A 55,549-nucleotide genomic window follows, 5' to 3' on the forward strand; every position below is an offset into this window, starting at 1 on the left:
GGCATCTTCCTGCTCGCGCCCACGCTCATGGCGTACGGGACGGACGAGCAGAAGCGCCGCCATCTGCCGCGCATGGCCCGCGCCGACGACGTCTGGGCACAGGCCTGGTCGGAGCCGGAGTCGGGCAGCGACCTGGCCTCCCTGCGCGCGACCGCGCGGCCCGACGGCGACGGTGACGGCTGGCGGCTGAACGGGCAGAAGACCTGGAGCTCGCGGGCCGTCTACGCCGACTGGTGCTTCGGGCTCTTCCGCACAGACCCGGACTCCGAACGACATCGGGGGCTCACCTACTTCATGTTGCCGCTGGAGACCGAGGGCGTGACGGTCCGGCCGATCGCGCAGCTCGACGGCGAGCACGGCTTCGCGGAGATCTTCTTCGACGACGTGTACGTGCCGGGCGACGGGGTCCTCGGTGAGCTCGGCCAGGGGTGGAAGGTCGCGATGGCGACCACCAGCTCCGAACGCGGGCTGACGCTGCGCAGCCCGGGCCGCTTCATGGCGACCGCGGACCGGCTGCTGGAGCTGGCGCGGAAGAGCGACGACCAGACGTTGCGGGACGCCGCCGTCGAGGCGTGGACCGACAGCGAGGCCTACCGCCTCCACACGTTCCGCGCCGCCGCGAGGCTGGCTGAGGGGATCGAACTGGGCGCCGACTCCAGCCTCATGAAGGTCTTCTGGTCGGAGCTCGACCTGCGGATGCACGAGCTGGCCTTGGATCTGCTGGGGCCACGGGCGCCGGTCGCCGGGCGCTGGCTGGACGGGTTCCTGTTCGCGCTGGCCGGGCCCATCTACGCCGGGACGAACGAGATCCAGCGCAACATCATCGCCGAGCGAGTCCTGGGGCTGCCCCGATGAGGTTCTCTTTCACCGAAGACCAGCGGCTGCTCGCGGAGACCGTCCGCGAGGTGCTCGACAAGGCCTGCCCTCCCGAGACCGTACGGGCCGCCGGAGAGTCGGAACAGGAGTCAGAACGGCCCGGACCGGCGTGGAAGGCACTGGCTGACGTCGGGCTGCTGGGCGCGCACATACCTGAGGAGCACGGCGGGCTCGGGCTGACGATGCTCGACACCGTGCTGGCTTACGAGGAGACCGGCTGGTACGCCGTCCCCGGCCCGCTGGTCGAGACCGCCGTCGCCGCTCCGCTGCTCGTCCCGGCGGAGCATCTCGCGGGCATCGCGGCGGGCGCCGTGACAGTGTCGGTACGCCCGGCGTGCACCCCGTACCTACCGGACGCCGACGTTGCGGACTTGCTCGTCGCAGGCTCGGAAGTCGTGCCGCGCGCGGGCGTGACGCTGACACCGCACGCCTCGGTCGACGCCACCCGCAAGCTCTTCACCGCAGACCTGGACACCGGGCCCGGCGCGGGGCCCAGCGGCGAGGAGGCCTTCGATCGAGCGGCTCTGGCGACGGCGGCCCAGCTGGTCGGTCTCGGCAGACGGCTGCGCGAGGAGGCGGTCGGGTACGCGGGACAGCGGCGCCAGTTCGGCAAGGTCATCGGCTCGTTCCAGGCGCTCAAGCACCAGCTCGCCGACGTGGCGATCGCGCTGGAGTTCGCCGCCCCGCTGGTCCACCGCGCCGCGTACTCGCTGACGCACGGCGCCCCCACCGCCGGACGCGACGTGTCGGCGGCCAAGACGGCTGCGAGCCGTGCCGCCCACCGCGCCGCGCGCACCGCCCTCCAGGTGCACGGCGCGATCGGCTACACCGACGAGCTCGACCTTCAGCTGTGGCTCAACCGGGTGTGGGCCCTGCGCTCGGCCTGGGGTGACGACGGGCTGCACCGTGCGCGGCTGCGCACGGCACTTCTCGAAGGTCCGCACGAACCCAGGACGGTGCGACTGCCATGACCGTTTTGAGAGCAGAGCTCACATTGGCCAGCGACGTCGGCGGCACGTTCACCGATGTCGTCCTCACCGGCGATGACGGCCGTGTCCAGGTCGCCAAGACGCTCACCACCCCGGCGGATCCCGCGATCGGCCTGCTGCGGGGAGTCCGGCAGGTGCTCGACGCGACCGGTGTGGCACCGGCGCGGGTCGGCCGGTTCGTGCACGCGACGACGCTGGCCACGAACGTGATCCTCGAACGCACCGGCGTCCCGGTCGCGTTCGTGACCACCGAGGGCTTCCGGTCGATGCTGGCGCTCGGGCGGCAGGCACGGGTGGAGGAGGAACGCTACGACCTGGCGTACGAGCAGCCCGATCCGCCCGTGCCCCTGACGCACACCTTCTCCGTCCCGGAACGTGTCGGGGCCACCGGCGAGGTGCTGCTGCCCCTGGATGAGGAGGCGGCCGAACGGGTCGCGCGTGAGATCGCGGCGCTCGGTGTCTCGGCCGTCGCCATCTGCCTGCTGCACTCCTATCTCAACCCGGCGCACGAACGGCGGCTGGCGGAGATCATCGCGGCCCGCCTCCCGGCCGGGACACCGGTCGTGGAGTCGGCGGCGGTCTGGCCGGAGCTCGGCGAGTACGAGCGCGCCACCACGACGCTGATGTCCGCCTACGTAGGCCCCGTCATGGCCTCATACCTCAACCGCCTCGGCGGCGGCCTGGCCGAGCTGGGCATCACCGCGCCGATCCATGTGATGGAGTCGGCCGGCGGCGTGCTGCCCGCCGCGCTCGCCGCCTCCCGCGCGGTCTACACGATCGAGTCGGGCCCGGCGGCCGGGGTCATCGCGGCGGCCCGCCAGGGAGCCGAACGCGGCTTGGCGGATCTGATCTCGTTCGACATGGGCGGCACCACGGCCAAGGCCGGGCTCGTCCGCGGCGGGCGCCCCGGCATCACGCACGAGTTCCAGGTCGGCGGGAAGGGAAGCTTCGGTGGCCGCCGTCCCGGCACCGGTGTGCCCATCAAGGTGCCCGCGATCGACCTGGCCGAGGTCGGCTCGGGCGGCGGCTCGATCGCCTGGGCGGACGCGGGCACGCTCCGCGTCGGACCCCGATCGGCGGGAGCCGACCCGGGACCGGCCTGCTACGGGCGCGGCGGCATGCTGCCGACGGTCACGGACGCGAATCTCGTTCTCGGCTATTTGGATCCGGACGGGTTCGGGGAGTTCCGGCTGTCGGCCGAGCTCGCAAGGGCCGCGATCGCCGAGCACGTCGCCGGGCCGCTGGGCGTGGACGTCGTCGAGGCGGCTGCCGCGATCCACGACATCGCCAACGCGCAGATGGGCGCGGCCGTGCACGTCGTCACGGTCCGGCGGGGGATCGACCCGCGCGGGTTCACGCTCGTCGCCCTGGGCGGCGCGGCTCCCACGCACGTCGCCCGGCTGGCCGAGCGGTTCGGGATCGGCCGGGTGCTCGTGCCGCCGCAGGCGGGGGTGGGCTCGGCCGTGGGCCTGCTGCACGCCGACCTGGCGATCGAACGTGCGCGGACCTTCCTCGCGCCCGCCGGCACACTGGTGTCCTGTTCCGCGAGCCGTGACGTGCTCGGCGAGCTGGCCGAGATCTTCACCGACCTGGAGCGCGCCGCCCGGTCCGATCTGTCGATCGAGACGGACGCGACGGTCGTCCGGTCGGTGGGGGTGCGGTTCATCGGGCAGGCGCACGCGTTCACGATCGAGCTGCCGCCGGGGCAGATCACCCCGGAGACGGTGCAGCGCGCCACCGAGGAGTTCTACAAGCGGTACCACGAGTCGTACGGCATCGACCTGCGCGATCCGGTGGAGCTGACCACCGCCCGCGTCCGCGTCGTGATCCCGTCCGACCCGCCACCCCTGCCGCGCGCCGACGCCGGGCAGGACACCGAGCCGCACACCCGGCAGATCTGGTTGGACGGTGCCTTCGGGGATGTGCCCGTGCTGGAACGGGCGGCCTGCCGTTCGGGCGAGGAACTGGCCGGTCCCTGCGTCATCACCGAGCCGCAGTGCTCGCTGCTCGTGCCGCCGGGCTGGCACGGGATCGTCGATGAACGCGGCGCGATCCTTTTGGAGAGGACGCACTCATGAGCGAGGATCTGACTGCCGAGATTCTGCGGAACGCGCTCTGCGTGGCCGCTGAGGAGGCGAGCATCGTCGTGGTGCGCTCGGCGTACTCGACGTTCATCGTGGAGGGCGCGGACGCCGCAGCGGCCATCCTGGACGCGCAGGGACGGCTCATCGCCCACTCGCTGTCCACTGCGCTGATCCAGTGCGCCAGCCTGCGCAGCGCGCTCCCGTACGTGCTCAAGGCCTACCCGGCGGAGACGATGGCCGACGGGGACGTGTTCGTCCTGAACGACGTCTACCAGGGCGGCATCCACGCCAACGACCTGCTGGTGTTCCGGCCAGTGTTCGTGGAGGGGCTCGTGGCGTATTTCACCGGGACGCTCATCCACGTTGCCGACCTATCGGGGCTCTCGGCGGGCGGCATGGCCTCTGACGCGACCGACATCTTCCTGGAGGGCGTCCAGCTGCCGCCGGTGCGGATCGCCACCGCCGCGGGCCTGGCCGACGATCTGGTACGGGTGCTGGCCGCCAACAGCCGTACACCGGACAAGCTGGTCGGGGACCTGCGGGCGCTCATCGCCGGGGTCAACGTCGCGGCCCGGCGGCTCACAGAGATCGTCGATTCGCATACGCCGGCCGGGCTGGCACGCGGCATCGAGGACTATCTCGCGCACACCGAACGGCGGATGCGAGAAGGGTTGGCGCAACTCCCCGCCGGAACGCACCGAGGTGAATACCAGCTGGACGACGGCCACCACATCCGTGTCGCGGTGACCGCCGACGGCTCCGGCGGCGTGGTCGTCGACTTCGACGGCACGGACGAGCAGGTCCCGATCCCGATCAACTCGGGCTTCTCGCAGACCCACGGCGGCGTGATGTACGCGGTGCGCTGCTTCGTCGATCCGGACCTGCCGATGAACGAGGGCTGCTTCACCCCCGTCGACGTGCGCATGCCCCGGGGCACGCTCGTCCACTGCACGCCCCCGTACCCCGGCGGCGGACGCTTCGGCACCGTCGCGGCGGCGGAGGAGGCCATCTTCGCGGCCCTCACGGGCGCACTGCCTAGTGGGGGAGTGGCGGCGTCGGGGATCCTGCAGGCGTTCAGCATCAGCGGCGTCCGGCGGCCGTGGCTGCACATGTCGTTCGATCTCGGCGGCACGGGTGCCCGGCAGGACCACGACGGCGCGGACGCGACCGGGGCGCTGTTCGGCGGCGGCCGCAACATCATCCCGCAGGTCGAGCCGATCGAGGCACGGCTGCCCGTCCGGGTGGAGGAGGTCTCCCTGATTCCGGATTCGGGCGGCGCGGGCCGCCACCGGGGCGGCAGGGGCACGCGCACCGTGATCCGGATGCTGGAGGACGCCCGCGTCGACACGCGCGGCGACCGGCTGCTCCGGCCACCGCCCGGAGCAGCGGGCGGCCTGCCGGGCCGCGCCGGCGGCTACTACCGGGAACGCGCGGACGGCACCCGCGAGCCGCTGGGCACCAAGGCCACCCGCCAGCCCCTGGCGGCCGGCGAGGCACTGGTCGTGGAGACCTCGGGCGGCGGCGGATACGGCCCCATGAAGCATGGGGAGGCAGAGTGAAGTTCGGAGTACCGCTCGGGCTGGTGCACCCGGGCATCTGGCGAGAGCTCACGGTGAAGGCCGACCGGCTCGGCTTCGAGTCGGTGTGGTTGCCCGAACACCTCGTTTTCGCCACCGACCTCTCGACGGCCAAATATCCGGGGACCCAGGAGCCGGGCATCAAGCCGGAGACCCCGCTGTTCGACGCGCCCGCCTACCTGTGCGCGCTTGCCGCCGTGACGGAACATGTGCGGCTCGGCACGGCCGTTTACCTCTACGGCCTGCGGCACCCGTTCGTGGCGGCACGGGCGTTCGCCACCCTCGACCAGATCTCCGGTGGGCGCGCGATCGTGGGCGTCGGATCCGGGTGGTACGAGGGGGAGTGGATCGCCGCCGGGGTGGACTTCACGACCAGGGGACGGCGGCTCGACGAGGCGATCGACGTGTCCCGGCGGCTCTGGACCGAGACGGCCGTCGAACACCACGGGGAGTTCTTCGACTTCCCTGAGGTCGCGTTCGAGCCCAAGCCCGTCCAGGCACGCCTGCCGGTCGTGGCCGGCGGGGAGTCCGGCGCGGCGCTGCGGCGGGCCGCCACGCGCTGCGACGGCTGGATCAGCATGCCGCAGACCCTGGACGGCGCCCGGCCTCAGATCGAGCGGCTGAACGAGCTCCGCAAGGCCGCAGGGCGGGAGGACGAGCCGTTCGAAATCACGGTGCACGCGTACGAGCTGTCCGGACCCGGCGAGGTCGCCGAGTGGGAGCGGCTCGGCGTGGACCGGCTCATCGTCCGGCCCTGGAAGCGCACCCGCGAGGCCGCCGAAAGGCTCGCAGCGTTCGCCGCCGACTACGGCCTGAGCATCTAGCACCTATCACCTAGAACCCAGATCACCTAGAACCCAGAGACTCAGTACTCGTACACCTGCACGACCGGGTCATGCTCGTACCAGGTGGCGATCACCGACGAGGTGTGGTCGCCGCCGAGGAAGTCGACCCGCAGCCAGTCCGCACCCGGGGTGACGCGGGTCGCGTATCCGGGGTTGGAGATCGCCGAGACCAGCCGCACCTTGCCGCCCGTCATCGACAGGGCGGCCCGGCCGCCCTTGGTCGCGTAGCTGCGCACATTGCCCGTCCGCGGCTCGTCCCGCCCACCCGATCCGGACGGACCCTGAGAGCGTTGCGGGGTGGGGGCAGGGCGGGGAGTGGGAGTGGTCCGGTCGTCGGGAACGCCCGAGGGATGCGGCTTGGCGGTGGCGGTGCCCAGACTGGTGGGGCCAGGCAAATTGGACGGGCTGGCGTTGATGACCTGACCCGCGATCGGCGGCATGGACCTTTCGGACACAGCGCTGCGTACGACGTTGCGTACTCCAAGCCACGAGAGAGTCACAGCAAGCGCCGTGACCCCGACCCAGGGGGCAACATACGACATCGTGCGACGCATTCGCACATGGTGGCATACGGTGCGGGCATGGCGAGTGTGCTGGTGGTGGAGGACGACGCGAACGTCCGTACCGCCTTGATCAGGGAGCTGAGTGCGCGATCCCATGTGGTGCGCAGTGTCGGGACCGCGATGGACGCGCTGCGTGAAGTGACGCAGGCCCCTCCCGACGTGGTGATTCTCGATCTCGGGCTGCCCGACTTGGACGGTGCCGAGGTGCTCAAGATGTTGCGGGGGGTGACAGACGTACCGGTGATCATCGCGACTGCGCGTGACGATGAGCCGGAGATAGTCCGCTTGCTGAACGCGGGCGCCGACGATTATTTGATCAAACCGTTCTCCGCCGAGCATCTGAGTGCCCGGTTGTCCGCGGTGCTGCGCCGTTCGGGACGGACCGGGCCCACCGCGGAGCTGTCGGTCGGCGGGCTCCGCATCGACCTGGACCGCCGAGAGGTGACGCTGGACGGCACGGCGCTGGAGCTCACCCGGCGGGAGTTCGACCTGCTGGCCTACCTGGCCGCGCGGCCGGGCCGGGTGGTGGCCCGGCGCGAGCTCCTGGCCGAGGTCTGGCGGCAGGCGTACGGCGACGACCAGACCATCGACGTCCACCTGTCGTGGCTTCGCCGCAAGCTGGGTGAGACCGCGGCAGCCCCGCGCTATCTGCACACCGTGCGCGGCGTCGGGGTCAGGCTGGCTGAGCCCGGACCATCATGAGGCGCACGCTTGTTCTGGTTTCGCTGGCCGTCACGTCGATGGTCGCGCTGGCCTTCCTCATCCCGCTCGGCCTGACGGTGCGGGAGATCGCCCGTGACCGGGCCCTGACCACCGCCGAACGTCAGGCGAGTGCGCTCGGCCCGGTCCTGGTCGTCACGCAGGACCCCGCCGCGCTCGAACGGGCCGTCGCCAGCACCCAGGCCGGCGCCGGCCAGCGGATGCGGGTGCACCTGCCCGACGGCCAGACCATTCCCAGGGCCGAGAGCGAGACCGGGCGGCGCGCCAAGCCCGCCCAGCTGGCGGAGGCGGGTCGGCGCGGCCGTTCCTACACCGCAGGCGTAGACGGCGGCTACGCGCTCCTACAGCCCGTCTCACTGGACGGCGGGCGCGCGGCCGTGGTCGAGGTGTACGTGCCGGACGGCGACCTCTCTCAGGGCGTCTGGAAGGCCTGGGTGGTCATGACGTTGGTCGCCGGCGCTCTGGTGGCGGGTTCCGTCGCGGTCGCCGACCGGCTGGGTGCCCGGGTGATCCGGTCCACCCGGCGGCTGGCGGAGGCGGCCGGCTCGTTCGGCGACGGCGATCTGAGTGTGCGGATCGACCCCGACGGCCCCCCGGAGCTGGTCGAGGCGGGCGTGGCGTTCAACGCCATGGCCGACCACGTGGTCCAGCTGCTGGCCGCCGAACGGGAGATGGCCGCCGACCTGTCCCACCGGCTGCGGACGCCGCTGGCCGCTCTCCGGCTCAACGCCGAGGCGCTGGGCGACGGCCCGGTCCCCGACCAGACCCGGGATGCCGTGGACCGTCTCGAACGCGAAGTGGACCTCATCATCCGGACCGTGCGGCGCCCCACCGGGCGCGGCAGCTGCGACGCCTCCAAGGTGCTCGCCGACCGGGTGGCGTTCTGGTCGGTGCTCGCCGAGGACGAGGGCAGGTCCTGCGAGCTCATCGGCGCCAACCGGCCCGCGGAGCTGCCGCTGCCGGCCAGCGAGCTCGCAGCCGCCGTGGACGCGCTGCTGGGCAACGTGTTCCGGCACACCGCAGAAGGCACGGCTTTCGCGGTGACGCTGCATGTGGGGCAGGGCGTGACCGGAATCCTCGTCGCCGACGCCGGACCCGGGATCGGCGACCCCGACGCCGCCCTGCAACGCGGTCGCAGCACCGGCGGCTCGACCGGCCTCGGGCTGGACATCGCCCGCCGCGCCGCCGAGGCGACCGGCGGCTACGTGCGCATCCACCGCTCGGTCCTGGGCGGTGCGCAGGTGCAGATGTGGTTCCGCACCCGGTGGCTGCCTCCGCAGCGCCGCTCCCGCCGTCTGGTCCGCCGCCGCCACTCGCGGACGTAACGAAGGCGTAGACCGAGAGAGACGTAGAGAAGCCGAGAGAAGACTTAGGGAGACCGTACGGCCGGGGGCACCGCTGGGAACCCCCGGCCATACGTTCAGCGTTTGACGGCCACGCCGCCGTAACCCCAGACGTTGGCCAGGCTCAAGCTGGGATCGTCAGGCTCTCCGTCGGGGTTCCAGTCGCTCACCAGACCGGGTTCGACCAGCTCGACGCCTTCGAACATCCGGAGGATGTCGGCGTGGGACCGCATGGTCATGGGGGAGGAGGCGTTCCGCCATTGCGCCGCGCCTTCGGCGCCCTGCTTGGGATTGGGGTCGAGCGAGGCGTGCGTCAGGACCAGGTAGCTGCCCGGCGCCAGCGCGTCCACCAGGCGCGCCACGATGCCGTGCGGGTCCTCGTCGTCGCGGATGAAGTGCAGGATCGAGACGAGCATGAGCGTGACCGGCTTGCCGAGGTCCAGCACGTTCCGGATCTCGTCGGCGGCGAGGATCTTCTCCGGCTCGCGCAGGTCCGCCTGCACGAACGTGGTCCGGCCGCGCCCGTCACTGGTCATCAGCGCCCGGGCGTGCGCCAGCACGATCGGGTCGTGGTCGACGTAGGCGATGCGTGCCTCGGGCGCGAGCTCCTGCGCCACCTCGTGCGTGTTGCCGGCGGTGGGGATGCCGGTCCCGATGTCGAGGAACTGCGTCACGCCGCGGCGCACCGTGTAGCGGACCGCGCGGCGCAGGAACTGCCGGTTGAGGCGCAGCGAGTTCTGCATGTCCGGGATCGCCTGGATGATCTTCGCCGCCACCTGGCGGTCGGCCTCGAAGTTGTCCTTGCCGCCCAGCATGTAGTCGTAGATCCGCGCCGTGTGCGGTTTGGTGGTGTCGATCTCAGGCGGCATCACCGTCTCCGCCTCGGCGGCGGAGGGCAGCCGCCACGGCGGTTCCCTGCGTTCGGACATGGGGCCACCTCCGGGAGGCTGACGGGGGAAGTCGTCGATCATGAAGATCGTACCTACCTGGACCCCCTTTCAGGGCCTGATTCGGGACGTTCCGTTGTTCCGGTCAACGAAGGACCGCAATTCGGATCGGCCGTGCAACACGTGGAAAGTGTTGCCAGATCGGCGATTCCGTCCCTGGCGCCCGATTCTGATTAGCCCCTCCTCAGGCGCTCTTTAAAGGAGGCTTAAGCGCGTTCCTTACGGGAGTGGAGCGCCATAACGTCTCAGGTGTCACATCGGAGACACGGCGGAGGTGCACAGGCTGGAGAGCACGGTGAACGTCGGCTGAGGTTCCGACCTAGCTTCCTGAATGAGACGAGCTTCCGGCCCGTACGGCCTGTACCCCGCTCGGGGGCCGTGCGGGCCGCAGGCGTTCCCGGGGTCGTTCCGAGAGCTTTCCGAGGTCAGCCGAGACGTTCGCAGGTTCAGTCAGTCCGAGGTGGAGTTGAGAGCGCCGCGCAGGAGGAGACGGAACGCGTCGGCGGTGCCGGCGGCGGAGGTGTCTCCGGTGGAGAGGCGGCGTACGGCGAGGCCGTACAACATGGCGACGACGGCGGGCGCGTGGCGTTCGGCGTCGGGGATGCCGAGCGCGTTGAGGACGGCCGTGGCGAGCCGGTCGTAGGCGGCGACCGAACGGGCCGAGGTGTCGCGCACGCCGGGGTCGCGGGCGGCGTGCAGGTGGAGTTCGAGGTTGGCGATCTGCTCGGGCCCGTACGCGAAGTCGATGATGGCCTTTTCAACCAGGTCGGCGGCCTGGTCGGGGTCGACATCGGCGTCGCGCAGCCGGATCACGTAGGCGGTGATGCGGGCGATCTCGGAGTCGACGAAGGCCTGGAGGCTCTCCCGGAGCAGATCGGTCTGGCTCGGGAAGTGGTAGGTGAGCGAGCCGAGCGAGACACCGGCCGCCTTCGCGACGGCGCGGTTGGTCACGGCGCCGATGCCCTGCTCGCCGATCAGCCGCAGGGTGGCGGTCAGGATCCGGTCACGTGCCGCGTGCGAGGTGCTCACTGGCCCAGTCTTCCGTACGGCCCATGCGGGCGCTATCGTTCGTTCGAACGAACGATACGTGAGAGGGGCGGTCGTGCGCGACTATCTGGGCTTGGCCGAGCAGGCGGAACTGCTGGCGCGCGGTGAGATCTCGGCCGTGAAACTGGTCGAGCACTCGCTGGCGCGGATCGAGGCGGGAGCCGACCTCGGCGCGTTCCGTGTCGTGCGGGCCGAGGCGGCGCTGGCGGAGGCGGCCCAGGCGGACAAGCGGCTGCAAGACGCCAGGGGGGCGGTGGGGCGTAGCCAGGGGGGTGAAACAGGGCGCCTCCCGTTGCTCGGCGTGCCGGTGGCCATCAAGGACGACACCGACCTGGCGGGGGAGACCACGCCGTTCGCGGTGATCGGCGACCACAAGCCCGCCACCCGGGACGCCGAGCAGGTGCGGCGGCTGCGCGCGGCCGGCGCGATCATCGTGGGAAAGACGACGACGTGCGAGATCGGGTTGTGGCCGTTCAGCGAGTCGCCGGGGTACGGATGCGCGCGCAACCCGTGGAACCCGGACCACACGCCGGGCGGGTCGTCCGGCGGCTCGGCTGCCGCGGTGGCCGCCGGGATGGTCGCGGCGGCGGTGGGCTCGGACGGGGCGGGCTCGATCCGGATCCCGGCGGCCTGGACGGGGCTGGTGGGGATCAAGCCGCAGCGGGGCCGTGTCTCGGGCTTCCCGCACCGTGATCCGTTCAACGGGATCACCGTCTGGGGGCCGCTGGCGAGGAACGTGAGGGACGCGGCGTTGCTGCTGGACGTCCTGACCGGCTGCCACGCGGAGGACGTCTACCAGCTGGACTCGCCCGGCACCCCGTTCGCGGCGGCGGCGACTCGGGACCCGGGGCGGCTGCGCATCGCGATCTCGTTCAAGACGGCGTTCGGCGTCAGCGGCAAGCTCGACCCGGAGATCCGCCTCGCCGTCGAACGGATCGCCCGGCGGCTGACGGACCTCGGGCACAAGGTCTTCCCCGCCGACCCCGACTACGGGCTGATCGCCCTCGGGCTGGTCCCGCGCGGGACGGCGGGCGTGGCGGACTGGCTCGACTCGATACCGAACCCCGTGCCGGAGCCGCGGACGGCGGTCGAGGCGCGGCTCGGGCGGCTGGTCGGCAAGCGCCTGCTGCCACTGGCCAAGCGCATGGACCCCGGTCTGCGGCGGCGGGTCGGCCGGATCTTCCAGTACGCGGACGTGGTGCTCACCCCGACGACGGCGCAGCTGCCGCTGAAGGTGGGCGCGTTCGACGGCGCGGGCTACCAGAAGACGCAGTCGGGCGTCGCCGCGGCCTGCCCCTACGCGTGGACGTGGAACGTCCTGGGCTGGCCCGGCGTGAACGTCCCCGCCGGATTCAGTTCCTCGGGTCTGCCGATCGGCGCGCAGCTGCTCGGCCACGACTCCGACGAGGCGACGCTCATCTCGCTCGCCGCCCAGCTGGAGAAGGCGGAGGGCTGGGCCGAACGACACCCGGGCCAGGAGCCGGTCAGTAACCAGCACCCGTGAGCATGCCGCCGTCCACGAGCACCTCGCTTCCGGTGCAGTACGAGGAGTCGTCGGAAGCGAGGTAGACGACGAGGCCGGAGACCTCCCGGGTCTTGCCCATCCGGCCGAGGGGCAGCGCCTTCATGAACGCGTCGGCGGACTCGGCGGTCGCGGCCACCACGTCCTCCTGGAGCGACATCGCGGTGAGCACGCCGCCGGGATGGATCGAGTTGACCCGGATGCCGTACTCTCCGAGCTCGCGCGCGGCCGCCTTGGTCAGGCCGCGCACGCCGAACTTGCTGGCGCTGTACGCGGCGAGCCCGGACCCGCCGATGAAGCCCTCGGTCGACGAGACGTTGACGATGGAGCCGCCGCCCGACTCGCGCATCGCGGCCGTGACGGCCTTGATCCCGAGCCACTGGCTGACCAGGTTGACGTCGAGGACCTGCTTGAACTCCTCCAGCGCCATGTCCTCGATCTTCTTGTGGCGCATGATCCCGGCGTTGTTCACCAGGGCGTGCAGCCCGCCGTAGGCCTCGACGGCGGTGCCCACGGCGGACCGCCAGTCGTCCGGGGCGGTGACGTCCATGCGCAGGAACCGCACGGCGTCGCCCAGGTCGGCGGCGAGCTTGGCGCCCTCCTCCTCGAGCAGGTCCCCGAAGACGACCTTGGCACCCTCGTCCACGAAGCGCCGCACATGGGACTTGCCCATGCCGCGGGCACCGCCCGTGATCAGTGCCACCTTGCCGTCAAGCTGTCCCATGCACGCTCCTCTTGCCCGCGGCCACCGCGACCGCCGCGGCCTCCATGTTCCGGTAGACAGGTACCCCGGCTTCCCGCGCGACCTCCCGCACGGCGTCCTCCACCCCGGCTGGAGCACACTCGGCGTTACGCGTGACCAGTGTGATCCGGGTGCCGGGCAGCTCCCGCTGCAGCGCGCCCACGCTGCGCGTGTACGCCAGCAGCGGATCGGCGCTGTTTCCGAAGGTGAAGAAGCTTTGCACGTTGACGTGTGTGATGACGTCGGCGTACGGCCGTTCCGCCAGGATCGCCGTCACCGCGAGCCGCACCAGGTCGGGGTTGCCGCGCGGCCCGACCGGAATCTCCAGCGGGTTGGCGAGCGAACTGCCCGCGCCCAGCCCGAGCTCCTTCAATGCGACCCGTGCCTCCTCGGGGAGCGCGGCCAGGTCCAGCCCGGCCGCGTCGAAGACGTCGGCGGCCAGCACGCTGGCGCCGCCGCTCGGCCCGATGATGAGGATCTCGTTCTCTGTTCCGGGCGGCGTGCCCGGAGCACCCCGGCCGGCGTGCAGGTCGAAGAAGTCCAGCGTGCCGATGAGGTCGTCCTGGCTGGTGACGATGGCCATGCCCGTCTGCTCGCCCAGCGCCGACCAGACGCGGGTGTCGCTGACCATGCCGCCGGTGTGCGAGGCGGCGGCCTTCTGCCCCTGCCCGCTCCGGCCGCCGATGAGCGCGACGACCGGCTTGTGAACGTGGCGCAGCGCCTCGAAGAGCCCGCGCCCGTCGCGCGGATCCTCCAGATACAGCCCGATCGAGCCGGTCTCGTCATCGTCCGCCAGGTAGCGCAGCAGCTCGGCGGGCGTCACGTCGGCGCTGTTGCCGACCGTCGCCACCTTGGAGAACGAGAGCCCGCGGCGTTCACCGACCTTGATGACCTCGCCCGCCAGCCCGCCGCTCTGGGAGATGACGGCGATCCGGCCCGGCCGTCCGGGCTCGCCGCCGATGAACGTCTGGCCGCCTGAGGGGGAGTAGACGCCCATGCAGTTGGGCCCGAGGAGCCGTACACCGGCCTCCCACGCCGCCGCGAGCAGTTCGGCTTCCAGCTCCGGATTCCCCATCTCCCGGAAGCCGCCGCTCATCACCTGCACAAAGGAGATTCCAGAAGCCTGCCGTACGACATCGGGGCACTGCTTGGCAGGCACCGCCACCAACGCGTAGTCGATGTCCTCCCCGGCCTCCGCAAGCGAGGGGACGCACGGAACCCCATCGATCTCGGAGGCCGCCGGATGCACGGCGACAAGCCGGCCCTTGAAACCCATGGCCTTGTAGAACCCCAGGAACATGTTCCCGAAGTTGGGTTTCTTGGTAGACGCCCCGACCACCGCAATCCCCCGAGGCGCGAACAACCGCCCGAAGTCCCCCTGCGGGACCGCAGTCTCGGCCTGCATGGTCGAAGGCCCGTCGAGCGAGCCGGGCCCGACAATCCGGGCGTCCACGGCCATCGCACCCGCCGGGGTGCAGATCACTGGGTTGAGCTCGAATTCGACGAGGCGTTCGCCCAGGGTCTCGACGATTCCGCCGGGGCCGCCTACCGCCAGGAGCAGTTTGACCAGGGCGTCCTTGTCGATTGCCGGCTGGCCGCGGTAACCGTCCAGCAGGGCCTTGCCGCGCAGCTCGTCGAGCATGGCGCGGGCGTCGGCCTCGGTGATCGGGCACAGCCGCAGCGACGTGTCCCGCAGTGCCTCGGTCCAGACGCCGCCGAGGCCCACGAGCAGGACCGGCCCGAACGCGGGGTCGCGGACCGCGCCGACGATGACCTCGACGCCGGGCGCGGCCTGCTCCTCCACCAGGAAGCCGTCCGGGACGATGTCCTGCCCGGCGAGGGCGTAGAGCATCTCGGCCCCGGCCGCAGCCGCGGTGCCCGCCGAGCCTAGGTTCAGGCGGACGGCCCCGGCGTCGCTCTTGTGGAGCAACTGGGGACCGTACGCCTTGACCACCAGGGGCGGGGCCAACTCCGCGGCGACCGCTTCCAGACCCTCGTGGGTCGCGGCGGTCGCGCCGCGCGGCACGTCCACCCCGAACCCCGAGACCCATGCCTTGACGACGTGCTCAGGGAGATGGCTCAAAATCAACCCACCTGGTCGGCGTACTGGTCACGGATGCCGCGGCGCAGCAGCTTGCCCGGGCCGCCGGATGCGTCCTGTGTGTGCGGCAGCTCATCGGCGACGACGACCGTGTCCGGCGCCAGGTGAACGGGGAGGCTCTCCACCAGCGCGGCCTTCACGGCCTCGGCGTCCAGTGTGGACCCGGCGCGCGGGACCACGGCCAGAAGGATCTTCTGCTCGGCCGCGTCCTGGCCCTCCGGGTGCGCGGGCACGCCGACCGCGCCGGCCTCCGCCACGCCGTCGACCTTGATGGCGGCGCCTTCGATCTCGACGGGCTGTGTCCACTGGCCGCCCTTGAGGATGGCGTCCTCGCGGCGGCCGAGCACGTACAGGAAGCCGTCCTCGTCCACGCGGCCCAGGTCGCCGCCCACGTACCAGCCGTCCCTCAGCACGTCGGCGGTCTTGTCGGGCTGCTTGTCGTAGCCGACCATGACGTGCGGCCCGTTGAGGTTGATCTCACCGACCTCGCCGACGACGCGCTCGCCGTTCGGGTCGGTGACCCGCACCGCGCACGACATGCGGGCCCGGCCGGACGAGGAGATGTCCTGGCTGCCGTCGTCCTGGCGGCCGAAGCAGGTGTACGGCGCCTCGGTCTGCCCGTAATAGCTGTAGATCGCGGCGCCGGGGATGCGCTCCATGATGCGCTCGCGCAGCGCGGGCAGCAACGCTTCGCCGCCGAGCATGATGGCCTTGAGCGAGGAGAGGTCGGCGTCCTTGTGCTCGTCGGATCCCAGCAGGGCGGAGAAGAAGCTGGGGATGAGGCTGACGTGCGTGACCTTCTCGCGCGGTACGACCTTGAGGAAGTTGGACGGGCCCCAGTCCTGCTCCAGGACGAGTTTCATCCCGGCGTAGAAGGCCGGGCCTACGAGCGCAGGGAAGCCGATGCCCCAGATGATGGCGCCGGTCCCCATCACCGAATCCTGGTCACAGTCGACGTCCAGCCAGATCTGCGCGATGGACAGCGAGCTGAAGTGCGTGTGCATGACGGCCTTGGGGAGGCCCGTCGTGCCGGAGGTGTAGTAGAGCGCCAGCAGGTCGTTGCCGAAACCGCCCAGCGGTGGCTCCCCGTCGCTCGCGCTCTCGGCGAGCGAGTCCAGATCGACCGAGTCGCTTCCCGCGCCGCCGACGCGGAGCCACAATTTCACGTTCGGCAGCTTGGGACGGATCGACTCGACCAGTTCCTCGACCGTGGCGTCGTAGACGAACGCGGTGCACTCGGAATGCTCGACCACCTGCTGCAGGGTCTCGGCCGGCCAGTAGGGGTTGAGGGCGGCGACCGTGGAGCCGATCTTCATCTGCGCGAGGTAGACCTCGGCGACGTGCAACGTCTCGTTCATCAGCGAGGCCACCCGCATGCCCGGCGTCACCCCGGCCGCGAGCAGCGCGTGCGCCACCCTGTTGACCTTCCGGTTCAGCTGGTCATAGGTGAAGCTCTGGTCGCCGCAATAGGTCAGCGCCACCTTGTTGGGCGTGCGCAGCGCGTTCGCGGTCAGGATCGCGTAGGCGTAGTTGCTGAAGGGGGAGTTCTCTCGCGCCACGGCTGGTCTCTCCTTCGACTCCGGCAGAGGGATGGGCGGCGGGGGGCTACTTGCGGCTCGCGTAGAGCACGAACGGGTTGCCGGCGGGGTCGCGCAGCACGGCGCGCACCTCGTGCGGCCCTTCCTCGGGACCGCGGACCAGCGTCGCGCCGGCCGCGGTCAGCTTCGCCGCCAGCGCGGCGACGTCATCGACTTTGAACGACACCGCGGGCGTCCCGCCGGTCACGTCCTCCTCGGGCCCGGCGATCGCGAACGTGGTGCCGCCGCCGTCCAGCGCCGCGAACCGGTCGCCGTCCTGGAACTTCACGGCCAGGCCGAGCGCGTCGCGGTAGAAGCGGACGGCCTCGTCCACGTCCTTGGCGCCGTAGAGGACGTTGCCGATACGGGTCATGCGGGCCTCCAGGTGGGGATCGGGCCGAAGCCGTCCAGCTCGGTGAAATGCACCCCGACCGGCATCCCGATCCGCACGTCCTCCGGGACGCACCCGGTCACGTCGCCGAACACCCGCACGCCCTCGGGAAGGTCCACCCAGGCGACGACGTAAGGCGGCTCGAAGCCGGGCAGGAAAGAGCGGTGCACGACGCTGAAGGTGTGCACGGTGCCGCGGCCGCCGACCGTCTCGTACGACAGCCGGTCGCCGCCGCAGAACGGGCAGGTGGCCTCGGGGAAGTGCACGAACCGTGCGCACCCCGAGCAGCGCTGGAGCACGAGCTCGCCGCGCCGGCAGGCCGTCCAGTACGGCTCGGTCAGCGGCGCGGGAACGGGCACGGGGCGCGGGTGGTCCATCGCGGCCCAACCTAGCGCACGCTTGGTTGGTCGGACAAGGGTGTGATCAGGCGTCGCGCAGCGCGGCCCTCGACAGATGGTCGGCCCGCCGCGTCGTCTCCGGCAGCCGGAACTCCGGGCTCAGTGCGAGGGTGTGCCGGCAGGCGGTGTCCAGATCGATGCGGTGCCCCACGGACACGTACACCGGCTTGACCCCGTCCTGCGTCCGCAGCACCCGCCCGACGACGTCGCCGCTGTCGTCCAGGAGGTCCGCCGTCGCGCCCCGCCGTGGCCCCGGCTCATCGTGTTTCCCGAAAAGCCGGGTCTTGGCCACCCCCATGGTCGGCAGCCCCGTGAGCACGCCGAGATGGCAGGCCAGCCCGAACCTGCGCGGATGAGCTAGCCCGGCACCGTCGCACACGAGCAGGTCGGGCGTGGTGTCGAGCCGCCGCAGAGCCTCCAGCAGCGTCGGCAACTCACGGAACGCGAAGAGCCCCGGCACGTACGGGAACGTGGCGACACCCGTCACCACAGCCTCCTCGACCGTCTCCAGCGTGATGCCGTCCAGCACCACCACAGCCGCCGCCAACCGGTCGCCGTCCTCGGCGTACGACACGTCCAGTCCGGCGATCGTCGCGGGCCGCTGCGGACCCGGGTCGCCCAGTTCCAGCGACGACCGCAGCCGATCCTGGATCGCCTCGGCCTCCTCCGCCGTGGACGGCCACTCGTGCGACTCCTGTACCTCCATGCCTCCGAACGCTACCGCTGCAGGAGAATTTCTTCCGTCCCGCCGGTAAGGGCCGGGGCGCGCGGAGGCACTAAGGGGCATGGACGACCCGAAAGGCCGGTTCACCCGGCTCTACGACGCGCACTATCGCAGCGTCCTTCGTTACGCGCTGATCCGCGCGGCACCCGACGTTGCCGAGGACGTCGTGAGCGAGACGTTCCTCGTCGCCTGGCGTCGGCTGGACGACCTGCCGGACCAGGAACTGCCCTGGCTGCTCGGGGTCGCCCGCAACCTGCTGCGCAAACAGCACGCCACCGCGGGCCGCCGCGACGCGCTCGCCGACCGGATCGCCGCCCTGACCCCCGAAGGGGAGCTCACAGACTGGGACTTCGCCGATCGTGTGGTCGAGCGCGACAGCCTCCTGCGGGCGCTCGCCGCGCTGCCAGAGAAGGATGTCGAGGCACTCACGCTGGTGGCCTGGCATGGCCTGGAGCCGAAACAGGCCGCCCGGGTCACGGGCTGCTCGGCCGCCACGTTCCACGTACGCCTGCATCGGGCCCGCAAACGCCTGGCCGCGCGCTACCGCAGCCAGGCGGCGAACCACGCCCCCCTCACGCACGCCGTCCCACAGGAGCAGCAATGACCGACCCCATCAGCAGGCTGTCGGCCGTCCTGCCGGACGCGCTCGACGAAACGATCGACGCCACGTACGAGCGGCGCCGGGACGCCGATCTCGACCGCATCACCTCCACGCCGCGCGCCGCGGTCGCTCACCGCACCGGGCGCCGGTACGCGCGGCCGTCGTTCATGATCCTGGCCGCCGGTGCCGCCACGGCCGCGATCGTCGCCGGAGCGACCCTCATTCCGGGAGCGGACGGCGGGGAACCGCGCACCTCAGCGAGCACGCTCGCGACTGCCGACGCCAAGCAGTTCCTCTTGGCCAGCGCCAACATCGCGGCTGCCGCACCGGCCACGGAGGGCAAGTACTGGCATGTCCGCGAACGCTACTTCGAACCCGTCGTGAAGAAGGGCTTCACCGCGACGGTCGCCGTCACCCGGGACGAGTGGTTCTCGACGAACCGAGCCCGGATCGTCAACCACCAGCGTCCGGTGGTCAGCTTCCCGACGCCGGCTGACCGGCAGGCCTGGCGGCGGCTCGGATCGCCGTCGCTGGTGCCCAAGGCTGCGACGGTGGACTACCCCAAGGCGGCCGACACGCTCCGCGTGTTCGGGAATCCCTCATATCCCGCCTGGCGCGACGTGCCCGCCGACCCCGCCGAATTGGAACGGCTGGTACGGCGGCTCCAGGCGAACCCAGGCGACGGCGACTACAGGGGCCACTTGTTCAGCCTCACGGCGCACGCGCTGACCCAGCCCGCCCCGCCGCGAGTCCGGGCCGAGCTCTTCCGCATGCTCGCCAGGACGGGCGGGATCAAGGTGCTGCAAGGCGCCCGGGACCGGCTCGGCCGGGTCGGCACGGCCCTGTACCACCGCGCGGACTCGCCCCCCGGCAACCTTCAGTGGATGATCATTGAGCCGCGCCGCGCCCGGCTGCTCGCGCTCGAGGAAGGGGGCAGGCTCGGTGATCCGGCCAACTACGCGAGCGTCTACGAGGCCGCGGAGTGGACCGCAGAGCTCGGCGCGCCGGTCGGCCGGGTCACCCGGGTCCGGGACTAGTACTGCAACGGCCAATCGTGACTACGGCGGTGGGTGACCGCGGCGCTTGTAGTGGCAGCGGCGGGCTTGGCGTGGCCGCCGCCGATCAGACCAGTCGCGGACGTGGTCGAGTTGTGGCCGATTGGTGAAGCTCAACGCTGCGGGCAGGCGCCGGACTTCGTTCACGGTGAGCGGTATCAGTTCATGATCGCTGCTGGTGCCGGCCGGTTGTCCACAGGTGCTGGGTCCCCTTTTGACCGGCGGCGGCCGTTGCCTGGGCGTGGTGATCAGGTTGGCAAGATGCTGCGGTCACGGCCAGGAACGCGTGGGCCAGCATCGATTAATGTGCCGGTACCAGGCGTCGTGGTGGCGGGCCTGGTAGTGGTCCAGTCCGGCCTCGTTCTTGGCGGCCTGGAAGCATTCCTCGATCTGCCACCGGCGTCCGGCGACGCTGATCAGTTCGTCCAGGGTGGTGCGGGTCGGGCCGTAGCACTGGTGGTAGCCAGCTCGCCGTCGCTGATGCGGCGGCGGGCCAGCACCCAGCGGCCTCGCCCGGCCGCCGGTGGCCGCAGGGTGATGCGGGCCCAGCCATACCACCGTTCGCCGTGGGCGCCCGCTCCGGCCGAGCGGCGGAGCCAAGATCGAGGGCCCAGCGCGGCGACTAGGTCATCGAGTTGACTCTCGGCGATCGCACACGGTGCCGGGGCGGTGGCGTTGCGCTTGGTCGCCAGCACATAGAACACCTCGTGCTGCTCCAGCCAGCACCGCAGCTGCCGTCCTTGGCCGTAGGCCTCGTCGGCGGTCAGCCACCAAAAAGGCACGCCGGCGGCGATCGCACCGGGTGCTCGGGAACGCCCGCACGGCGACAGCGGTCCCGATCATCGATCCAGGAGGCGGGCTGGTACAGCTCCCGGTCGATCAGCGCACGACCCCGAGGCGAGGCATAGGCCAAGAACGTGCCGATCTGGCAGTTCTCGGTCCGGCCGGCGGTCCGAGTACTGCCGCTGCACCCGGCCGACCGGGTTCCCTTCTTCAAGAACCCGGTCTCGTCCACGATCAGCACTCCTTCGGCGTCGCCGAGGTGCTCAACCACGTACTGGCGCAGATCATCGCGCAGCTCATCGGCGTCCCAGCGCGCCCTGCGCAGCAGCCGCTGCATCGCATCTGGCGCGCTGTCACCGGCGAACTCGGCCAGCGTCCATCCGTTCTTGCGCTCCAGCCCGGCCAGCAAACCACGCACATACGCCAGCGCCTGCCGCCGCGGCTCCACCCGCCTGAACAGGCGCCCCATCCGGCAGCCCAACTCATCCAGCCCCGCCGCCCAAGCCTCGACATCGATGCTCACCGACCCAGCCTGCCGGGCTAACCCAGATCAACTCTCAGGAATCACAACTGGTCGTTGCAGTACTAGGCCCGGCGGCGGCAAGGTCCGCCGGTGCCGGCAACTGCGGAAACTGAGTCATCGGGTGCCTCGTCCCTGATCTCCTGAACGACCATGAAACCCTGCGACGGTCCGCCCGCGTGATCGGTTCCGGCAGCGTGGGAACCCGGCTGCGGACAGCCGTCGCCCATGATGCCGTCGTAGCGCTGGCGGAAAGCGACGATTCCCGCGCACCCGCCGACTCGATGCCGGTGCCATTGCCCGCGGACTCGGCGGCCGTTACCGCGCCGATGTCCCCGAACACCACGCGTACCCACACATCGTCAAAGGGTTCGCTGACTTTTTTGTTTGAAGTTGAGGCGGTCGCGGCCCCCGCCCCATGCCTCGCCCGCGTGGTGCGTTGTGCATCAGGTGGGAGCTGGACGGGTGAAGTGCGCTATGCGCCTCCTGCCGGCCTGGGTCATGGAAGTAGCTCAACGTCCTGCCATCGAGCCCGCTCATGCCGATAATCGGATGGTTCGGGGCTCCCCGGAACCGGGTGCGGACGTGATCCGTGAGGTGGCGTCGATGTCTGCGTCGGTCGGTCGTACACCACTGCCCGCCAGGCGCACATACCTACCACCGCACGTGACCAGGGTTGGTAGATACGGCCGGGGCGGCCCTTCGTCGAGTCCTACTCGGCATCGCGGGTCGTGGCCTTGGATCCAGTCGGTTCCGTTGACATCGTGCCCGTACTTTCGCCCTTCTTGCCCGCTTCGATGGGGGCGTAGCGCCGCCGTTGTAGCTCGTCGCGTTCGAGTTCGGTGGCGGTGAGGATCACCGGTCCGTTGGCGCGCCACACTTCCTGCACGCGCGTGAACGTCCATCGCGGAAATGCCTCTACGAGGGCGCTGAGGATCTCATCAGGGCTCATTTCGCTACGCCCCCTGCTTGACGACGGCGTACACGCATTTACCGCCACTGGCGCAGGCGTTCCATCCGACTTCGGCCGCGAGTAGTTCGATCATGGCGAGGCCTCGACCAGAGAGGGACGAATCATCCAGGGGGCGGACCACCGGAAGTTGCGGAGAGCTGTCCTCGACTTCCACGACCGGTCCGGCGTCGGCCAGATACACCCTGACGACCATCTCCGTGGTGTCGGTGTGCTGGACCACGTTCCCGGCCAACTCCGAGACGATCAACTTGCCCAGGTAGGAGTCCAGGCCCCAGGACTCGAAGATCTTTCCGGCCCAGTCGCGGGCCGCCTTCAAGGCGTCCGGGTCAGCCTGGATCACGAGTGTTGCGGGGTCCTGCACGGTGATCGCCTCCGGGAAAGTCAGTGACTTAGAGGCAAGACTCCGCAACAACGGGTAGTTTTCCAAGGAAAACAGCGCAACACAGTGCTCAAGGTGTCATCCGCTGCTCAGCGGGTGTCACCAAGTCCCCCACGGAGCCCTCTATGGCTGCTCGAAAGCCGACACCGCAGACCCTCGCGTTCGGTGCCGAGGTGACTCGACTAAGGCAGCAAGCCAGGCTCTCCCGTGCAGACCTCGCCCAAGGAGCCGCCGTCTCGCGCTCGTACATCACGCAGGTGGAAAACGGCACGACGCGGTGCCGACAGGATTTCGCGGAGCGGCTCGACCGAGTGCTCGACAGCGGCACTGCGCTGGCAGACACGTGGGAAGACCTACTGGCCAGCAGCCGGTATCCGGCGTTCTTCGCGAACTACCCAAGCGCCGAAGCCTCGGCCGTCCTGCTCCGGGGCTATGACGAGACCTACGTGTACGGCCCGTTCCAGGTGACCGAGTACCTACGGGAGTTGGCCGAGGACGACGAGGTCGCCGAAGCGCGAATCAGGCGACAGAAGGCGATACTCGCCGAGACGGGCACGCGGCCAACGATCGCGGTAGTGCTCGGCGAAGCCGTCCTGCTCCGGGAGGTCGGCGCAAGCGCAACCATGCGGAAGCAACTGTCGTTCCTGCTGGAGGTGTCCGAGTGGCCTAACGTCGTCCTCCAGGTCGCACCTATCGCCCGATATCGCGGCGTGAGCGGATCGTTCTACCTTGCGACCCAGAAGGACGGCCGGGACTTGGCGCACTTGGAGACATCGACAGGCGGAACGACAACGAGTGATCCCAGCGAGGTCTTGCACCTCGAATCAGCATTCGCGAGGCTCCAGGCGAAGGCTCTCGATCTGCAGGCGAGCCGGGAGCGGCTACGAGAGGTGACACAGAACAGATGGACGTGACCACAGCCGGTTGGCGGAAGTCCTCCCGGTCCAACGAAACAGGGCACTGCGTAGAACTTGCCCGACTCGCTCCGGATGAAGTAGGAGTCCGGGACTCCAAGAAGCCGGACGCCGGGTACATCACGCTCAGCACGAGCGTCTTCCGAGCACTCGCGGCCAAGCTCAAGGAGTAGCCCCCAACACTGAGAGACCCTCGGTCGACTGGATCCGGGGTCCTTCTTCGCCCCAGCCCTTCTCAGGGCTCCTCGTCCGGGGAGCGGGGCTTCAGCGGTGGGTGGGACTCGCGGGAGGCGCGGCGGGTCGGGTTGGGACGCGAGTACGCGGATGGCCGAGACGCTGCGGGCGGCCTCGCGGACCCCAAGTGAGCCCGGGGCCAGCAGCTCACCGAAGGGGTTCTCACGCCTGACCCCAAGCGGTTCCTCAAACGAGCGGAGCAGCATCGCCTGTACGTGCAGTACTACCTGATCGCGTTCCCGGGCCTGCGGTGTGGTGATTCGTGCGGACTGCGCTGGACCGACGTGGACCTGAAGAACGCCACGGCCGCTATCCGCTGGCAGATCACCCAGATTGGACCCGAGACCTTCGAAAACAAGCCCAAGTCCGAAGCTGGCGAGGCCAGTATCAGCCCGGACGCCAGCACCGTCACAGTGCTGCGTGCCCACAAGGCCAGGCAGAACATCGAACGCCTGGCCGCTGGTGACGCCTGAGTGGAGACCGGCCTGGTCTTCACCACGGAAACCGGTGAACCACTCAACCCCAACGAGGTCACGACCAGTTCGAGCAAATGTCCATGGAAGCCGGACTCCCGCCGATCCGCCTCCACGATCTACGCCACGGCGCAGCCTCGTTCCTGCTCGCAGCCGGATACGACATGAAGGTCGTCCAGGAGACCCTGCGGCTGTCCTCGATCGAACCCGGTCAAGGATGCCTCACAGCCGCGCCCACACTTCTCCACTAGCCACGAAACATTGAGGCTAACCACGCGGCCATCACCCTCGAAGCCGGACTGCCGGTCCATTTTGCCCACCCCACTAGCTCTGGGAACGCGGCACGAACGAGAACACCAACCGCTGGCTCCGGTAGTATTTCCCCAAAGGCACCACAGTCACTAATGACCCGGACTACCGCCAAGCCGTCGTCGATAAACCCAATAACCGGCCCCGGCGCTTCAAGGAGCCCCAAAGCAGTCTTCGTCGAGCTACTGGCCAGCGGGATTGCTTCCACTGGCTGAGGGCAGGTCGACCTCAGCTGCCTATCCCGTCTCCACCTCATCGTTCAACCCGGCTGAATTAGCCAGCAGAGTCGCTACGAGGGAAGCCCAGGCCCAGAAGCAAGGTGGTCAGCACCGTTCAACGTGTTGAACGGACGATAGTTCCCGATGCCAGAATTCGAGGAAGAGTAGGCCCCACAACAGCCGGCTTTCGTCGCTGCTTCCGTCAAGGTGTGCCCGTACAATGGCCGTGACCGTATCGGGGTCGAACCGGTTCCGTACGAAGCCATCACGTGAGAGCAAGATGTCGTGCAGGTAATGACGGGCCGGCCCTCGGAACCATTCCCCAAAGGGCAGCGCGAATTTCTGCTTGGCCTTCTGCAGAGTGGCCGTCGGTAGGATGTCACGTAGTGCGGTCTTGAGGAAAGTCTTGTCTAGCAAGCCGCCCCACTTCTGATCTGGCGCGATCGAGGCAGCATAGCGCATGAGGTCAATGTCCATAAACGGGAATACGGGATCGAGCCCGAAGCCGGAGAGGACTCTTTGATCTTTCATGTAAACACCTTCGATTAGCCATGTTCGCCATTGGCCGAAATAGAGGCGTTCGAATGGTGTGCAGCGAATATGACGGCTGTGCACGTCCCGTAGGTGACGCGCCGGCAATCCGGGGTCGACGGTCAGTGATCGCAGGAGACGATGGCGCCAGGGCGAGCGTGCGAGGCAGGTCCGCTCAAGATACCAATCCGCAAGCTCGTCAGCGTGGGTCGGAAGTCCTCGGTAGTCCTCCTCGCCATCTCGTGTCCGGGGGTAGCCGAGGATCTCATCGCCGCCTTCACCCGTGCAGACTTGGGTGCAGCCCATCTCCCTGGCCCGTTCCGCGAGAAAATACTCAGCGAACGCTGCCCTGTCGGCGTTGGGACTGTCGAAGAGCCGGACGAGTCGGGGCATCCGGTCGAGCATGGCAGGCACAATCGTGACCTCGGAATGTTCCAGGCCATAGTGTCGGGCGACCCGCCGAGCGTGCGGAGACTCGTCGTGGTCGGCCTCATGGAAGGTGGCCGTCAGCACCATGGGACGGACGTCGAGCCTCTCGACCAACAGGGCGACGTTCGTGCTCGTGTCCATTCCGCCGCTGAGAAAGGCGGCGGGGGTGCGGTTCGCGTCGATCTGCCGGATGAGCGAGGCGGTGAGCAGGTCGACGATCCCGGACGCGTGCCCGTCGAGATCGTCCTCGGCCGCGGTGTTGGATGCCAAGGAGCGTGTTTCCTCGATGCGAACATGGCCGTCCGGTGAACGGGTCAGCACTTCTCCTGGACCGAGTTGGCGCATCCCCGAAAAAGGTGTGTACGGGGCGGGAATGTACTGAAAGCTCACATAGAGGGCGAGCGCTTCAGAGCTGATCTGATCGCCCCCTTGCGGAAAGCCACCGCACCGGACAAGCCATGAAAGGTCGGTGGAGAAGGCAAAGTCACGGGCCCTTGCCGAATAGTAGGCGTGCCGGAAGCCAGCGCGGTCTCGGAGCACGGTAAATTCGGCTGACGCCTTATCGAGAAGCACCGCAACAAAGTGACCTGCGGGATCAGCGAAGGATTCTACGCCCCCGTCGTCATGTGCCCGCAGGAGGTCTCGAGCGGTGTGCGGCTCGGTCGGCTCACCCACGAGCAGACAGAGGGTCCTAGGGCTTTCGGCCTGTTGAAATCCGTTGCGCGTCCGCGAGAGGAGAATTTCGAGGTCTCGGGTTGAATGCACGATTTCGCCGTCCCACGGGGACCGATTAGCGCGATGACGGTTTCGAATCAGGAGTTCAGACATGAGGATCCCTTCGGAGTTATGTCTGAGAAAGGGAATGTCGAATGGAATCCTGCCACCAGAGTGAGACGAGTAGTGCATGGAATCGCGAGCGGTCGAACCGGGTGGTCTTTCCGGTCGCATTGCGGGCTATTCGCAGGGCAACTTTGGACGCTGTGACTTTGTCGAGCACGCCGAGTTGGGCGTCACACCAGTCCGCGAGGCTCGAGTTCAGCCACTGCGGCACCGGCGAGCCGAACCCGCGTTTGTCCACCTGCGACCAGATGGCCGCCGGAACACCGAGTTCACGGGCGAAGTCCCGGAGCAGCCTCTTGGTGTACGCGCCGCGTCTCTTGAGTTCGAGCGGCAACGCGAAACAAAACTCCGCCCACTCGTGCGCCAGAAAGGGGGAGCGTCTCTCGATGCCGAACGAGGCCGCGAGCTTGTCCGAGCTCAGTAGCAACGGTGGGAACGCGGTATGCAGGTCGACGAGAGAGATCGCCTGGCCGAGGTCCATAGCGCGGGCGAAACACTCGTGCACAAGTCGGCGTGTGGCTCCGGTGGTGTCCGGCCCGCGCAGTATCAACCGGTAGTAACGATCAGCCGCGCTGGCCCTCCGTAGCGCTCCCTCCTGGAACTTGCTGCCCAGCGGTTGGTAGGAGCCCAGTGCTGCATCAGCCGTCGCCCGGGGTCCGTCAAGAGCCAACGAGTGCCGAATGTAACCCAAGAGCAGCTCGTCGGGTCCGATGCCGCCCTGTACCACGCGGAGGCCGAGTTCGGCTGCCCTGGAATAGAGCATGTGCTCAGAGAAGAGGCTCGCGTTTCCCAGTGGATAGTCGAGATTCTTTACAATGCGCATCGCGTGCGAACGGAATTCGCCGACGGTCGGCTCGATACAGATAAGCTCCGATCCAATTTCTTCGGCGACCTTCTGGGCGAGTTCGTACTCGTCGTATCGAGTCTGTCCCGGGTAGCGCACGGTGAGCAGGACCGGCGGGCGGAGCAAGTAGGCCAGCACCGCCGAATCAAGGCCACCGCTGAGCATCAGGGCGAAGTCCCCCGCCGGTTTACGCCGTGCGACCGTATGGACCAAGAGGTCAGCGAACTCCCGTGACGCGCGGGCGTGATCACGTGGTCCGTCGGGCTTCGCCTGGTCGATCGCCCACCAGCGATGCCGCTGAATCCGCCAAGTGCGAAGGTCCAGGGTCAGGTGGTGGCCGGGCTCAAGAAGCTCGATACCGTGATAGGGCGTGCTCGACCCCAGCGGACTTTCAACCGAGAGCCATTCCGGGACAAAATAGGCCTCTAGGCCGCCCAGTTCCCTCAAGGCCTTTGTTTCCGAGGCGAACACGAACTTCCCGGGGTCGGAGTGGTAGTACAACGGCTTCTCGCCGAAACGGTCACGGGCCAGGAACAGGATCTCATTCCTTGGGTCGTACACGGCGAAGGCGAACATGCCATCGAAATAGTCCAGGCAGGCGGGACCGAGTCGCAGGTAGGCCCGCAGGACCAGATGGGCGTCCGACTCACCGGCAGCCATCGGTATCGCCCATCGGCGGGCAAGCTCCCGGTGGTTGTAGACCTGTCCGTTGTAAACGATCATCGCGCCGGACGACGCGTCACCGTAGGGGCCGGGCTTCACCGTGGGATCGACGATGGCCAGCAGGTTCATCCCGAAGACGACTCGTCCGGACCGGTCCTGTGCGACGCCGGTGCCGTCTGGGCCCCGAGAAGTCTGCCGCGCCGCCATCCGGACCACCTGATCAGCCTGCGCGGCGCCGTCAGCGCGCGCGGCTCCGACTATGCCGCACATTCGGGATCACCAAATCCGTTCGTCCGTGTGGCTACTGGTCCTCACTCGGGCTGGAAACATGAGATGTAGAACATGCTCGTGTCCAAGGCGAGATCGTCCCAGGGGTCAAGGGCTATTCCTCGGCGCAGCAGGGCAATTTTGATCTCTCCGGCGGTTTCATACCTGAACTCACCGGGCGTGGCCAGGTGCCGCATTATCGGATCGGACTGCGCCGGCGCCGATGATCGGTGGAATGAATCCACCAAGGCGAGTTCCTCGGCGGAGAGGTCGCAGAACCGCCGCCAGCGGGAATGGAGATCCCCTCCGCCGCGAGCGAGGTCGCGATATCGGGCGTACAGGCAGTCAGTCGCCTCGACGAACTGGTCTGAGGTCTCGGTGGCCCGGAGTCGGCTCTTGATGCCGATGAGGACGCTCGGCAAATCCAGGCGCCGGTCTCCGGTGCCGGCGAGGAAGATCTGCTCGTCGAGTGACTCGGTTGAGACCTCGGGCGGGATCGCCCGCCGGGCGGGAGCACGATCGGGGGCGGTGGCTCGTGCCAGGGCGTGGCCGAGGTCCTGAGTGCTGCCGAAGATCAGGAACTCCCGGGCCGAGGAGATCGGGTCGTCCGCGGTGTGCAGGAGGTTGAGCGCGAGGTTGGTGGCGCCGGCCTCCCAGCGGAGCTGCCCCGGTGCTCCGGCGAAGGGGTTCGACGGGCCCTTGCGGCTCTTGACCTCCTGGTGCGCGGTACGGCCAATGCCGGGCGGGACCTGGAGCAGAAGGACCAGGCTCGGCGACATCCCGTACAGGCGAGCGTTGATCCACCAGTCGCCGAGCATGTTTTGCTCGTTGCGTACGGTCAGGTTGTATTTGTACAGCTCCTCGAAGTGGCGCGCCGATGCAGTGAGTGCGGCCTGAGCGTACAATATTCGCCAGCCGGCGCTGGCCATTCGATCCAGCATGGTCTGATGTTTTCCCGTTGCGAGGGCGTCAGGCTTGAGCATCACGAAGACACACTCCGCCAATCGGGCGAGAAGTGCTGGGGAAATGTCCTCGCACAGACTCCGCCAGATCTCTTCCACCTGGCCGGTACGCGCAAGATAGCTGTCCTCGGACATGAAGTCGGGGCAGTGCTGACCTGTGTTCGGCGGAGAGCCAAAGCCCATCTCTCGCCCTCTCAATCGACATGGCGAAGCTCGTACAAGGTCGATACGGCGCTGTAATCAGACAGCACCCGGCGGCAGAATTCCGCCAGCCGGAGCTCCAGCGCCTCGGCGAGTGAGAACGCCCCGAGCGCCTGTCCCTCGTTGAGGACCAGTCGATCGGTCGCCACGTTCGTCCGCGCTTCGAAAACGGTCAGGAGGCGTCCGTCGCCGTCGGTGTCGACGAGACGCCAGAGTGGGCGGCAGGTTTCGGGTGTGATCCCGAGTTCCTCCCTGAGCTCGCGGACGATCGTGGTGTACGGATGTTCGCCCGGGTCGGCGGCCCCGCCGAACAACGACCAGCGTCCCGGGTTGGGAATCGACGGTTTGTCGTCGCGAAGATGCAGGACGATGCCGTCCGGACCGACGACGACCGCTACCGATCCGGCACCGGACGCGTGCCGTGCCCGGTCCCGGTCCTGTTTCCCCAGGAAGGGCGGCGTGGCGAGGGCTGAAGTCTCAGGTCGGTTCACTTCTCTGCTCCTGGTCTAGCTACGTCGCGAGGTGGATTGGCGGTGACGGGCGCACCGTCCCCGTCGATCTCCGAGACGGCCGACAGCAGGATCTGGCAGGCCTCCGTCGCGTCGTTGATCCATTGATCGGCCGTCGCCCCGTCCAGGTCAGCTAGGCTGAGCCACCGCCAGCAGGTCTCCACCTCCATGGGAAGCTCGCCCGCGCAGACCATACGCGCGACGGACTCGTATCTGCGAAAACGCCATTTCGAACCGGGCGTCACAACTCCATGCGCCGCCGCGTACGCGTCGACCGAGTGCTCCAGTGCTCCCGCCACGGCCAGCGTCGCGGTCCGAATATCCCCATACGAACCGAGTCCGAGCGCGGCATCGAGCGCGGCTTCGGCTGCTTCCACTGCTGTACCGACGACCAAGCGGCCGAGCCCGGCCCTGTGCAGGAGCGCCTTGCAGTCAGCGGCATACTCGGCCCCGGTCAGCGCAACGCTGTCGTACAGCCGGAGCGCCCGGCCAACCTCATAACCCCCGAGTATCGAGGTCGGGTCGATACCCGCTTCGACAGAAGCATTCGCCCTTGCCACGGCGGAGGCAAGCAATTCAACGAAGCCGTTTGGCCAATACTCGATATCCCATCGCTTGCCGTTGTGATAAACGAGGCGATGGCGTACTTCGGTTATGGTTGCAGTGTCAACAGAGGGAGCACCCAGAACTATCGATACGTCGATGTCGCTGTGCGAGTGTTCCCATCCTCGGGCGTACGAGCCAGCCAGCAGCACAGCCCGGCTCTCGTTGTCGGCCAGCCTGGAGAGGAATTCGAGTTCCGCGTCATTGAACCGTGCGGCCAGTTCCTCCCCCTTGGGCTCGGCCACGGGTACGCCTGGTGGATGCATTCCAAAGCTGCCTTTCGGTGGGCTATGCATAGGATGGACGAGAAGCGAGGTGGTCGCGTGCCTGCCCAGGTAGTCATGTCGGCGCACGCTGAGGAGCAGCGACGGGTCATCGGCTCCGTCCTGCCGGTCCCGTACGAAGCTGTGCGGGAGGAGAGCGCGGAACCGGACTGGTCCTCACCAGGCGGTATTCCGTCGTTATCCCGGTGTCGAGCATCGCCTGCTCCGCGTAGGCCCTCGGTGACCGTCGTCGTCCCCCAGCCGCTGATCGCGAGTCGCCTCGTCGTCGACGTTATCGGCCGACATGTTCCACAGCCCCGGGTGGGTGGCCGGACCGGTCTCCCTGTCCGCCAGATCATGCGGGTACGAGACGAAGGGGCACCTGGTGTGGACATCGATGCCGACTCTTCCCCACTCGAACTCGTCCCCCCCAGGTGTCCTCGTGGTGCTCCTCGCTCGCGGGTTCGTTGGCCGGGAGCCACAGCAAGTACCCACGATCGCTCAGTGCCCTCGCATCGTGGATCGGGTCTTCGACAAGCAACGCTGTCCCGATCGAAGAGCTGGATCTTGGTCACTCTCCAATGAAGATCATCGGCAATTATCTGGAGAGCTGTGCTCTCACCTGCCCCGTGGATGCAGGTACAGAGGATGCAGTGCGTCGTTGAGCTCATATAATTCTCCCGATAAGGGGGGGCAAGGCCGCAGACCGACCTCAGGCCTCGTTGATCAACATTTGAAGTGGGATCATTGTCGTGGCGGCCGGACGACCCCCATCGGCCTCCCATTCACGGACACCGAGCAGCATAGTGATTTCTGCAGTTTGCATTTTATCGGCCACCCTCGACCAATCAATGTCGATGACATAGATGGCGTCGTCCCTCAGAGAAAGCCGGACGGTTTCATCGGCAATCCGACTTTCGGTCCTTCTATCGTAGGCGTAGAACTCCCCTTTGGGGTGTTGGACGAGCTCGTAAATGCAATTGCCGAGATGCAGCAGGAAATCGACCTCACAGCCAGGTGACGTTGAAGGGACGTCAATGAGAAAACGAAGTCCGCTCTCCGTGCGTACGAAAGCGAACCTGAAGTGAAGTTTACGAGAGGCAGGAGTTTGAAGCAGCACGCGACGCACGCCCCTCTCCTCTGATGGGCACGAGCTATGCCATTCGGTGCCGTTCTCGTAACCCGCCCGGATTCGAGAGGTCCCCAAGTACTGGATCACTCGCTCTTCCGGCGTCTCGTTGATCACGACGTCGCGCGGACATTCCACCCCCGCGGTGGAGATCAGGAGGGCGCCCTCCCCACGGGCAAACCAAAGAGCGCGCGGGGGCAGCGGCTCATCGGGAAGAGCTGCGTCTTCCGGTGGGACGAGCCGTTGGTCCAGTAGTTCGTTGATGACCGCGAACGCATAGGCGGCGGCGTCTTGAGCCCCCACATCGACGACAATACGATGGAATCGGGCCCAGGAAAATTCCGACTTCTGTAGCAACTCGAACAGATTGGCCACTTCGCCGAGGCGGATGGTGGCATACGGCGCCCGGAACTCCGTCAGATGGTTAGCGAAGATATGACAACAGCTGATGATTGCGGTCATCTCCGGCGAGGTAACGGGCAGGCGTACTCCAGCAGGAGTCATGGCCTGGATGGAGGCCTCTACGAGTTGTGGTGCGGCAACCTGCCCGCGCTCCAACGAACTCGGAACTTCCCAGGAGCCGGAGATAGCGGGAGGTCTGGTACGGCGGATCGCTTCGAGCGGGGGGTATCTCCACGCGGGAAAGTGATTGTGGAGATCGATCTGAATCTCGCCACGGTCGAGCTTGCCGTACTCGTGCAGCACGATCCGCCCGTAGGGCGCCGGGGGGTCCTTGGGGTCAAGGATGTATCCCAGTTCCGTCAGGGCGTCGCGGAGCGACTCGGGGCTCGGGGCGAATAGGTCGAGGTCGGCACTCCAGGTGATCGACTGCTCAGTTTGGAGCAGGAGCGGGTAGACGATGCCTTTGCTCAATACGGGCCGAGCCTCGCCGATCGCAGCACGCAGAATCTCGGTGTAGGCCTCGTGTAGCCGTGCACTCCGTTGCTGAGCGTCCGTAGCCAACCCTGCGACTGCGTCGATCAACGATGAGGATGCCCAGCGAGGTCGTTCGGTGTCGAGCCGTTGTCGTAGGCGGGTCCCCAGGCGATGGGCCTGAGCTGCAGTGAGCAGCAGGTCATCGCGGAACTGTGGATCGACCGGATGCGCCCCACCTGCGGCCCAGATAAGGATGTCGCGTTCAGTCATTGCTGCCTTTCACTCGATGCGACGAGGCGATGTCCGAGATGCTTTCCAGGATGCGATCGACGACAGCGGGAGCGTCGTGGAGCATGGCGATCTTGCTGAGCTCGACGCTCATCCTTCGGCGTTCGTATGGGGACTTGATTAGGTGAGTGAGCCGTTTGACGAGGGTACTGACAGTTCCGTCATACAGGACATCGGGATTGTTGTGGCATATTTCCGGATAGGCGCCCTTGGTGGGCAGAAGGCAGCAGTTGTGGGTATACATCGCTTCAAGCGTTGCGACTCCAAAGCTCTCGTGGCTTGCCGTTGAAACCTGGATGTGTGACCTCCACAGCGTGCGATAGTAGTCGGCGATCGACATATCATTGCCGAGTACTACCTGGCCAGGATGGCGATCGGCAAGCTCGGAGACTTCTTTCCCTCCAGGATCCTCTTCGGCGAATCTTCGGGTAAACACGATCACCGCATCGTGGCGATCGAGTATTTCATTGGCGGCCTGCGTAAACACTTTCGGCCTCTTGCTCTCAATCGGCGCATGATTGAAGACGATAGTTGTGCGATCAAATTGCTCGCCTGTCCACTGTCGTTGAATCTGCGTGGTATCGAGTGGTAGGCCGACGATGGACGTCTTATTGGTGACATCGTTAGCCAGCGCTGGGGACAAGGCACCGATGTTTTCTTCCAAGGTTCGGCACATGTATTCCGACACTACGAGGAGGCGGTCAAGCGAGTCGATGTTCGCAAGATCGAGCAGCCTGAGTCGCGGATGTCGATCCGCGCGGTAGGTGTCAGTCGGATCCCAATGACTTCCGTGAGTGTAGCCGATCACAGGTATGTCGGTACCCATATCTTGGAGAGCTTTGCGGATCACCGAAGGGAAGACTGAGAATATATGGAAAATGAATATCAGGTCTGGATGTTCCCGGTCGATGGCGTCCACGATACGGCGGTAGACATTGGCAGTCCACCGAGCCCGGCTGTCACTGCGGCTCCCCTGCCCGGCGGGAGTATGGGGATTAACCCGGATCACGTCGAACCCTCGTGCCTCTAGTTCCGCGACGATGGCGGCCGAGGCGGTAATCCCGTATCCGATTGAATCGCTTGATGGGCCGGCAGCCACGTCACCGGCCGCCACGTCGGCTGGTGAGGTGTAAGTGTCAACATATAGCCAACGTTTCATATTGTTCGCCTCGCTCACGGTGCTGTCCTTTTCCTGCGCGGCAATCGCGAATGGAGGGGGCGCAGGTCGAATCTCGCCGGATACCTTGCAAACAGAAGCGCCGTCATCGACAGAGCAGCTAGGCAGAGGAACGCTGGCATAAGGAAGCCTGTGCGGTTACCGAAGGCAGCGACACTGGTGGTGGCCACGATGCTGCCGGTTACCACGGCGAGATTCTCATGGCTTAGATACGAAGATGTAGCTAGGCCTGGTCGGTTGGTCATTAGCCGCTGACCGATGTCGATTCCGACCATGATCGCCGCAGCCCCGAAGACGGCATAGCATCCTTGCAGCACGATCAGCTGCCATCGTGATTCGGCCACCGCCACGCCGCCGTAGTACACCACACTGGCGAACGCGCCGATAAGGAAGATGTTTCCGCGCCCCCAGCGCGAAGCGGCCCAGGCCATCGCGGGCATCAAGGCCAGCTCCACGAACGGCGGTATGGCAAGGATCAAGCCGACCCATTCAAGTCCGCCTCCCAATGATTCATGAACCACGATGGGGAGCTGGGATACCTGCATGACCCTGCCACTGGCGAACAAGACCATCAACAACGAGAAAAGAGCAAGGAGTCTCAATGAGTTCGTACCGGTATCCGCATCCGGGTTCTCCTCAGAATGGACGCCCTCAGCTCGTTCCGTAGGACGGTCATATCCGCCATTAGTACCTCTATCGGGTGGCCGCAGAGGAGTCAGGCGACGATCTAGGCTGATAAACGACAATCCCAGGCATAGCAGATATATGAACGCGGTGAGGGCGAAGACGGCGCGGGCCCCGAGCCAAGCTAGGCCCACACCGCCGCCGCTGAACCCGAGAAGTGAGCCGATAGAGAACACCACCCGCACCAGACTCACCATGAAGATTGATTGATGCGGATGCGCCTGATCGTTCAGAACGTCACGGGCGTGGGCGAGCAACTGGGCATTGGCGATGTTGAGGGCGCTGATGAACACGATGCCGATGAGAAGCATCGCGAGGATGGAGTGAGCTGCGGTTAGGAGCCCGTATCCGATGGCCAGCCAAGCAAGGCTGGCCGAGATCAGAACCCGCCGCAACTGCCCGCGGTCAGACAGCCGCCCGGTGACCAGCAGGACCAGTCCGCCTGACAGAGCGACCACTACGAAGTAGATGGTGACCATCACGGCGGAGGCACCGAGCTCGTCACGGGCGAACAATGAGACGACGGTCAGCGACCCCGACGAAGCGACTGACGCAAGAAGAACCAGCGATAGCAGCAAACGGAAAGGTGAGATCAGCCTCCAGGTTGCCCTGACACCCAGGCGGACCGTGCCAGGCGACAATGGGGAGGGCCCTTTCGATGCGGTCTCGGTTCCGGTCATAGTTTGTTCGCCGGCCCGGTGGTTGAGCTGTGGAACCCCGGCATGAGGGAAACGCTCGGGCATTGAGAGATGGCTGATGTAAGATCCGCCAGCAGCATGTCGATGTAATCGGATTTTTGCTGATGGTGGGCGATCGTCATATGCGGACCCGTGGAAGTGCGCGTGACTGAAACGAGCAGCTTGAGCTTGCCCTGCCAGTGGCGGGACAGGCCCTCCAATGAGCGAGTGGCGGTATAGGGCGGGTCGTCCGCGACCGCCAGCTGCCCGCACTGCTCATGTTCGTCGATCCAGAGGAAGGCTCGGGCCCCGCAGGCGAGCCCCCAGAGCTTCCAGGTGCGCAGCCAGTCCGGATCGATCGCGACGGCGATCGCCCGTAGTCGGCAAGTTCGGCGGCAATCTTGCGGGTCGCCATGTTGAGGGCGGCCTTGTAGACGCGTACCTGAAAGAGCATGAATCCTCCACAGAGGCGACCGAGGCCAGGCTTGTGCTGATATTGATCGCATTTGGGTAGGAAAACCGCACGAAGAAGCGGAAGGAACGCCTGGCATGTCATGACGAGCCCAACGACATTGGTGTTAAACGTGGTTCTGTTTACCGCGCTGACCTATGATTACTGGATAGCCTGGTGAGGATGGCACGCAGTCATAACGACTCTGGCTGTTATTATTATGCGGGCGGCGATCGCCTGAACCAGCCCACGATTCACCCCGGTGACTACCACTCACAGGCCCATGGTATTCATAGCCACTTGGATGTAATAGGAAAATGCACCAGTAATGCGTCGTGCATTGTTCGGCACGGGCATTCGATCCCTGTCTCCAAACGCCTGTGAGTTGATTCCTGGCAACCTATTTGGTTTTGGGCAGCGTATTCACTTGCTTTACGTCAGTCAATAGCCATGCCCGCCTAGCTGGCGACATTCTGTATCCCGATGATGACAAAACGTAACACTGTCATCATCGGCAGTCGGTTCTTTGATGGCACAGTGCGGTTCGTAAATTATCTTCCAAGAGGTGTGGGTTGATCAACTACCTGCGCTGATGTTGTCATTGTCCGCCACGTCAACCGCCGGACTGGTCATGAGACCTTGACGCACGCCAGGTCGCCACAGCAAAGGCCACTTTGATTGCACTTTACTGCTTTTTTACATGTTGCTTAAAGGGGTTTTGTCCTGTATTTGCGGTGTAGAGTGCCGCGCCAGGTGACGGTGGACTCACCGGTGAGGCCGTGGGTCGACAGGTCGATCATCGCGATGTGGATCATGGCTTCGGAAGCGGGTGGGCGGGGCGTTGGCGCGTTCGCCGATGCCGCGTACGCTGCGTGGCAGCTTGTTGTAGGTCTTCTGGTCGGCGGTGAGCCGGCGGTCCTTGAGCCTTTGATCGGGACGCGCAGGACGTGCACGGCGCCTTCGTAGCCGAGGTCGGCTAGGCCGATGAGCTAGTCGCGGGCGGTGGCCCGGGCGTCGATGACGCCGTGCTCGCGGGCGCAGGTCTTGTCGTGCTCGCGACCGGGCCGAACCTGGGAGGTCCACAGCGGCCACCCGTCGGGGTAGAGGTGACCTGGACGTTCCCGCCGTGATGCTTGTGATTGCCTGACCATCACAGGTCCACGCCATAGGGGCCGGTGTGCCGACCCGGTCGGTGCGGATCACCACCCGTCCAGGTCCCGGCCTCTTTGGCCGCTTGCGGAACATCGGCCAGGTCGGGGCCGCAGGCGGCGAGCACGTCGATGCCTTCGTGCAGGTACCGGTACACGGTCTTGACGCCTGTGCCGTGGTCGTCGGCCAGTTGCATGATGCGGGTGCCGTCGATGAACCAGAGCAGGACTAGCCTCAATGCCGGTTAGTTAGGGCTGGTGGTGCTGGTGTCAAGGGGATCGGTGGAACTGCGGACATGAGAACGGAGATCCAGTAGAACGGGTGCTCTCTCACAAACATCCGTCACATCTACTGGATCTCCGTTGCCTGTTGAGGCTGCCAGGTCTGCTGCGGCCTGTGTCATCACTGTGGTCACTCGCCCGGTTCGGGCGGCGGCGGGGGTGTTTGCTCCTGGTCATCTGGGTGAGCTGATCCAGATTGTGCCGTTTGAGATGGTCGATGCGGTGCTGGCCGAGGCCGGTGGCATACAGCGGCGGGTGCGGGCGCTGCCCTCGCGGGTGGTGGTGTATGTGCTGCTGGCCGGGGCGTTGTTCGCCGAGCTGGGATATCGGCAGGTGTGGGCACGGTTGACGGCGGGTTTGCCCGAGCCGGGCGTTGCGCCGTCGTCGTCGGCGCTGGCCCAGGCCCGGCGCCGGGTCGGGGCGGCGCCGCTCAAGGCGTTGTTTGAGTTGCTACGCGGCCCTGCCGCCGTGGCCGTGGCCGGGGGCGGGGTGCGCTGGCGCGGTCTGCTGGTATGCGGGATCGACGGCACCATCATCAGCGTGCCCGACAGTCCTGCGAACCTGGCGGCCTATCGGCGGCAGAGCGGATCGGCCTTTGCGATGCTGCGGCTGGTGACGGTGGTGGCCTGCGGCACCGCAGCATCGTCGGCGCGGTGTTCGGCAGCGCCGCTGATGGCGAGACCGCCTACGCCGCCCGGCTCATCGGCGCCATGGGTGAGCAGATGATCGTGCTGGCCGACCGCAACTTCGCCGCCGGGTGGCTGGTGGCAGCGATCGCCGACAGCCGGGCACAGCTGCTGGTACGGGTCCGCACCGGCCGGACGGCCCCCAGGCTGCCGGTGATGCGCCGCCTGGGCGATGGCTCCTACCTGTCACGCTTTGGGGGTATCGAGGTCCGCGTCATCGACGCCGAGATCACCATCGCAGCCACCCGTACCGGCCGGACCACCGGCGCCTACCGGCTCATCACCACGCTGGTGCGCTGGTGCGGCTCTACCACCAGCGGTGGGAGGAGACCGCCTACCTGGAGCTCAAGTCCTCCCTGCTGAGCGGCCGGGTACTGCGCGCCCGCACCCCCACCGGGATCGACCAGGAGGTCTGCGCCCTGCTGGTGGCCTACCAGGCGCTGCGCACCTCGATGACCGACGCCACCAACACCAACCGCGGTATCGATCCCGACCGGGCCGGCTTCACCACCGCCCTGTACACCACCCGCGACCAGATCATCCAGGCCGCCGGCATCATCGCCGACACCACCATCGACCTGATCGGAAAGATCGGGCGGGCCGTCCTGGACGACCCGCTGCCCGACCGGCGGCTACGCACCAACGCCCGCACCGTCAAACGCGCGATCTCCAAATACAACGCCCTAGGACCCCACATCGACCGGACCACCTACAAAGCCACCCTGGCCATCGACATCCTCGCCGGACCACCCTTGACAGGAACCAAAGACCCTTAACTTCCCGGCATTGGTACTAGTCCCCGTCGATCAGCTCGATCAGCTCTGGGGTCTGCCGGGTCGGGTACCGCAGGTTGCCGAACGAGGCGATCCCCTCCGGCGGCAGGATCGGGATGTTGGCCTCCCAGCCGTTGCCGGGCACGATCGGCTCGGCCAGCAGCATGAGGCGCTCCAGGTCGTCGGCGGGCATCTTCAGCCAGGCGAACCCGTTCCAGAACGCCGCGTAGCGCGCCCGGCGCTCGGGCGGGAACAGGCAGCCACCGCCGAAGATCCCGCTGCCCAGGTCCTGGCAGGACTGGAGGGTGGCGTAGCCTTCGCGCCACAGTGCCGAGACCAGGTCGACCATGCCGGTGTCGATGCTGACCGTCGTGCCGCCGGGGTGGTCAGTTCCTGAGTGGCGTGGACCTGCTTCCAGTCGGTGTAGTTCGTGCTGCTGATGGCTCACTCCAGTACTCCTCGGAACTCTGCCCAGCGGCGCACATTTGCGAGGTACGGCGGTATCCAGGGCTCCGGCCGGGCCTGGGCTCGGCGCGTCCACACCTTGGTGTGCAGCCGGGCGTAGTGGTCGATCGAACTGGCTGGGGCGTCAGCCCAGGCCGGGAACTGGCTGAGCCATGTTTCGGCGGATTGCGGCGTGTGCCCGGCCGATAGCAGCCACGGGATCATCTGCCCCAGCTCCACCCAGGCGGCGCCGCGCGCCACGAACGCCCAGTCGACGATGTACACCGACTCCTGCGGGGTGATGATGAGGTTGCTGGCGTTGAGGTCGGTGTGCAGCAGGGCCTGGCCGTCCATGGGCGATGGGTCCTCGTTCGGCAGCGCCCAGCGCATTGTGACGGGCCGGTCGACGATCTCGGGTGTCGGTGTCTTCTGTAGCCGCTGTACGGTCGCCGCGACGATGTCCAGGTCCGGTGACCCGGGCGCGTAGTCGGGGTGGCGACCGGTCAGATGCTCGAAGCCGAGCACGAGCCACCCCCCGGCCTCCGTTGTCCACTGCAGCTGGGGGGCGAACTCGGTGACGAAGGGATTCACGCGCGCCTCGGTACGAAGCGACAGCACCTCCGGGCCGTCCTTGTCGGCCAGCTTGCGGGCGGCCTTCACAAACACCTTCCGGCCGTCCTCGCCAGTCACGGTCGAGGCGATGTCGGCGTGGTTGCCGACGGCTGCCGGATGGATGCGGCGGATAGGCCCGGTGTGCTCGGTGATCGCCTCCCGCACCGTCGTGGGAAGGTCGTCCCAGTCGCTCCGTGTCATAGGTCCTCGCTCTAGTCAGCGGTGGTGAGGCGGCCCTGGCAGATGTCGGAGCAGCAGCTGGCGCCGCTGACCCACATCCGGTCGTCGATCCGCCATCCGTGCTCGCGCAGGGTGCGCACGGTCAAGGCGATCGAGCGGCCGCTGGTGATGGAAGCGTTCGTGACTGGGACGTGGTCGATGAACCTGCCGCCGGTCAGTCTGTGGCAGGTTTCCCGATAGGCCGCAGTGAGGTCCAGGAACGCGTGCAGCGCGTCGTCGACCTCGTCCGATGGCGTGAGGTAGGTGAAGGCCTCGCCGTCTGAGAAGTAGCCGCCCGGGGTGTTCTCCGGCTTGTAGATGGCGGCCGTTGCCAAGTAGCAGAGCATCTGCTCCACCATCAGCTCGGCGTAGAACCGGGCGACCTTCACGTACTCCTTGCGCACCCGGTCCACGAGCCGATCGAACAACTCGGGGCTCACCACCTCGCGGGGGTTACGAGTCGGACGGGTCTCTTCCAGAGTGCTGAGGTGGGTCGTTACGGACATGGCGGTTCTCCTCTCGGGGTTGAAGAGGCGGGAGATGGTCAAGCCGCCAGTGCGCGCAGGATGCGCAGCACGATCCCGGCAACCTCGGTGACCTGGTCGGAGCGGCCAAGCGCACGGCAGCCGTTCGTGCAGAAGTGCAGCGCGTCGTCGAAGTCGTGCCGGTGGCACCACACCAGCACCTTGCGGGAGTTGCCGGGGCTGAACTCGTAGCCGTCGATCGACTTCAGGTCGGCGTCCTTGAACGCGACCCCGTCAGCGGCCGACAGGTTGTCGGCCAGGGAGTTCAGCGCGACCTTGGCGCTGGTCAGCACCTCTGGTGGCCTTCTGGTCGTCGTGCTGGTCTTCGTGGCGGTCACATTCCCACCGCCGTCGTCGGGGCGACGCGTCCCTTCACTGCCGTGATCGCCTCGTGCAGGTGCTGCGCGTCGGCCGGGGCGAGCGGCTCCCCGTTCCCGGTCGTGAACCACAACCGGCCTTCATCGTCGGTGCGATGTTCGCAGCGCAAGACCAGGGGTGGCGCCTTGTCGCCCGGCATCGGCAAGCGCAGCTCGTTTCCGGTCACCTCAGGTTCGTAGCCGTGTACGCGCAGCGCGGTCCCCAGAGCGGCAGCGCGTGACGCCCGCAGATCGGTGATGGGCGCGGGCGGAGTGTCGGTATAGCGCGGGGTATCGAGAACCATCGGGCCTCCGAGGAATCAGGGTCGACTTTCTGTAACCCGACATTGACTCTTCGGTTGGTCCGGGAGCTAGCTTTTTGCGCGTCTTTGCGGCAACTCGCTGCGCGCCGCCTCGATGAGGTTCCGGGCTGCTTGGTCGTACACCGCCATGGACCGCAGCATCTCGAACACCTTCACGTAGAAGCCGACTTCCTCTGCCCGGGTGGCGCGGATGCTTCCGGCCCACAGGTCGTTGCGTGCGAGCCGGTCGTCGAAGATATAGAAGCCTTCCCCGCCGAACAGGACGCGCTGGCGAGGCGGGATGATCCCGAGGGCCACCTTGGGCAAACGGGTCGCACGCACGAGGAAGTCGAACTGCTCGTGCATCACCTCGGCGTCGCCCATCCACGCGTTCAGCGCGCCGGCCTCGATCACGAAAGAGAATCTGCCCGGCCCTTCGGTGAGCAGGTGCTGCCGCTCCAGGCGGGCATTGGCTGCTTCCTCCAGCTCGTCGCTCGGCAGATCGAACAGCCGCGCGTTCGCCCCCATCACTTCAAGGACGTAGCCGCGAACCTGCAGGATGCCCGGCACGATGATCGGTTCGTAGGCACGCAGCAGCTTCGTGCGCGCGTACTCGGGGGTGCCGCGCGCCTGGATGCGTTTCTGCCCGGCGCGAAGCTCCCGCTTCCATTCCACCCACATCTGTTCGATCTCGCGGTGCACGGCGATCAGCTCAGGGATCTGCCGGGCCTGCCCGCAGGCGATCGCCCACGCCCTGATCTGGCCCTCGGTGGGGTTCTGCCGTCCGTGCTCAATCCGGGAGATCTGCGCGCTGTGACATTCGAGCTGCTCGGCCAGCTCAACGCCCTTCAGCCCGGCGTCGCGGCGAAGGTCGCGAAGCCTGGTGCCGAACGCCTTACGCGAGGCCTCCGCCTGTCGGGACAACGTCGACCTGCGTTCAGGACGGGTGGTACTCACGATGCGGGATCGCAAGCGCCCAGGCCGCATCGAAAGCGTCCAGACAGAACCTCACCGCCGCAGAATCGCGGTCCATCTGGAACTCGGCACGTTCATTGGAGCCACCGAGGACGTTGAACATCACAGCCTCGCAGTCAAGGATGAAACAGTCGTTTCCCGGCAACGGCAGTATCGATGTCAATCGCCTCGGCAGCCAGCGAAGGTCTTCGCCAGCGTCCACACCCAATCCGCCGAACTCCACGGCCATCCGCTGGTACTCGCTCAGCGGCTCCGACACCACCCGGACCCGCCGCCATGTCCGCCCCTCCTTCAGGTCGGCTGCGACCGTCTCCGCCCACGAGCCGTACTGGGCCGCTGCCGGGGCCTTATCACCAGTCCGCCACGCATCCAGGATCGCCGCGTCGATCTCGTAATGGTCGCGCAGCTCGATCTTGCGGATGTCATGGGCAGCCCGGCGCAGCTCGCCTCGCTGCTCCAGCGAGATCAACTCCATATCTCTCCTTCGCGTACATCCGGACCAACTGGTCCACCAGGTTCTCGGGAATCTCGCAGAACGTCTCGGTCGGCTTGAGCGCGATGAGCTGCGCCCTGACCTGTTCCCCTTGCTGATCACCCTGCACGATCCAGGTACCCACGTTCGTCCGGTAGAAGGTCGCGCAGTCGTCACCGGTGCTGGAATTCAGGTCCTTGCAGTAGAAGGACAACATCCTGTGGGCGCCCGAGTCGGGGGGTTGCGTCATTTTGCGCCTCCTCTGGGGTCACGTCTACCTTGGCGCGCTGGCAAGGCATGGTCAACGGGCTGCAATCGCGAGCTGGTATATCGGGTTTACAGCTCGGGTACACCGATCTCTGCCATGAACCTCCCGCCCAATGCCCGGCTCAAGTCGGCCGTGGAAACGTCCGGCCTCACCTACGAGGCGCTTGCTTCGGCAGTCCGGGCGATCGCCGCCGAGAGCGGTGAGACACTGCGGACCAACAAGTCCACCGTCCAGCACTGGATCAACGGGACCCGACCGGCCGGGCGTACGAGCTGGTACCTCACGCAGGCAATGTCGAGTCACCTCGGGCGGGTGCTTACTGAGGCCGACCTTGGCCTGCCCGCTTCGACACGGGACGACGGCGAGGGCATCGACCCGTTGTTCGGGCTATCGCTGGACTCCGACCCGATACGAACCCTGCTGCCGATGTGGAGAGCCGACTTGGACCGCCGAAGCTTCCTGACCGCCTCCGCGTACTCAGCCGCCGCCACGATGCTGCCGCTCACCCACGTTGAAGAGATCGCGGGTCGGGCCACCTACGCGCAGACCGGGAAGGCCGTCGGCGTGGCCGACGTCGCAGCCGCGCGGGACATGGTCACGGTGTTCACCACCATGGACGAACGGCACGGCGGCCAGCATGGGCGCAGTGCGCTCATTGCCTACCTGCGCGACGACCTCGCGCCGTTGTGCCGGGGCGCGTTCTCCTCTGCGGAGACCAAGGGCGAGATGCTGATGGTCGCCAGCCGCGCCGTCCACCTGGCCGGGTTCAAGGCCTACGACGCCGGGCAGCACGGCCTCGCGCAGCGCTACTATCTGCAAGCCTTCAGCCTCGCCGCCGAGTCACATGTCAACGGCGTCGACGGGCTCATCATGCGCACCATGGCGCTGCAGGGGCTCAAACGAAACAAGCCCGAGGAGTGCGTTGCACTCGCCGAGACCGCCCTGTCCCGGCTGCGAGGGAAGGCCGACCCGTTCACCGAGGCCACCTTCCGGACGGCGCTCGCACATACCTACGCCGCATCCAGCCGGCGCCACGACGCCGTCGCACAAGTCGACCGCTCGCTCGACCTCATGGCCGTGCCGCATCCGCCCGAAGAGATCCCGTTCTGGGTGCTGGCATGGGGACCGCCGCAAGGCACCGTGTACGCCCGCGTCGGCGACGTGTTCAACACACTCGGCGACCCCGGAAACGCGGCCGGACCATATACCCGCGCGGCGGCGTCGCGGCCGGACGAGACGTACGCCCGCGTGAACGCCCTCAACCTCGCCGACGGCGCGCGGATGCGGCTCAAGCAAGGCCATATCGAGGGGGCATGCCGGGAGTGGGGGCGCTCCCTGGATCTCATGGCCGGGGTGCACTCGACCCGGACACGCAAGGCCGTCACCGAGATGCGCCAGGAACTGGCCGCCTTCCGCGACAGGGGCGTGAAGGCCGCCGCCGACCTCGACGGCCGTGCCGCAGCCATGCTCGCCAGCTAGTGACACAGTCCGCAGAGCCGCGGGCGGGGTCCGGGTTGGGCTACCCAAGCAAGTGCTAGGTCAGTATCGTGGACGTCGTGGCGATCGATCTTGCTGACCTGGCCGATCCCCGGCACACCGCGCTGCTCGTGATGGAGATGCAGCGGGGCGTCGCCGGGGATCTCGCCAAGTTCCCCGACCTGGTCAAGGCCTGCGACGAGCGTGGTGTGGTGGCGAACGCCGCCCGTGCCGTCGCGGCCGCCCGGGCGGCAGGTGTGCGGGTCGTGCAGTGCACGGCCGCGTTCCGCGCCGACCGGGCGGGCAGCCATACCGACAACACCCCGTTCATCAAGGGCCTCCTCAAGGATCCCGGGCACATGCTGGAGGGCACCGGAGCGATCGAGGTGCTGCCCGAGCTGTACGACCCGGATGATCTGGAGTCGCGGCGCTACCACGGCTTCTCGCCGTTCACGGGCACGACCCTGGACCAGACGCTGCGTTCGTTGGGTGTGCGCACGGTTGTGGCCATCGGGCTGTCGCTCAACCTCGGCATCCCCGGTCTCTGCCTGGAGGCGGTCAACCTCGGCTACCGGGTCGTCGTCCTCACCGACGCGGTCGCGGGGATGCCCGTCGAATACGGGGACGTGGTCATGGCCAACACCATCAGCCTGCTCGCCGCGCGCACGACGAGCGTCGAACTCGCCAAGGTATGGGGATGACGGGGATGGACGGATTGAGCCTGTCCGGCCGTACGGCCGTCGTCACCGGTGGAGCGGGTGGCATCGGCCGTGCGATCTGTGCCGACCTGTCCGCGCTCGGAGCACGGGTGGTCATCGCCGACATTGATCTGCCCGCCGCCGAGGCCGTCGCCAAGGAACTGGGTGGAACGGCGCTGCGCGTGGACCTCACGGATCCGCCGGACATCGACCGGTTCGTGGCCGAGGCGGGCGAGGTCGACATCCTCGTTCACAACGCCGGGGTCAGCATCGTCGAGCCGTTCGTGCACAGCGACCCCGCGGCCTGGGACCTCATGTGGAAGATCAACCTGAGGGCCCCGATGCAGCTCACCCGAGGGTTGCTGCCTGGCATGACCGAACGCGGCTGGGGACGCCTGGTCTTCATCTCGTCCGACGGCGCCCGGGCCGGATCCGGGGGCGAGGGAGCCTACGCGGCCACCAAGGCCGGGCTCTTCGGGCTCGCCAAGACCCTCGCCCGGGAGGCGGCGCGCGGCGGGGTCACCAGCAACGTGGTATGCCCCGGCCCGACCGACACCCCCATGGTCCGGGCGGTGTCCGACCAGCACCCGGGACTGCTCGACAAACTGGCCAAGCAGATCCCCCTCCGCCGCATCGGCCGCCCTGACGACATCGCGGGCATCGTCGCCTTCCTCTGCACCGACCGGGCCGAGTACATCACCGGCCAGACCGTGTCGGTCAGCGGCGGCATCACGATGCATTGATGTCAGGTCAGAGAGGCGTAGGCCGCCTCGGTGATGCGGTAGGCGCGAAGGTCGCCGGAGAGCTGGTCGCCCATGTTGTTCGGCAGGTACGCGACGGCCAGCCCGGCGTTGGCGTCGCCGAGCCCGATCGAGCCGCCCGCGCCGGTGTGGCCGAACGCGTACTGCCGCCCGGCCGCCGGGGTGAAGAACGTCATGGCGGGGCGCATGTAGCCGAGGCCGAACGCGCTGCGCACCAGCATCGTGCGGTCCGCGCCGCTCGCCCGGGGCTTGAGGGCCTCGGTGAGCGTGTCCGGACGGAGGATCCTGCCCGCGATGAGGTCGCGGTAGAAGCCCGCGAGCGCGGGTGCGGTCGCGATCATCCCGGCGGCGGGCCAGCCCGCCCGGAGCACGACCGGGTTGTTGTAGCCGCCCTTGCCGGGATGCGGGTTGTTGAGCGACCGGTTGAGCGGGCTGTCCGGGTCGACGTAGGCGTTGGCGAGCCGTTCGAGCACGTTGTCGTCCCCGACCGCCCTCGGCGAGTCCGCCCCGTTGCTCGGCGTCCGCCGTCCGGCGCTGAGCTTGGCGGCGCGGTCGATGACGCCGTCCGGCGAGCCGATCCACAGTTCCCGGCCGCCCGCGAACTCCTCCTTCACGAACTGGCCGACCAGCCGGCCCGAATGGCGCCGCACGATCTCGCCCGCCAGCCATCCGTACGTGAGCGCGTGATAGCCGTGGGCCGTCCCCGGCTCCCACTCCGGCGCCTGCAAGGCCAGCTCGGCGGCCCGCGCGGGTGCGTCGGCGGCTTCCTCCGCGCTCACCGGACGGGCGAACGCGGGCAGCCCGGCCTGGTGAGAGAGCAGATGGGCGGCGGTCGTGCCCTCCTTGCCGCGCATCCCGTACTCCGGCCACCAGCTGGTCACCGGCCCGTCGATGTCGTACGCGCCGCGCTCGGCGAGCAGCAGCGCGGCCGTCGCGGTCACCGCCTTCGTACAGGAGAACGCGAAGCACGGGGTGTCCGCGAGCCACGCACGGCCGGTCCGGCGGTCGGCGACGCCGCCCCAGAGGTCCACGACCTTGCGCTCCCCGGCATAGACCGCCACCGCCGCCCCGAGCTCGCGGCCGTCGGCGAAATTCTGCTCGAAGACGTCCCGGACGGCCGAGAACGCCGGATCGCAGTGGCCCTGCACCGTTGTCATGCGCGGTCCTTTCAAAGGAAGGCTTAACCGAATCATGCTTGACGAGTCAAACAACTGGGGACGCTGGGGTGCCGATGACGAACGCGGGGCCCTCAACCTGCTCAGCCCGGAGGTCATCGTCGCAGCCGCCGGCTGTGTGCGGGAGGGGCGTGCGCTGAGCCTGTCGCTGCCGATCAGGGGCGCCACGTCGTCGCCTGCCCCGACCACCGTCCCGCACCTGCGGGGGAGGCCGTTGCCGCAACACTTCATGTCGGTCGACGGCGGAGACTACGCGGCCGGCACGCGGGCCATCGGTGCCGGGTTGAAGATCGCCGACGACGCGCTGGTCGTGACGCCGCACGGGACCACGACCCATATGGACGCCCTGTGCCACATGTGGTCGGGGGAGGAGCTCTACAACGGGCATCCGGCCGACCGCGTGCGCTCGTACGGCGCCGGTCGCTGCGGCATCGACAAGGCCGGCCCGGTCGTGGCGCGCGGCGTGCTCTTCGACGTCCCGCGCCTGCGAGGAGTCGGCCACCTGGCGGCCGAGGACCGCATCGGCCCGGACGATCTGGAGGCTTGCGGCGTCGAGGTGCGGCCGGGTGACGTCGCCGTCGTGCGCACCGGCTGGCCGCTCACCTGGCAGGACGGCCCGGACGCCTACTGGGCCGGTCAGCCGGGCCTGTCGGCGGACGGCGGGCGCTGGCTGGCCGAACGCGACGTCTGCATGGTGGCCAGCGACAACGCCGCGATCGGGGGGCTCAACGGCCGCCAGCTCGCCGACGAGGAGCTCGCCGACGACCTGCACATGATCCTCCTGTGGCGGCACGGCATCCATCTCGCCGAGATGCTCTGGCTGGAGGAGCTCGCCGAGACGGGCCGCACCGACTTCCTCCTCGTGGTGGCCCCCCTCAGGATCGAGGGGGGCACCGCGAGCCCGGTCAATCCCGTCGCCGTCCTCTAGCCCGGCTGCAGGTGGCTCAGCTGCCGGGGTAGGCGCCGCCGCCGTGCTGCTCGTCCAGCGCGTCATAATCGGGGGTGTAGCCGCGCTTGGGGATCTCGTCGACGAACGCCACCTCGCGCGGCTTCTTGTACGAGGCGATCTCGCCGCGCACGTGCTCGATGACGTCGTCGGCCGTGGCGGTCGCGCCGTCCTTGAGCACGACGATCGCTTTCGGCGACTGGCCGAAGCGGTCGTCGGGCACGCCGATGACGGCGGCGTCGGCGATGGCCGGGTGCGCCTTGAGGGCGCGTTCGACCTCGGCGGGGTAGATGTTCTCGTTCGCCGACTTGATCATGCGGAGCCGGGGACCGATGAACGTGATCGTGCCGTCGGGCTCGCGCCGGCCCAGGTCGCCGGTGTGGTGCCAGCCGCCCGCCGCCTTCGCCTCGTTCAGCTCGGGGCGGTTCCAGTAGCCGGAGAAGATGCTCGGGCCCCGGGCGCAGATCTCGCCGACCTCGCCCGGTGCGACCTCGGAGCCGTCGGCGTCGAGGATGCGTAGGTGGACCAAGGGCGAGGGTCGGCCCGCGTAGCCCTTGCCGCCCATGCCGAGACCGAGGAACGTGAGCATGCCGCCGACCTCGGTCTGCCCGTAGCCGCCCATCTTGGACGCGCACCACGGGCTGTCGTCGACCGTGATCATCTTGTCCCACTCGGGGGAGTGCGAGACGAAGTGCAGGGACGACAGGTCGTACGCACCGTCCTTGTTGGCCTCCACCAGACCGTCGATCATCGGGCCGAACAGGAACGCCTGCGTGCACTTCTCGGCGTCGATGAGCCGGCAGACCTCCTTCGGCTCGTACGCCGGGGTGAAGACGAGCTTGCCGCCGATCTGGAACGTGGCCAGCGTGAACATCATCGTGCCCACGTGGAACAGCGGACCGCAGGCCAGGAACGTGAAGCCGTTCTCCATCTGCCTGATGTGCAGCAGCGACATGCTGTGGGAGATCAGCGCGGTGCTGCTGAGCAGCGCCGCGTTGGGGCGCCCGTCGAACGCGGCGGTGTAGAGGGCCAGCGCGGGCGTGCCGGAGAGCACTTCGGCGTGGGCCGGCTCGCTCGTGTCGTCGGCGAGGTACGACTCGTACTCGTCGCCGGACCGCACCCAGCGCGCGTCCAGGGTGACCTGGCCCCGCGCCTTTTCGACCGCCTCGGACTCCTCCCACACGACGACCTTCGGCGTGAGGTCGTTCAGGACGTACGCCAGCTCGTCGGCGCTCTGCCGCCAGTTGGCCGGGCAGAAGACCGCGCCGAGCCGGTTGCAGGCGACGAGCAGCTCCAGGACGCGGAAGGAGTTCTGCCCGAGCCACAACACGCGCTCGCCAGCGGTGACGCCGTCCGCCGCCAGGGCGTGCGCCAGGCGGTTCACCCGGTCGTCGAGCTCGGGATAGGTCAACCGTACGTCGCCGTCCACGACGGCGGTGTCGAGCGGCCGGCCGCGCCGATGCTCGCTGAGGACGTCCCCGAGAGTGAACCGTTGTACGACGGACATCGCGCCTCCTTAACGGAACGCCGGCATGACTTCTGCGGCGAAGAACTTCAGGACCTTCTTCATCTCCTCGATCGGCACGGGCCGGGTCGAGCCGAAGTCGCACATGAGGTTCGTGAACCCCATCTCCTGGATCGTCTTGATCTGGCCGATGACCCGCTCCGGGTCGCCGATGACCTCCAGCTGCTCCCAGCGGAAGTCGTTGTCGACCGAGCCGCCCTTGAGGTAGCGGTGCTGGTAGTACTCGAAGCCCTTGGCCGCCTGGCCGGTCTTGGGGTCGATGGGCGCGCTCTGCACGTTGAAGATGCGCGACCGGTCGAACATCGCCTCGAACCGGGCCTGGTCCTCGCGGGCCTGCTCCACGGTCGGCGCGACGTAGACCGAACGGCTCGCCACCAGTTCCATCCCGGTGGTGTCGACGCCGTTGGCGGCGGCGGTCGCGTGCCAGGTCTCGGCGGCCTTCGCGATCTTCTTGAACGGGGCGGCGGGGTCGGCCAGGATCGGGATGCCGCGCGCCGCGTACAGCTCCACCGTCTCGGGGCTGACCGCCGCCACATGCAGGGGCGGGTGCGGGCGCTGGACGGGCTTGGGCATCAGCGTCAGCGGGTTCGTGGTCTCGTAGAACCGGCCCTTGTACTCGAAGTCGTTCTGCGTCCACAGCCCGAGGATCATGTCGAGGCACTCGTTGAAGCGGTCCCGGGCCTCGCTCAGGTCGAGGCCGAAGTTCTCGAACTCGATGCTCTGGTAACCGCGGCCGATCCCCACTTCCAGCCGCCCGCCGGACAACAGATCCACCATCGCGGCCTCCTCGGCCACGTGGATGGGGTTGTGCAGGGGGAGGACGACGATCCCGGTGCCCAGCCGGAGCTTCTCCGTGCGCGCCGCGAGGTTGGACAGCAGGTTGAAGATGTTGGGGACGACGCCGTAGTCCCGGAAGTGGTGCTCGGCGACCCATACCCCGTCGAAGCCGAGCTCCTCCAGGAGCTCGACGATCTCGATCTGGTAGTCGTACACCTCCCGCGCGGACTGCCCCGCGTTCTGATGGAAGAGGTGGAAGGTCGAGAACTTCATCGGGCGCCTACAGCGTCGAGACCTCGTCGTTCAGGGTGGGGAGGAAATGCGGCAGGTTGTGGCACGGTGATCGTCCTTTCCTGGGTGCTCGTGGTGATGCGGACCACAGTTGGTTGCGTTGAGTGATTTCGTCGGTGCGTACCGCTACGGTCAGGGGTGTGAAGGTCGTGGTGCAGATGAAGCTGCTGCCGACGCCCGAGCAGGCGGCGGCCCTCAGCGCGACCCTGCACGCCTGCAACGCGGCGGCGAACCACGCGTCGGCGGTGGCGTACCGCGAGTTCGGGTTGGGGGCCCGGCAGGTGGCGTTGCACCGCGCCGTCTACACCGAGCTCAGGTCGCAGGGGCTGGGGGCGCAGGCCGCGGTCCGGGTGATCAAGAAGGTCGTGGACGCTTACACGACATTGCGCGGCCAGATAAAGGCCGGGCGGCTGGGCGGGCAGGATTCGCCGCGCCGGCTCAAGGCCGAGGGCAAGCCGATCACCTTCCGCCCTGATGCGGCGCACCCTTTTGATGACCGGAATCTGTCGTGGCAGTACGACGCCCGTACGGTGTCGTTGTGGACGGTGCACGGGCGTCTGAAGGGCGTGGCCTACACCGGGTCGCCCGCGCAGCTGAAGACGCTTGCCGAGCACCGGCAGGGCGAGTCGGACCTGCTGTTGCGCGACGGGAAGTGGTTGCTGGTCGCGACCTGCGATGTGCCCGAAGCGCCGCTGAACGCTGATCCGCGTGACTGGATCGGCGTGGACCGGGGCATCGCCAACCTGGCCACCACCTCCGACGGCCAGAACCATCAGGGCCGGGGCCTGGCGAGGTATCGGCGGCGGATGGCGCGGGTGCGCGCCGAGTTGCAGGCCAAGGGCACCAAGTCCGCCAAACGCAAGCTGAAGAAACGCGCGCGCCGGGAGACCCGGCACGCCACCCACATCAACCACGCCATTGCCAAGGCGGTGGTGGCCGATGCCGAACGCACCGGACGCGGGATCGCCCTGGAAGACCTGGGCGGCATCCGTGACCGGACAAGGGTTGCACGGCACCAGCGGGCCACCATCTCGTCCTGGCCGTTCCACCAGCTCGAGACCTTTATCGGCTACAAGGCCATGCGGGCCGGGGTGCCGGTGGTGAGCGTGGACGCGCACTACACCTCCCAGACCTGCCCGCGCTGCGGGCACGTCTCCAAAAAGAACCGTTCCACCCGGGACGACTTCTCCTGTCGTCGGTGCGGGCTCGCTGGCCCCGCCGACCACATCGCCGCCGTGAACGTCCAAAGACGCGCACGCACGGCGTGGGCATTCGTCAACATGCCCCATGCGGCCATGTCACCGTCCTCCCAGTCAGGGACTGTCACGAGCTGCAAACCCTGCCCCTCAAGGCCGGGTCGTTGACCGGGCGGTCAGCCACGTGTACGGCTCCTTCTACTTCTCCAGCGGGCCCGGCGGTTGCACGCGGTACCGCCGCCGCGACGTCCGACGCCTGACTCATCATTACGTACCAAGCGCTCGCTTGGGAAGCCTAACAGGTGTGCCCGTGCTCAATGAAAGAAGTGACGGCGATCAGAGGCGTTCGAGCTGGCTGGCGGGCACACCCCGGCGAAGCCACCCGGCTAGGGTCGGAATCGATGAAGACGTTGCTGATCGTTCACCACACGCCGTCGCCGAACCTGCAGGCGATGTACGAGGCGGTGCGCTCCGGCGCGACGACCGACGAGATCGAGGGCGTGGAGGTGATCTCCCGTCCCGCGCTGACCGCCTCGCCCGTGGACGTCCTTTCGGCCGACGGCTACCTGCTCGGCAGCCCGGTCAATCTCGGCTACCTGTCCGGTGCCCTCAAGCACTTCTTCGACCAGATCTACTACCCGTGCCTGGAGGAGACCGTCCGGCGGCCGTACGGGGCGTACCTCCACGGCGGCAACGACGCCACCGGAGCCCTCCGCGCGCTCGAATCGATCACGACCGGCCTGAAGTGGCGCGCCGTGCTTCCCCCGCGGGTCGTGATCGGCGAGCCGTCCCGCGCGGACCTGGAGGCGTGCTGGGAGCTGGGCGCCACGGTCGCCGCCGAGTTGGGCTCGGTCTGACCGGCCCGTTTCCCCCGCGCTACGGTTTCGGCATGAGCGGTTTTCGGCATGTCGTGATGTTCAAGTGGGCCGCGGGCACGACCACCGGCCAGCAGGACGAGGTGGCCACCCGCCTCACCGGGCTGACCGGCGTGATCCCCGAGATCGCGTTGCTCAGCGTCGGCGCCGACGCGGGCGTCAACCAGGGCAACCACGACTTCGTCGTGGTCGCCGACTTCGCCGACCAGGACGCCTACGTCGCCTACCGGGACCACCCGGCCCACCGAGCGGTCATCGACGAGTACATCAAGCCGATCCTCGCCGAGCGCGCCGCCATCCAATACGAGTTGTAGGTCTGCACTCAAGGCTCAGGTAGCGCGCTCGCGTGATGGCTGGGCAATTCGACCGAGCAAGCGCTTGTCTAATACGTCGAATGCGGCTAGTTTCGCGGGAAGTCGCCTGTCGGGATGGATCGCGCCCCGTCCCGGCAGGCGGCATTGCTTATTGCTTTTTCGGCCTCGGGGTCCTCGCCTGGCGGCTCGGACCCCGAACCGCAAAAGCGGCGAGCGCGACATCGCTTCGCGATCTCTCGTGAAGCTTCGCCTTCGGCTTGCTTCACGACCCGGTCGCGCGCTCGCGTGCGGATGCGGGCAGGCGGTCATCTGACCAGCAGATCGAGGAGGCATCGGGTGGGCGTGCAGGGTTTCGCGGGCAAGGCGGCGATTGCGGGCATCGGGATGACCGCGCTGTCTCGCGAGTCAGGCCGGACCGAGTTGCAGTTGGCCGCCGAGGCGGCTCGCGCTGCGCTCGCCGAGGCGGCCGAGGCCACCGGTGGTGTGGTCGAACGGCCGGGCGCGATCCTCAGCTATCACCTGAACGACTCCGCGCCCGTCCTCTACCTGGCCCGCGAGCTGCGGCTCCCGGAAATCGGGTGGCACAACGAGATCTACGGCGGCGGCACGCAGAGCGCGTCGATCCTCGCCGACGCGGCCATGCTCGTCGCCGCCGGGATCGCCGACAGTGTCCTTGTTTACCGAGCCCTCAACGGCCGTTCTGGCCGCCGCATGAACACCCTCGGCCTCAAGCTGGGGGAAGGCACCGAGGAACAGTTCACCCATCCGTACGGCATGGCCGGGCCTGTCCACCAGTTCGCCCTGGCCGGGCAGCGCTACCTCCACGATGCCGGGCTGACCGGCGAGGACACTTACAGCGTGGTCGCCCAGTCCAGGGAGCACGCCGCCCTCAACCCCCGTGCATTGCGCCGCGAGCCGATCGACCTGGCCGCCTATCTGGACAGTCCTATGGTGGCCTCGCCGCTCCGGCGGCTCGACTGCTGCCAGGAGACCGACGGCGCCTGCGCGCTCGTGGTCACGAAGGCCGACCTCGCCCCGGAGGCCCCCCGGATCCACGCGGTGGTCCGCGGCGGCGGCCCCGGTGCCTCGACCATGGACAAGGCCGAGGACGTCACCAGGATCTTCTCGTCGTACGTCGCCGGGCCTCTCTACGAGGCCGCGGGCATGAAGCCCGATGACATCGACGTGTCCCTCCTCTACGACGCGTACAGCTGGCTGGTGCCCCGCCAGTTGGAGGACTTCGGCCTCGTGCGGCGCGAAGACCTCGGCCACGCCCTGCGGAGGCGGGAGATCGCCTGGAACGGCCGCGTCCCGGTCAACCCGCACGGTGGTCTTCTCTCCGAGGGTTACGTCCATGGCTTCAATAACGTGGCCGAGGCGGTGCGCCAGTTGCGTGGCACCGGCACCGCCCAGGTACGCGACGCAGAGGTCGCCCTCTGCACGGGCTTTGGCGGCAGCTACGGCAGCGCCGCCGTCCTCACCCGCCCGTAACGGACCGGTCAAGGTTATTCCTCGCGGGCGTACGGTGACCTCATGACGGGGCTGCGGCGGTTTGCGATCGATGCCGGGATCGCGATGGTGGCCGGGGTGGTCAACGCGATCATGATCCATGAGGCACTGGAACCGTCGTCGCGGTCGCCCGACGCGTTCGCCTACACGCTGGGCGTCCTCATGACGTTGCCGATCCTCCTGCACCGGCGCCGGCCTCTCGCCGCGCTGCTGTTGTCGAGCCTGGTGCTGTTCGCCTATTACTCGTCGGATTATCCGGGGATATCACCGATCACGGTGCTGGCTCCGGCGCTCTACTCGGCGGTCATCGCGGGCCATCTGCGCTGGGCCGTCGGGGTGATGTCCACGTTCTACGTCGGCGGCTACATCATCGTTGTCTTCAACGAGAAGATCGAGGCGCTGAACGCGCTGTCGGAGTTCCTGACGAACGGCGGGCTGGCGGTGGCCGTGATCCTGCTGGCCGAGGTGGTGCGGAGCCGCCGCGCGCTCGCGGAGGAGGCGCAGGAACGGCTGCGGATGGCGGCCGACGAGCGCGAGATCATGGCGGCGAGGCGGGTCGCCGAGGACCGGGTCCGGATCGCCCGCGAGCTGCACGACACCGTGGCGCACAGCATGGCCACGATCACGGTGCAGGCGCGCACGGCGT

General features: G+C 67.8%; 57 protein-coding genes and 2 pseudogenes (2 of these 59 running past the window's edge). 26 read left to right on the forward strand and 33 right to left on the reverse strand.

From position 1 onward, the window contains the following. The 5 genes in view from ACH34W_RS34830 to ACH34W_RS34850 are tightly spaced (each overlapping or abutting the next) and all read left to right on the forward strand, a layout consistent with a single transcriptional unit that may run on beyond the window. A protein-coding gene (locus ACH34W_RS34830; protein ID WP_395965398.1) for an acyl-CoA dehydrogenase family protein crosses the window boundary here: on the forward strand, nt 1–855 show its 3' portion. 273 nt of this gene lie to the left of the window's left edge; the window shows 855 of its 1,128 coding nt (coding positions 274–1,128); its start codon lies off the left edge, out of view; it ends in the stop codon at nt 853–855. Further along, nucleotides 852–1,847 (forward strand): acyl-CoA dehydrogenase family protein, encoded by a 996-nt coding sequence (locus tag ACH34W_RS34835; RefSeq protein WP_395965399.1) that lies wholly within the window; start codon nt 852–854, stop codon nt 1,845–1,847. The genes ACH34W_RS34830 and ACH34W_RS34835 overlap by 4 nt, the downstream gene beginning before the upstream one ends. Then, nucleotides 1,844–3,943 (forward strand): hydantoinase/oxoprolinase family protein, encoded by a 2,100-nt coding sequence (locus tag ACH34W_RS34840; protein WP_395965400.1) that lies wholly within the window; start codon nt 1,844–1,846, stop codon nt 3,941–3,943. The genes ACH34W_RS34835 and ACH34W_RS34840 overlap by 4 nt, the downstream gene beginning before the upstream one ends. Beyond that, complete coding sequence (locus ACH34W_RS34845; protein ID WP_395965401.1) at nt 3,940–5,508, forward strand: hydantoinase B/oxoprolinase family protein; 1,569 nt, start codon at nt 3,940–3,942, stop codon at nt 5,506–5,508. Before ACH34W_RS34840 ends, ACH34W_RS34845 begins: the two co-directional genes overlap by 4 nt. Then, a complete protein-coding gene (locus ACH34W_RS34850) occupies nt 5,505–6,350 on the forward strand; it encodes a TIGR03619 family F420-dependent LLM class oxidoreductase (RefSeq protein WP_395965402.1) in 846 nt (281 codons plus the stop codon). The genes ACH34W_RS34845 and ACH34W_RS34850 overlap by 4 nt, the downstream gene beginning before the upstream one ends. A 41-nt stretch (nt 6,351–6,391) precedes the next feature. On the opposite strand, the gene ACH34W_RS34855 is transcribed toward ACH34W_RS34850, so the two are convergent. Beyond that, the gene (locus ACH34W_RS34855) at nt 6,392–6,811 is read right to left on the reverse strand and encodes a hypothetical protein (RefSeq protein ID WP_395965403.1); all 420 of its coding nucleotides are present in this window, start codon (nt 6,809–6,811) and stop codon (nt 6,392–6,394) included. A gap of 141 nt (nt 6,812–6,952) precedes the next feature. On the opposite strand from ACH34W_RS34855, the gene ACH34W_RS34860 reads away from it, so the two are divergent. Both ACH34W_RS34860 and ACH34W_RS34865 read left to right on the forward strand, forming a co-directional pair. Beyond that, entirely contained in the window at nt 6,953–7,636 is a 684-nt protein-coding gene (locus tag ACH34W_RS34860) for a response regulator transcription factor (RefSeq protein ID WP_395965404.1), read from the forward strand. After that, entirely contained in the window at nt 7,633–8,979 is a 1,347-nt protein-coding gene (locus ACH34W_RS34865; RefSeq protein ID WP_395965406.1) for a histidine kinase dimerization/phospho-acceptor domain-containing protein, read from the forward strand. The genes ACH34W_RS34860 and ACH34W_RS34865 overlap by 4 nt, the downstream gene beginning before the upstream one ends. 95 nt (nt 8,980–9,074) lie before the next feature. On the opposite strand, the gene ACH34W_RS34870 is transcribed toward ACH34W_RS34865, so the two are convergent. Both ACH34W_RS34870 and ACH34W_RS34875 read right to left on the reverse strand, forming a co-directional pair. After that, nucleotides 9,075–9,926: an SAM-dependent methyltransferase gene (locus ACH34W_RS34870; RefSeq protein ID WP_395965407.1), complete on the reverse strand. Its 852-nt coding sequence runs from the start codon at nt 9,924–9,926 to the stop codon at nt 9,075–9,077. A 468-nt stretch (nt 9,927–10,394) separates the two neighbouring features. Further along, nucleotides 10,395–10,973: a TetR/AcrR family transcriptional regulator gene (locus ACH34W_RS34875; RefSeq protein ID WP_395965408.1), complete on the reverse strand. Its 579-nt coding sequence runs from the start codon at nt 10,971–10,973 to the stop codon at nt 10,395–10,397. A gap of 73 nt (nt 10,974–11,046) precedes the next feature. Here ACH34W_RS34875 and ACH34W_RS34880 point away from each other — a divergent pair, with 73 nt between their 5' ends. After that, nucleotides 11,047–12,495, forward strand: coding sequence for an amidase (locus ACH34W_RS34880; protein WP_395965409.1), 1,449 nt, complete (start codon nt 11,047–11,049; stop codon nt 12,493–12,495). Here ACH34W_RS34880 and ACH34W_RS34885 read toward each other — a convergent pair. From ACH34W_RS34885 to nfi, 6 genes are read right to left on the reverse strand one after another with little or no spacing between them, the layout of a single operon-like run. Continuing rightward, on the reverse strand, nt 12,476–13,237 hold the full coding sequence (locus ACH34W_RS34885) for a glucose 1-dehydrogenase (RefSeq protein ID WP_395965410.1): 762 nt from the start codon (nt 13,235–13,237) through the stop codon (nt 12,476–12,478). The two genes, ACH34W_RS34880 and ACH34W_RS34885, sit on opposite strands and share 20 nt — an antisense overlap. Further along, entirely contained in the window at nt 13,224–15,338 is a 2,115-nt protein-coding gene (locus tag ACH34W_RS34890; protein ID WP_395965411.1) for an acetate--CoA ligase family protein, read from the reverse strand. The genes ACH34W_RS34885 and ACH34W_RS34890 overlap by 14 nt, the downstream gene beginning before the upstream one ends. Before the next feature lie 2 nt (nt 15,339–15,340). Then, the gene (locus ACH34W_RS34895; RefSeq protein WP_395965412.1) at nt 15,341–16,915 is read right to left on the reverse strand and encodes a class I adenylate-forming enzyme family protein; all 1,575 of its coding nucleotides are present in this window, start codon (nt 16,913–16,915) and stop codon (nt 15,341–15,343) included. A gap of 46 nt (nt 16,916–16,961) precedes the next feature. Continuing rightward, nucleotides 16,962–17,306: a VOC family protein gene (locus ACH34W_RS34900; RefSeq protein ID WP_395965413.1), complete on the reverse strand. Its 345-nt coding sequence runs from the start codon at nt 17,304–17,306 to the stop codon at nt 16,962–16,964. Beyond that, nucleotides 17,303–17,701, reverse strand: a complete 399-nt coding sequence (locus ACH34W_RS34905) for a Zn-ribbon domain-containing OB-fold protein (protein WP_395965414.1) — start codon at nt 17,699–17,701, stop codon at nt 17,303–17,305. Before ACH34W_RS34905 ends, ACH34W_RS34900 begins: the two co-directional genes overlap by 4 nt. A gap of 46 nt (nt 17,702–17,747) precedes the next feature. Further along, a complete protein-coding gene (gene nfi, locus ACH34W_RS34910) occupies nt 17,748–18,428 on the reverse strand; it encodes a deoxyribonuclease V (protein WP_395965415.1) in 681 nt (226 codons plus the stop codon). A gap of 79 nt (nt 18,429–18,507) precedes the next feature. On the opposite strand from nfi, the gene ACH34W_RS34915 reads away from it, so the two are divergent. Both ACH34W_RS34915 and ACH34W_RS34920 read left to right on the forward strand, forming a co-directional pair. Further along, on the forward strand, nt 18,508–19,050 hold the full coding sequence (locus ACH34W_RS34915; protein ID WP_395965416.1) for an RNA polymerase sigma factor: 543 nt from the start codon (nt 18,508–18,510) through the stop codon (nt 19,048–19,050). Beyond that, on the forward strand, nt 19,047–20,084 hold the full coding sequence (locus ACH34W_RS34920) for a CU044_5270 family protein (protein WP_395965417.1): 1,038 nt from the start codon (nt 19,047–19,049) through the stop codon (nt 20,082–20,084). Before ACH34W_RS34915 ends, ACH34W_RS34920 begins: the two co-directional genes overlap by 4 nt. Before the next feature lie 288 nt (nt 20,085–20,372). Here ACH34W_RS34920 and ACH34W_RS34925 read toward each other — a convergent pair. The 3 genes and pseudogenes from ACH34W_RS34925 to ACH34W_RS34935 all read right to left on the reverse strand — a co-directional run bounded on the left by ACH34W_RS34925 (nt 20,373) and on the right by ACH34W_RS34935 (nt 22,739). Further along, nucleotides 20,373–21,354: pseudogene (locus tag ACH34W_RS34925) on the reverse strand (IS701 family transposase). A 763-nt stretch (nt 21,355–22,117) separates the two neighbouring features. Beyond that, nucleotides 22,118–22,357, reverse strand: a complete 240-nt coding sequence (locus tag ACH34W_RS34930; protein ID WP_395965418.1) for a hypothetical protein — start codon at nt 22,355–22,357, stop codon at nt 22,118–22,120. A gap of 4 nt (nt 22,358–22,361) precedes the next feature. Beyond that, nucleotides 22,362–22,739 (reverse strand): ATP-binding protein, encoded by a 378-nt coding sequence (locus tag ACH34W_RS34935; protein ID WP_395965419.1) that lies wholly within the window; start codon nt 22,737–22,739, stop codon nt 22,362–22,364. A 143-nt stretch (nt 22,740–22,882) separates the two neighbouring features. On the opposite strand from ACH34W_RS34935, the gene ACH34W_RS34940 reads away from it, so the two are divergent. From ACH34W_RS34940 to ACH34W_RS34955, 4 genes and pseudogenes are all read left to right on the forward strand, one after another. Beyond that, the gene (locus tag ACH34W_RS34940) at nt 22,883–23,671 is read left to right on the forward strand and encodes a Scr1 family TA system antitoxin-like transcriptional regulator (RefSeq protein ID WP_395965420.1); all 789 of its coding nucleotides are present in this window, start codon (nt 22,883–22,885) and stop codon (nt 23,669–23,671) included. Further along, complete coding sequence (locus ACH34W_RS34945; RefSeq protein WP_395965421.1) at nt 23,662–23,844, forward strand: DUF397 domain-containing protein; 183 nt, start codon at nt 23,662–23,664, stop codon at nt 23,842–23,844. Before ACH34W_RS34940 ends, ACH34W_RS34945 begins: the two co-directional genes overlap by 10 nt. Nucleotides 23,845–24,120: 276 nt before the next feature. Continuing rightward, entirely contained in the window at nt 24,121–24,378 is a 258-nt protein-coding gene (locus ACH34W_RS34950; RefSeq protein ID WP_395965422.1) for a hypothetical protein, read from the forward strand. A gap of 74 nt (nt 24,379–24,452) precedes the next feature. After that, nucleotides 24,453–24,629, forward strand: a pseudogene (locus ACH34W_RS34955) (hypothetical protein); the annotation flags it as partial. 381 nt (nt 24,630–25,010) lie between these two features. Here ACH34W_RS34955 and ACH34W_RS34960 read toward each other — a convergent pair. From ACH34W_RS34960 to ACH34W_RS35005, 10 genes are all read right to left on the reverse strand, one after another. Continuing rightward, nucleotides 25,011–26,693, reverse strand: coding sequence for an asparagine synthetase B family protein (locus ACH34W_RS34960; RefSeq protein ID WP_395965423.1), 1,683 nt, complete (start codon nt 26,691–26,693; stop codon nt 25,011–25,013). Nucleotides 26,694–26,709: 16 nt separating this feature from the next. Continuing rightward, nucleotides 26,710–28,482, reverse strand: a complete 1,773-nt coding sequence (asnB, locus tag ACH34W_RS34965; protein WP_395965424.1) for an asparagine synthase (glutamine-hydrolyzing) — start codon at nt 28,480–28,482, stop codon at nt 26,710–26,712. A gap of 41 nt (nt 28,483–28,523) precedes the next feature. Beyond that, nucleotides 28,524–29,624, reverse strand: a complete 1,101-nt coding sequence (locus ACH34W_RS34970) for a nucleoside-diphosphate kinase (protein WP_395965425.1) — start codon at nt 29,622–29,624, stop codon at nt 28,524–28,526. 11 nt (nt 29,625–29,635) lie between these two features. Next, nucleotides 29,636–30,133: an NUDIX hydrolase gene (locus ACH34W_RS34975; RefSeq protein WP_395965426.1), complete on the reverse strand. Its 498-nt coding sequence runs from the start codon at nt 30,131–30,133 to the stop codon at nt 29,636–29,638. Beyond that, the gene (locus ACH34W_RS34980) at nt 30,130–30,999 is read right to left on the reverse strand and encodes a nucleotidyltransferase domain-containing protein (protein ID WP_395965427.1); all 870 of its coding nucleotides are present in this window, start codon (nt 30,997–30,999) and stop codon (nt 30,130–30,132) included. The genes ACH34W_RS34975 and ACH34W_RS34980 overlap by 4 nt, the downstream gene beginning before the upstream one ends. 730 nt (nt 31,000–31,729) lie before the next feature. Beyond that, nucleotides 31,730–33,292 (reverse strand): nucleotidyltransferase family protein, encoded by a 1,563-nt coding sequence (locus ACH34W_RS34985; RefSeq protein WP_395965428.1) that lies wholly within the window; start codon nt 33,290–33,292, stop codon nt 31,730–31,732. Continuing rightward, a complete protein-coding gene (locus ACH34W_RS34990; protein ID WP_395965429.1) occupies nt 33,285–34,487 on the reverse strand; it encodes a glycosyltransferase in 1,203 nt (400 codons plus the stop codon). Before ACH34W_RS34990 ends, ACH34W_RS34985 begins: the two co-directional genes overlap by 8 nt. Next, a complete protein-coding gene (locus ACH34W_RS34995; RefSeq protein WP_395965430.1) occupies nt 34,484–35,749 on the reverse strand; it encodes an MFS transporter in 1,266 nt (421 codons plus the stop codon). Before ACH34W_RS34995 ends, ACH34W_RS34990 begins: the two co-directional genes overlap by 4 nt. 1,539 nt (nt 35,750–37,288) lie before the next feature. Then, nucleotides 37,289–37,450 (reverse strand): hypothetical protein, encoded by a 162-nt coding sequence (locus tag ACH34W_RS35000; protein ID WP_395965431.1) that lies wholly within the window; start codon nt 37,448–37,450, stop codon nt 37,289–37,291. Then, the gene (locus ACH34W_RS35005) at nt 37,450–37,686 is read right to left on the reverse strand and encodes a hypothetical protein (RefSeq protein WP_395965432.1); all 237 of its coding nucleotides are present in this window, start codon (nt 37,684–37,686) and stop codon (nt 37,450–37,452) included. The genes ACH34W_RS35000 and ACH34W_RS35005 overlap by 1 nt, the downstream gene beginning before the upstream one ends. Before the next feature lie 124 nt (nt 37,687–37,810). On the opposite strand from ACH34W_RS35005, the gene ACH34W_RS35010 reads away from it, so the two are divergent. Genes ACH34W_RS35010 through ACH34W_RS35020 form a run of 3 tightly spaced genes read left to right on the forward strand, consistent with a single transcriptional unit; the run spans nt 37,811 to nt 39,191 of the window. Continuing rightward, a complete protein-coding gene (locus ACH34W_RS35010) occupies nt 37,811–38,455 on the forward strand; it encodes a transposase domain-containing protein (RefSeq protein ID WP_395965433.1) in 645 nt (214 codons plus the stop codon). Then, entirely contained in the window at nt 38,440–38,778 is a 339-nt protein-coding gene (locus ACH34W_RS35015) for a hypothetical protein (RefSeq protein ID WP_395965434.1), read from the forward strand. Before ACH34W_RS35010 ends, ACH34W_RS35015 begins: the two co-directional genes overlap by 16 nt. After that, on the forward strand, nt 38,715–39,191 hold the full coding sequence (locus ACH34W_RS35020) for a hypothetical protein (protein ID WP_395965435.1): 477 nt from the start codon (nt 38,715–38,717) through the stop codon (nt 39,189–39,191). Before ACH34W_RS35015 ends, ACH34W_RS35020 begins: the two co-directional genes overlap by 64 nt. A 16-nt stretch (nt 39,192–39,207) precedes the next feature. On the opposite strand, the gene ACH34W_RS35025 is transcribed toward ACH34W_RS35020, so the two are convergent. The 8 genes from ACH34W_RS35025 to ACH34W_RS35060 form a co-directional block, all read right to left on the reverse strand. After that, nucleotides 39,208–39,636: a hypothetical protein gene (locus tag ACH34W_RS35025; protein WP_395965436.1), complete on the reverse strand. Its 429-nt coding sequence runs from the start codon at nt 39,634–39,636 to the stop codon at nt 39,208–39,210. Beyond that, nucleotides 39,633–40,445: a phosphotransferase family protein gene (locus ACH34W_RS35030; protein ID WP_395965437.1), complete on the reverse strand. Its 813-nt coding sequence runs from the start codon at nt 40,443–40,445 to the stop codon at nt 39,633–39,635. The genes ACH34W_RS35025 and ACH34W_RS35030 overlap by 4 nt, the downstream gene beginning before the upstream one ends. 11 nt (nt 40,446–40,456) lie before the next feature. Further along, nucleotides 40,457–40,969 carry a hypothetical protein gene (locus tag ACH34W_RS35035; protein WP_395965438.1) on the reverse strand — a complete coding sequence of 171 codons (513 nt, stop codon included), beginning with the start codon at nt 40,967–40,969 and terminating at the stop codon, nt 40,457–40,459. Nucleotides 40,970–41,007: 38 nt separating this feature from the next. After that, entirely contained in the window at nt 41,008–41,325 is a 318-nt protein-coding gene (locus ACH34W_RS35040; protein WP_395965439.1) for a hypothetical protein, read from the reverse strand. After that, nucleotides 41,322–41,648 carry a hypothetical protein gene (locus ACH34W_RS35045; RefSeq protein WP_395965440.1) on the reverse strand — a complete coding sequence of 109 codons (327 nt, stop codon included), beginning with the start codon at nt 41,646–41,648 and terminating at the stop codon, nt 41,322–41,324. The genes ACH34W_RS35040 and ACH34W_RS35045 overlap by 4 nt, the downstream gene beginning before the upstream one ends. A 66-nt stretch (nt 41,649–41,714) precedes the next feature. Next, nucleotides 41,715–42,602: a helix-turn-helix domain-containing protein gene (locus tag ACH34W_RS35050; protein ID WP_395965441.1), complete on the reverse strand. Its 888-nt coding sequence runs from the start codon at nt 42,600–42,602 to the stop codon at nt 41,715–41,717. Beyond that, complete coding sequence (locus tag ACH34W_RS35055; RefSeq protein WP_395965442.1) at nt 42,583–43,095, reverse strand: DUF6879 family protein; 513 nt, start codon at nt 43,093–43,095, stop codon at nt 42,583–42,585. The genes ACH34W_RS35050 and ACH34W_RS35055 overlap by 20 nt, the downstream gene beginning before the upstream one ends. Then, entirely contained in the window at nt 43,043–43,342 is a 300-nt protein-coding gene (locus tag ACH34W_RS35060; protein WP_395965443.1) for a hypothetical protein, read from the reverse strand. Before ACH34W_RS35060 ends, ACH34W_RS35055 begins: the two co-directional genes overlap by 53 nt. A gap of 114 nt (nt 43,343–43,456) precedes the next feature. Here ACH34W_RS35060 and ACH34W_RS35065 point away from each other — a divergent pair, with 114 nt between their 5' ends. From ACH34W_RS35065 to ACH34W_RS35075, 3 genes are all read left to right on the forward strand, one after another. Next, nucleotides 43,457–44,839 carry a hypothetical protein gene (locus ACH34W_RS35065; RefSeq protein WP_395965444.1) on the forward strand — a complete coding sequence of 461 codons (1,383 nt, stop codon included), beginning with the start codon at nt 43,457–43,459 and terminating at the stop codon, nt 44,837–44,839. A 77-nt stretch (nt 44,840–44,916) separates the two neighbouring features. Beyond that, nucleotides 44,917–45,537, forward strand: a complete 621-nt coding sequence (locus ACH34W_RS35070; protein ID WP_395965445.1) for an isochorismatase family protein — start codon at nt 44,917–44,919, stop codon at nt 45,535–45,537. Between the two features lie 5 nt (nt 45,538–45,542). Next, the gene (locus ACH34W_RS35075) at nt 45,543–46,277 is read left to right on the forward strand and encodes an SDR family NAD(P)-dependent oxidoreductase (RefSeq protein ID WP_395965446.1); all 735 of its coding nucleotides are present in this window, start codon (nt 45,543–45,545) and stop codon (nt 46,275–46,277) included. Between the two features lie 2 nt (nt 46,278–46,279). On the opposite strand, the gene ACH34W_RS35080 is transcribed toward ACH34W_RS35075, so the two are convergent. After that, nucleotides 46,280–47,452 (reverse strand): serine hydrolase domain-containing protein, encoded by a 1,173-nt coding sequence (locus ACH34W_RS35080; RefSeq protein WP_395965447.1) that lies wholly within the window; start codon nt 47,450–47,452, stop codon nt 46,280–46,282. 34 nt (nt 47,453–47,486) lie between these two features. On the opposite strand from ACH34W_RS35080, the gene ACH34W_RS35085 reads away from it, so the two are divergent. Next, nucleotides 47,487–48,398, forward strand: coding sequence for a cyclase family protein (locus ACH34W_RS35085; RefSeq protein ID WP_395965448.1), 912 nt, complete (start codon nt 47,487–47,489; stop codon nt 48,396–48,398). Nucleotides 48,399–48,414: 16 nt separating this feature from the next. Here the strand turns inward: ACH34W_RS35085 and ACH34W_RS35090 are convergent, their stop codons facing one another. Both ACH34W_RS35090 and ACH34W_RS35095 read right to left on the reverse strand, forming a co-directional pair. Then, nucleotides 48,415–49,923 carry an AMP-binding protein gene (locus tag ACH34W_RS35090; protein WP_395965449.1) on the reverse strand — a complete coding sequence of 503 codons (1,509 nt, stop codon included), beginning with the start codon at nt 49,921–49,923 and terminating at the stop codon, nt 48,415–48,417. Between the two features lie 9 nt (nt 49,924–49,932). Continuing rightward, a complete protein-coding gene (locus ACH34W_RS35095; RefSeq protein WP_395965450.1) occupies nt 49,933–50,991 on the reverse strand; it encodes an LLM class flavin-dependent oxidoreductase in 1,059 nt (352 codons plus the stop codon). A gap of 158 nt (nt 50,992–51,149) precedes the next feature. Between ACH34W_RS35095 and ACH34W_RS35100 the strand changes: the two genes are divergently transcribed. From ACH34W_RS35100 to ACH34W_RS35120, 5 genes are all read left to right on the forward strand, one after another. Continuing rightward, nucleotides 51,150–52,373, forward strand: coding sequence for an RNA-guided endonuclease InsQ/TnpB family protein (locus ACH34W_RS35100; protein ID WP_395965451.1), 1,224 nt, complete (start codon nt 51,150–51,152; stop codon nt 52,371–52,373). Between the two features lie 233 nt (nt 52,374–52,606). Beyond that, nucleotides 52,607–53,062, forward strand: coding sequence for a flavodoxin family protein (locus ACH34W_RS35105; protein ID WP_395965452.1), 456 nt, complete (start codon nt 52,607–52,609; stop codon nt 53,060–53,062). Nucleotides 53,063–53,094: 32 nt separating this feature from the next. After that, nucleotides 53,095–53,394: a Dabb family protein gene (locus ACH34W_RS35110; protein WP_395965453.1), complete on the forward strand. Its 300-nt coding sequence runs from the start codon at nt 53,095–53,097 to the stop codon at nt 53,392–53,394. A gap of 336 nt (nt 53,395–53,730) precedes the next feature. Continuing rightward, complete coding sequence (locus tag ACH34W_RS35115; RefSeq protein WP_395965454.1) at nt 53,731–54,885, forward strand: thiolase C-terminal domain-containing protein; 1,155 nt, start codon at nt 53,731–53,733, stop codon at nt 54,883–54,885. Nucleotides 54,886–54,927: 42 nt separating this feature from the next. Then, a protein-coding gene (locus tag ACH34W_RS35120) for a sensor histidine kinase (RefSeq protein ID WP_395965455.1) crosses the window boundary here: on the forward strand, nt 54,928–55,549 show its 5' portion. The gene runs 521 nt beyond the window's last position; 622 of the gene's 1,143 nt are visible here — the first part of the coding sequence; its start codon is at nt 54,928–54,930; the stop codon falls past the right edge of the window.

Origin of the sequence: Actinomadura sp. 6N118 (genome assembly GCF_044326415.1) — a bacterium.
Classification (GTDB): domain Bacteria; phylum Actinomycetota; class Actinomycetes; order Streptosporangiales; family Streptosporangiaceae; genus Spirillospora.

Excerpts from the sequence above, each read along its gene's own strand:
- ACH34W_RS35090 (WP_395965449.1), bottom strand. The coding sequence starts at position 49,923 with ATGTCCGTCGTACAACGGTTCACTCTCGGGGACGTCCTCAGCGAGCAT.
- ACH34W_RS34915 (WP_395965416.1), top strand. The coding sequence starts at position 18,508 with ATGGACGACCCGAAAGGCCGGTTCACCCGGCTCTACGACGCGCACTAT.
- ACH34W_RS35045 (WP_395965440.1), bottom strand. The coding sequence starts at position 41,648 with ATGGTTCTCGATACCCCGCGCTATACCGACACTCCGCCCGCGCCCATC.
- ACH34W_RS34845 (WP_395965401.1), top strand. The coding sequence starts at position 3,940 with ATGAGCGAGGATCTGACTGCCGAGATTCTGCGGAACGCGCTCTGCGTG.
- ACH34W_RS35000 (WP_395965431.1), bottom strand. The coding sequence starts at position 37,450 with ATGGTCAGGCAATCACAAGCATCACGGCGGGAACGTCCAGGTCACCTC.
- ACH34W_RS34970 (WP_395965425.1), bottom strand. The coding sequence starts at position 29,624 with ATGGGCTTTGGCTCTCCGCCGAACACAGGTCAGCACTGCCCCGACTTC.
- ACH34W_RS34840 (WP_395965400.1), top strand. The coding sequence starts at position 1,844 with ATGACCGTTTTGAGAGCAGAGCTCACATTGGCCAGCGACGTCGGCGGC.
- ACH34W_RS34885 (WP_395965410.1), bottom strand. The coding sequence starts at position 13,237 with ATGGGACAGCTTGACGGCAAGGTGGCACTGATCACGGGCGGTGCCCGC.
- asnB (WP_395965424.1), bottom strand. The coding sequence starts at position 28,482 with ATGTGCGGCATAGTCGGAGCCGCGCGCGCTGACGGCGCCGCGCAGGCT.
- ACH34W_RS34945 (WP_395965421.1), top strand. The coding sequence starts at position 23,662 with ATGGACGTGACCACAGCCGGTTGGCGGAAGTCCTCCCGGTCCAACGAA.
- ACH34W_RS34960 (WP_395965423.1), bottom strand. The coding sequence starts at position 26,693 with ATGTCTGAACTCCTGATTCGAAACCGTCATCGCGCTAATCGGTCCCCG.
- ACH34W_RS34940 (WP_395965420.1), top strand. The coding sequence starts at position 22,883 with ATGGCTGCTCGAAAGCCGACACCGCAGACCCTCGCGTTCGGTGCCGAG.
- ACH34W_RS34855 (WP_395965403.1), bottom strand. The coding sequence starts at position 6,811 with ATGCCGCCGATCGCGGGTCAGGTCATCAACGCCAGCCCGTCCAATTTG.
- ACH34W_RS35080 (WP_395965447.1), bottom strand. The coding sequence starts at position 47,452 with ATGACAACGGTGCAGGGCCACTGCGATCCGGCGTTCTCGGCCGTCCGG.
- ACH34W_RS34865 (WP_395965406.1), top strand. The coding sequence starts at position 7,633 with ATGAGGCGCACGCTTGTTCTGGTTTCGCTGGCCGTCACGTCGATGGTC.
- ACH34W_RS34835 (WP_395965399.1), top strand. The coding sequence starts at position 852 with ATGAGGTTCTCTTTCACCGAAGACCAGCGGCTGCTCGCGGAGACCGTC.
- ACH34W_RS35105 (WP_395965452.1), top strand. The coding sequence starts at position 52,607 with ATGAAGACGTTGCTGATCGTTCACCACACGCCGTCGCCGAACCTGCAG.
- ACH34W_RS34985 (WP_395965428.1), bottom strand. The coding sequence starts at position 33,292 with ATGACTGAACGCGACATCCTTATCTGGGCCGCAGGTGGGGCGCATCCG.
- ACH34W_RS34900 (WP_395965413.1), bottom strand. The coding sequence starts at position 17,306 with ATGACCCGTATCGGCAACGTCCTCTACGGCGCCAAGGACGTGGACGAG.
- ACH34W_RS35055 (WP_395965442.1), bottom strand. The coding sequence starts at position 43,095 with ATGGAGTTGATCTCGCTGGAGCAGCGAGGCGAGCTGCGCCGGGCTGCC.
- ACH34W_RS35035 (WP_395965438.1), bottom strand. The coding sequence starts at position 40,969 with ATGTCCGTAACGACCCACCTCAGCACTCTGGAAGAGACCCGTCCGACT.
- nfi (WP_395965415.1), bottom strand. The coding sequence starts at position 18,428 with ATGGAGGTACAGGAGTCGCACGAGTGGCCGTCCACGGCGGAGGAGGCC.
- ACH34W_RS35065 (WP_395965444.1), top strand. The coding sequence starts at position 43,457 with ATGAACCTCCCGCCCAATGCCCGGCTCAAGTCGGCCGTGGAAACGTCC.
- ACH34W_RS34930 (WP_395965418.1), bottom strand. The coding sequence starts at position 22,357 with ATGAGCCCTGATGAGATCCTCAGCGCCCTCGTAGAGGCATTTCCGCGA.
- ACH34W_RS35110 (WP_395965453.1), top strand. The coding sequence starts at position 53,095 with ATGAGCGGTTTTCGGCATGTCGTGATGTTCAAGTGGGCCGCGGGCACG.
- ACH34W_RS35015 (WP_395965434.1), top strand. The coding sequence starts at position 38,440 with ATGGGTGAGCAGATGATCGTGCTGGCCGACCGCAACTTCGCCGCCGGG.
- ACH34W_RS34920 (WP_395965417.1), top strand. The coding sequence starts at position 19,047 with ATGACCGACCCCATCAGCAGGCTGTCGGCCGTCCTGCCGGACGCGCTC.
- ACH34W_RS34870 (WP_395965407.1), bottom strand. The coding sequence starts at position 9,926 with ATGTCCGAACGCAGGGAACCGCCGTGGCGGCTGCCCTCCGCCGCCGAG.
- ACH34W_RS35030 (WP_395965437.1), bottom strand. The coding sequence starts at position 40,445 with ATGACACGGAGCGACTGGGACGACCTTCCCACGACGGTGCGGGAGGCG.
- ACH34W_RS35085 (WP_395965448.1), top strand. The coding sequence starts at position 47,487 with ATGCTTGACGAGTCAAACAACTGGGGACGCTGGGGTGCCGATGACGAA.
- ACH34W_RS35095 (WP_395965450.1), bottom strand. The coding sequence starts at position 50,991 with ATGAAGTTCTCGACCTTCCACCTCTTCCATCAGAACGCGGGGCAGTCC.
- ACH34W_RS34860 (WP_395965404.1), top strand. The coding sequence starts at position 6,953 with ATGGCGAGTGTGCTGGTGGTGGAGGACGACGCGAACGTCCGTACCGCC.
- ACH34W_RS35075 (WP_395965446.1), top strand. The coding sequence starts at position 45,543 with ATGGACGGATTGAGCCTGTCCGGCCGTACGGCCGTCGTCACCGGTGGA.
- ACH34W_RS35060 (WP_395965443.1), bottom strand. The coding sequence starts at position 43,342 with ATGACGCAACCCCCCGACTCGGGCGCCCACAGGATGTTGTCCTTCTAC.
- ACH34W_RS34905 (WP_395965414.1), bottom strand. The coding sequence starts at position 17,701 with ATGGACCACCCGCGCCCCGTGCCCGTTCCCGCGCCGCTGACCGAGCCG.